This window comes from Xenorhabdus sp. PB30.3 (assembly GCF_963895965.1).
GTDB classification, from domain to species: Bacteria; Pseudomonadota; Gammaproteobacteria; order Enterobacterales; family Enterobacteriaceae; genus Xenorhabdus; species Xenorhabdus stockiae.
This window is the reverse complement of record NZ_CAWQMW010000024.1, coordinates 1-57,671: the sequence shown is the minus strand read 5'-3', so window position 1 is coordinate 57,671 and position 57,671 is coordinate 1. Positions and strand designations below refer to the sequence as shown.

General features: G+C 43.1%; 56 protein-coding genes and 1 riboswitch (1 of these 57 running past the window's edge). Of the genes, 29 read left to right on the top strand and 27 right to left on the bottom strand.

Annotated features, from left to right (window positions below; genetic code table 11):
• A protein-coding gene (modC, locus tag AACX38_RS02665; RefSeq protein WP_228863505.1) for a molybdenum ABC transporter ATP-binding protein ModC crosses the window boundary here: on the top strand, nt 1–522 show its final stretch. Its footprint begins 543 nt before the window's first position; only the last 522 of its 1,065 coding nucleotides appear in the window; its start codon lies off the left edge, out of view; its stop codon occupies nt 520–522.
• Nucleotides 523–583: 61 nt separating this feature from the next.
• Here modC and AACX38_RS02660 read toward each other — a convergent pair whose 3' ends face one another.
• Nucleotides 584–1,399 (bottom strand): pyridoxal phosphatase, encoded by an 816-nt coding sequence (locus AACX38_RS02660; protein ID WP_228863504.1) that lies wholly within the window; start codon nt 1,397–1,399, stop codon nt 584–586.
• Nucleotides 1,400–1,546: 147 nt separating this feature from the next.
• On the opposite strand from AACX38_RS02660, the gene pgl reads away from it, so the two are divergent.
• Complete coding sequence (pgl, locus tag AACX38_RS02655; protein ID WP_228863503.1) at nt 1,547–2,533, top strand: 6-phosphogluconolactonase; 987 nt, start codon at nt 1,547–1,549, stop codon at nt 2,531–2,533.
• A gap of 84 nt (nt 2,534–2,617) precedes the next feature.
• Here pgl and AACX38_RS02650 read toward each other — a convergent pair whose 3' ends face one another.
• Both AACX38_RS02650 and bioA read right to left on the bottom strand, forming a co-directional pair.
• On the bottom strand, nt 2,618–3,196 hold the full coding sequence (locus AACX38_RS02650; protein WP_228863502.1) for a hypothetical protein: 579 nt from the start codon (nt 3,194–3,196) through the stop codon (nt 2,618–2,620).
• Nucleotides 3,197–3,386: 190 nt separating this feature from the next.
• Nucleotides 3,387–4,667, bottom strand: coding sequence for an adenosylmethionine--8-amino-7-oxononanoate transaminase (gene bioA / locus AACX38_RS02645; RefSeq protein ID WP_228863501.1), 1,281 nt, complete (start codon nt 4,665–4,667; stop codon nt 3,387–3,389).
• Nucleotides 4,668–4,776: 109 nt separating this feature from the next.
• On the opposite strand from bioA, the gene bioB reads away from it, so the two are divergent.
• From bioB to uvrB, 5 genes are all read left to right on the top strand, one after another.
• Nucleotides 4,777–5,817, top strand: a complete 1,041-nt coding sequence (bioB, locus tag AACX38_RS02640; RefSeq protein ID WP_228863500.1) for a biotin synthase BioB — start codon at nt 4,777–4,779, stop codon at nt 5,815–5,817.
• Complete coding sequence (gene bioF / locus AACX38_RS02635) at nt 5,817–6,971, top strand: 8-amino-7-oxononanoate synthase (RefSeq protein WP_228863499.1); 1,155 nt, start codon at nt 5,817–5,819, stop codon at nt 6,969–6,971. The genes bioB and bioF overlap by 1 nt, the downstream gene beginning before the upstream one ends.
• Nucleotides 6,955–7,758 carry a malonyl-ACP O-methyltransferase BioC gene (gene bioC, locus AACX38_RS02630; protein ID WP_228863498.1) on the top strand — a complete coding sequence of 268 codons (804 nt, stop codon included), beginning with the start codon at nt 6,955–6,957 and terminating at the stop codon, nt 7,756–7,758. Before bioF ends, bioC begins: the two co-directional genes overlap by 17 nt.
• Nucleotides 7,748–8,434, top strand: coding sequence for a dethiobiotin synthase (gene bioD, locus AACX38_RS02625; protein ID WP_228863497.1), 687 nt, complete (start codon nt 7,748–7,750; stop codon nt 8,432–8,434). The genes bioC and bioD overlap by 11 nt, the downstream gene beginning before the upstream one ends.
• 692 nt (nt 8,435–9,126) lie before the next feature.
• The gene (gene uvrB / locus AACX38_RS02620; RefSeq protein ID WP_228863496.1) at nt 9,127–11,160 is read left to right on the top strand and encodes an excinuclease ABC subunit UvrB; all 2,034 of its coding nucleotides are present in this window, start codon (nt 9,127–9,129) and stop codon (nt 11,158–11,160) included.
• A gap of 199 nt (nt 11,161–11,359) precedes the next feature.
• Here uvrB and yvcK read toward each other — a convergent pair whose 3' ends face one another.
• Nucleotides 11,360–12,268: a uridine diphosphate-N-acetylglucosamine-binding protein YvcK gene (gene yvcK, locus AACX38_RS02615; RefSeq protein ID WP_099109137.1), complete on the bottom strand. Its 909-nt coding sequence runs from the start codon at nt 12,266–12,268 to the stop codon at nt 11,360–11,362.
• A gap of 281 nt (nt 12,269–12,549) precedes the next feature.
• Nucleotides 12,550–12,745, top strand: a riboswitch (molybdenum cofactor riboswitch).
• Here yvcK and moaA point away from each other — a divergent pair.
• The 9 genes from moaA to AACX38_RS02570 all read left to right on the top strand — a co-directional run bounded on the left by moaA (nt 12,732) and on the right by AACX38_RS02570 (nt 18,546).
• Nucleotides 12,732–13,724 carry a GTP 3',8-cyclase MoaA gene (gene moaA / locus AACX38_RS02610; protein ID WP_228863515.1) on the top strand — a complete coding sequence of 331 codons (993 nt, stop codon included), beginning with the start codon at nt 12,732–12,734 and terminating at the stop codon, nt 13,722–13,724. Its footprint overlaps the riboswitch before it by 14 nt.
• A 33-nt stretch (nt 13,725–13,757) precedes the next feature.
• The gene (gene moaC / locus AACX38_RS02605; RefSeq protein ID WP_099109139.1) at nt 13,758–14,237 is read left to right on the top strand and encodes a cyclic pyranopterin monophosphate synthase MoaC; all 480 of its coding nucleotides are present in this window, start codon (nt 13,758–13,760) and stop codon (nt 14,235–14,237) included.
• Nucleotides 14,234–14,479, top strand: a complete 246-nt coding sequence (gene moaD, locus AACX38_RS02600) for a molybdopterin synthase sulfur carrier subunit (protein WP_228863495.1) — start codon at nt 14,234–14,236, stop codon at nt 14,477–14,479. Before moaC ends, moaD begins: the two co-directional genes overlap by 4 nt.
• Nucleotides 14,480–14,481: 2 nt before the next feature.
• Nucleotides 14,482–14,940 carry a molybdopterin synthase catalytic subunit MoaE gene (gene moaE / locus AACX38_RS02595; RefSeq protein WP_099122514.1) on the top strand — a complete coding sequence of 153 codons (459 nt, stop codon included), beginning with the start codon at nt 14,482–14,484 and terminating at the stop codon, nt 14,938–14,940.
• 203 nt (nt 14,941–15,143) lie between these two features.
• Nucleotides 15,144–15,854 (top strand): Bax inhibitor-1/YccA family protein, encoded by a 711-nt coding sequence (locus tag AACX38_RS02590; protein WP_099109142.1) that lies wholly within the window; start codon nt 15,144–15,146, stop codon nt 15,852–15,854.
• Between the two features lie 92 nt (nt 15,855–15,946).
• A complete protein-coding gene (locus AACX38_RS02585) occupies nt 15,947–16,432 on the top strand; it encodes an NUDIX domain-containing protein (protein ID WP_228863494.1) in 486 nt (161 codons plus the stop codon).
• 74 nt (nt 16,433–16,506) lie between these two features.
• Nucleotides 16,507–17,289: an alpha/beta fold hydrolase gene (locus AACX38_RS02580; protein WP_228863493.1), complete on the top strand. Its 783-nt coding sequence runs from the start codon at nt 16,507–16,509 to the stop codon at nt 17,287–17,289.
• A gap of 66 nt (nt 17,290–17,355) precedes the next feature.
• A complete protein-coding gene (locus AACX38_RS02575; protein WP_228863492.1) occupies nt 17,356–17,757 on the top strand; it encodes a hypothetical protein in 402 nt (133 codons plus the stop codon).
• Nucleotides 17,758–17,865: 108 nt separating this feature from the next.
• On the top strand, nt 17,866–18,546 hold the full coding sequence (locus AACX38_RS02570; RefSeq protein WP_228863491.1) for a DJ-1/PfpI family protein: 681 nt from the start codon (nt 17,866–17,868) through the stop codon (nt 18,544–18,546).
• A 153-nt stretch (nt 18,547–18,699) separates the two neighbouring features.
• On the opposite strand, the gene AACX38_RS02565 is transcribed toward AACX38_RS02570, so the two are convergent.
• The 5 genes from AACX38_RS02565 to cecR are packed head-to-tail and all read right to left on the bottom strand — an operon-like array spanning nt 18,700 to nt 24,456.
• Nucleotides 18,700–19,806 carry an ABC transporter permease gene (locus tag AACX38_RS02565; RefSeq protein WP_228863490.1) on the bottom strand — a complete coding sequence of 369 codons (1,107 nt, stop codon included), beginning with the start codon at nt 19,804–19,806 and terminating at the stop codon, nt 18,700–18,702.
• 12 nt (nt 19,807–19,818) lie between these two features.
• On the bottom strand, nt 19,819–20,997 hold the full coding sequence (locus AACX38_RS02560) for an ABC transporter permease (protein WP_228863489.1): 1,179 nt from the start codon (nt 20,995–20,997) through the stop codon (nt 19,819–19,821).
• Complete coding sequence (locus AACX38_RS02555) at nt 20,994–22,730, bottom strand: ATP-binding cassette domain-containing protein (protein WP_228863488.1); 1,737 nt, start codon at nt 22,728–22,730, stop codon at nt 20,994–20,996. Before AACX38_RS02555 ends, AACX38_RS02560 begins: the two co-directional genes overlap by 4 nt.
• A gap of 9 nt (nt 22,731–22,739) precedes the next feature.
• Nucleotides 22,740–23,729 (bottom strand): secretion protein HlyD, encoded by a 990-nt coding sequence (gene hlyD / locus AACX38_RS02550; protein ID WP_228863487.1) that lies wholly within the window; start codon nt 23,727–23,729, stop codon nt 22,740–22,742.
• Nucleotides 23,730–23,778: 49 nt separating this feature from the next.
• Nucleotides 23,779–24,456 (bottom strand): transcriptional regulator CecR, encoded by a 678-nt coding sequence (gene cecR / locus AACX38_RS02545; RefSeq protein ID WP_228863486.1) that lies wholly within the window; start codon nt 24,454–24,456, stop codon nt 23,779–23,781.
• Nucleotides 24,457–24,727: 271 nt separating this feature from the next.
• On the opposite strand from cecR, the gene rhlE reads away from it, so the two are divergent.
• From rhlE to AACX38_RS02525, 4 genes are all read left to right on the top strand, one after another.
• Nucleotides 24,728–26,062, top strand: coding sequence for an ATP-dependent RNA helicase RhlE (gene rhlE / locus AACX38_RS02540; protein ID WP_228863485.1), 1,335 nt, complete (start codon nt 24,728–24,730; stop codon nt 26,060–26,062).
• A gap of 4 nt (nt 26,063–26,066) precedes the next feature.
• A complete protein-coding gene (dusC, locus tag AACX38_RS02535) occupies nt 26,067–27,038 on the top strand; it encodes a tRNA dihydrouridine(16) synthase DusC (protein ID WP_228863484.1) in 972 nt (323 codons plus the stop codon).
• Nucleotides 27,039–27,458: 420 nt separating this feature from the next.
• Entirely contained in the window at nt 27,459–28,733 is a 1,275-nt protein-coding gene (locus tag AACX38_RS02530; RefSeq protein WP_228863483.1) for a bifunctional O-acetylhomoserine aminocarboxypropyltransferase/cysteine synthase, read from the top strand.
• A 659-nt stretch (nt 28,734–29,392) separates the two neighbouring features.
• On the top strand, nt 29,393–29,641 hold the full coding sequence (locus AACX38_RS02525) for a GlsB/YeaQ/YmgE family stress response membrane protein (protein ID WP_099109153.1): 249 nt from the start codon (nt 29,393–29,395) through the stop codon (nt 29,639–29,641).
• A 136-nt stretch (nt 29,642–29,777) separates the two neighbouring features.
• Here the strand turns inward: AACX38_RS02525 and sseA are convergent, their stop codons facing one another.
• Both sseA and AACX38_RS02515 read right to left on the bottom strand, forming a co-directional pair.
• Nucleotides 29,778–30,620 (bottom strand): 3-mercaptopyruvate sulfurtransferase, encoded by an 843-nt coding sequence (gene sseA / locus AACX38_RS02520; protein ID WP_228863482.1) that lies wholly within the window; start codon nt 30,618–30,620, stop codon nt 29,778–29,780.
• 79 nt (nt 30,621–30,699) lie between these two features.
• Nucleotides 30,700–30,870 carry a hypothetical protein gene (locus AACX38_RS02515; RefSeq protein WP_228863481.1) on the bottom strand — a complete coding sequence of 57 codons (171 nt, stop codon included), beginning with the start codon at nt 30,868–30,870 and terminating at the stop codon, nt 30,700–30,702.
• Between the two features lie 264 nt (nt 30,871–31,134).
• Here AACX38_RS02515 and dinG point away from each other — a divergent pair, with 264 nt between their 5' ends.
• The gene (dinG, locus tag AACX38_RS02510; protein ID WP_228863514.1) at nt 31,135–33,267 is read left to right on the top strand and encodes an ATP-dependent DNA helicase DinG; all 2,133 of its coding nucleotides are present in this window, start codon (nt 31,135–31,137) and stop codon (nt 33,265–33,267) included.
• Between the two features lie 58 nt (nt 33,268–33,325).
• Here dinG and AACX38_RS02505 read toward each other — a convergent pair whose 3' ends face one another.
• From AACX38_RS02505 to rhtA, 3 genes are all read right to left on the bottom strand, one after another.
• Complete coding sequence (locus AACX38_RS02505) at nt 33,326–33,547, bottom strand: alkylphosphonate utilization protein (protein ID WP_045969765.1); 222 nt, start codon at nt 33,545–33,547, stop codon at nt 33,326–33,328.
• A gap of 300 nt (nt 33,548–33,847) precedes the next feature.
• Entirely contained in the window at nt 33,848–34,354 is a 507-nt protein-coding gene (gene dps / locus AACX38_RS02500) for a DNA starvation/stationary phase protection protein Dps (RefSeq protein ID WP_099121207.1), read from the bottom strand.
• Between the two features lie 197 nt (nt 34,355–34,551).
• Entirely contained in the window at nt 34,552–35,442 is an 891-nt protein-coding gene (gene rhtA, locus AACX38_RS02495) for a threonine/homoserine exporter RhtA (RefSeq protein ID WP_228863480.1), read from the bottom strand.
• A gap of 274 nt (nt 35,443–35,716) precedes the next feature.
• Between rhtA and AACX38_RS02490 the strand changes: the two genes are divergently transcribed.
• From AACX38_RS02490 to AACX38_RS02480, 3 genes are all read left to right on the top strand, one after another.
• Nucleotides 35,717–36,181, top strand: a complete 465-nt coding sequence (locus AACX38_RS02490) for a GNAT family N-acetyltransferase (RefSeq protein WP_228863479.1) — start codon at nt 35,717–35,719, stop codon at nt 36,179–36,181.
• A 14-nt stretch (nt 36,182–36,195) separates the two neighbouring features.
• Nucleotides 36,196–36,660 carry a GNAT family N-acetyltransferase gene (locus AACX38_RS02485; RefSeq protein WP_228863478.1) on the top strand — a complete coding sequence of 155 codons (465 nt, stop codon included), beginning with the start codon at nt 36,196–36,198 and terminating at the stop codon, nt 36,658–36,660.
• A 334-nt stretch (nt 36,661–36,994) separates the two neighbouring features.
• Entirely contained in the window at nt 36,995–38,212 is a 1,218-nt protein-coding gene (locus AACX38_RS02480; protein WP_228863477.1) for an MFS transporter, read from the top strand.
• A 64-nt stretch (nt 38,213–38,276) separates the two neighbouring features.
• Here the strand turns inward: AACX38_RS02480 and AACX38_RS02475 are convergent, their stop codons facing one another.
• Together AACX38_RS02475 and AACX38_RS02470 are read right to left on the bottom strand one after the other, a co-directional pair.
• Nucleotides 38,277–38,894: a short chain dehydrogenase gene (locus AACX38_RS02475; protein WP_228863476.1), complete on the bottom strand. Its 618-nt coding sequence runs from the start codon at nt 38,892–38,894 to the stop codon at nt 38,277–38,279.
• A 31-nt stretch (nt 38,895–38,925) separates the two neighbouring features.
• Nucleotides 38,926–39,069 (bottom strand): hypothetical protein, encoded by a 144-nt coding sequence (locus AACX38_RS02470; protein WP_228863475.1) that lies wholly within the window; start codon nt 39,067–39,069, stop codon nt 38,926–38,928.
• A 277-nt stretch (nt 39,070–39,346) separates the two neighbouring features.
• Between AACX38_RS02470 and AACX38_RS02465 the strand changes: the two genes are divergently transcribed.
• Nucleotides 39,347–40,942: an ABC-F family ATPase gene (locus AACX38_RS02465; protein WP_099121342.1), complete on the top strand. Its 1,596-nt coding sequence runs from the start codon at nt 39,347–39,349 to the stop codon at nt 40,940–40,942.
• 39 nt (nt 40,943–40,981) lie between these two features.
• Here the strand turns inward: AACX38_RS02465 and moeB are convergent, their stop codons facing one another.
• Both moeB and moeA read right to left on the bottom strand, forming a co-directional pair.
• Nucleotides 40,982–41,737, bottom strand: a complete 756-nt coding sequence (gene moeB, locus AACX38_RS02460; protein WP_228863474.1) for a molybdopterin-synthase adenylyltransferase MoeB — start codon at nt 41,735–41,737, stop codon at nt 40,982–40,984.
• An 11-nt stretch (nt 41,738–41,748) separates the two neighbouring features.
• Nucleotides 41,749–42,990, bottom strand: coding sequence for a molybdopterin molybdotransferase MoeA (gene moeA / locus AACX38_RS02455; RefSeq protein ID WP_228863473.1), 1,242 nt, complete (start codon nt 42,988–42,990; stop codon nt 41,749–41,751).
• A 213-nt stretch (nt 42,991–43,203) separates the two neighbouring features.
• On the opposite strand from moeA, the gene AACX38_RS02450 reads away from it, so the two are divergent.
• From AACX38_RS02450 to yeiB, 3 genes are all read left to right on the top strand, one after another.
• Nucleotides 43,204–44,382 carry a YbfB/YjiJ family MFS transporter gene (locus tag AACX38_RS02450; protein WP_228863472.1) on the top strand — a complete coding sequence of 393 codons (1,179 nt, stop codon included), beginning with the start codon at nt 43,204–43,206 and terminating at the stop codon, nt 44,380–44,382.
• Between the two features lie 207 nt (nt 44,383–44,589).
• The gene (gene folE, locus AACX38_RS02445; protein WP_099121214.1) at nt 44,590–45,258 is read left to right on the top strand and encodes a GTP cyclohydrolase I FolE; all 669 of its coding nucleotides are present in this window, start codon (nt 44,590–44,592) and stop codon (nt 45,256–45,258) included.
• Between the two features lie 15 nt (nt 45,259–45,273).
• On the top strand, nt 45,274–46,437 hold the full coding sequence (yeiB, locus tag AACX38_RS02440; protein WP_228863471.1) for a DUF418 domain-containing protein YeiB: 1,164 nt from the start codon (nt 45,274–45,276) through the stop codon (nt 46,435–46,437).
• 33 nt (nt 46,438–46,470) lie between these two features.
• Here yeiB and sanA read toward each other — a convergent pair whose 3' ends face one another.
• The 7 genes from sanA to AACX38_RS02405 all read right to left on the bottom strand — a co-directional run bounded on the left by sanA (nt 46,471) and on the right by AACX38_RS02405 (nt 55,166).
• Entirely contained in the window at nt 46,471–47,193 is a 723-nt protein-coding gene (sanA, locus tag AACX38_RS02435) for an outer membrane permeability protein SanA (RefSeq protein ID WP_099109164.1), read from the bottom strand.
• Between the two features lie 146 nt (nt 47,194–47,339).
• Nucleotides 47,340–49,037, bottom strand: coding sequence for an NAD-dependent malic enzyme (locus AACX38_RS02430; RefSeq protein WP_228863470.1), 1,698 nt, complete (start codon nt 49,035–49,037; stop codon nt 47,340–47,342).
• 248 nt (nt 49,038–49,285) lie between these two features.
• Nucleotides 49,286–50,170 (bottom strand): cytidine deaminase, encoded by an 885-nt coding sequence (gene cdd, locus AACX38_RS02425; RefSeq protein WP_228863469.1) that lies wholly within the window; start codon nt 50,168–50,170, stop codon nt 49,286–49,288.
• A gap of 160 nt (nt 50,171–50,330) precedes the next feature.
• Nucleotides 50,331–51,026, bottom strand: coding sequence for a CidB/LrgB family autolysis modulator (locus AACX38_RS02420; protein ID WP_228863468.1), 696 nt, complete (start codon nt 51,024–51,026; stop codon nt 50,331–50,333).
• Nucleotides 51,020–51,499, bottom strand: a complete 480-nt coding sequence (locus tag AACX38_RS02415) for a CidA/LrgA family protein (RefSeq protein WP_099121219.1) — start codon at nt 51,497–51,499, stop codon at nt 51,020–51,022. Before AACX38_RS02415 ends, AACX38_RS02420 begins: the two co-directional genes overlap by 7 nt.
• 139 nt (nt 51,500–51,638) lie before the next feature.
• Nucleotides 51,639–53,666 carry a methionine--tRNA ligase gene (gene metG, locus AACX38_RS02410; protein ID WP_228863467.1) on the bottom strand — a complete coding sequence of 676 codons (2,028 nt, stop codon included), beginning with the start codon at nt 53,664–53,666 and terminating at the stop codon, nt 51,639–51,641.
• A gap of 237 nt (nt 53,667–53,903) precedes the next feature.
• Nucleotides 53,904–55,166: an MFS transporter gene (locus tag AACX38_RS02405; RefSeq protein WP_228863466.1), complete on the bottom strand. Its 1,263-nt coding sequence runs from the start codon at nt 55,164–55,166 to the stop codon at nt 53,904–53,906.
• Between the two features lie 410 nt (nt 55,167–55,576).
• Here AACX38_RS02405 and apbC point away from each other — a divergent pair, with 410 nt between their 5' ends.
• The gene (apbC, locus tag AACX38_RS02400) at nt 55,577–56,689 is read left to right on the top strand and encodes an iron-sulfur cluster carrier protein ApbC (RefSeq protein WP_228863465.1); all 1,113 of its coding nucleotides are present in this window, start codon (nt 55,577–55,579) and stop codon (nt 56,687–56,689) included.
• Nucleotides 56,690–56,886: 197 nt separating this feature from the next.
• Here apbC and yiaA read toward each other — a convergent pair whose 3' ends face one another.
• Together yiaA and AACX38_RS02390 are read right to left on the bottom strand one after the other, a co-directional pair.
• Nucleotides 56,887–57,348 (bottom strand): inner membrane protein YiaA, encoded by a 462-nt coding sequence (gene yiaA / locus AACX38_RS02395; protein WP_228863464.1) that lies wholly within the window; start codon nt 57,346–57,348, stop codon nt 56,887–56,889.
• A 118-nt stretch (nt 57,349–57,466) separates the two neighbouring features.
• Nucleotides 57,467–57,671: transposase (locus tag AACX38_RS02390; RefSeq protein WP_304957138.1), on the bottom strand; the 205-nt coding region annotated here is incomplete at its 5' end.

Sequence of the window (57,671 nt, the reverse complement as noted above, 5' to 3'; positions counted from 1 at the left end):
ATCCTGTATGTCAGTCACAATTTGGATGAAATTATCCATCTGGCTGATAACGTAGTTGTTATGGATAAAGGAAAAATCAGGATGTCGGGCACATTGGAAGAAGTGTGGTCAAACAGCATCCTGCGACCGTGGCTGCAAAAGGATAACCTGAGCAGTATATTAACTGTAACAGTGATGGAGCATCATCAGCGTTACCATATGACAGCAGTGGCGGTGGCTGATAAAGCTCTCTGGTTACCGGAAATTAATGTCACAGAGGGAACTGATTTGCGTATCCGCATTGATGCTTCCGATGTTTCTTTAGTATTAGAGCCGCCAAAAGGCAGTAGTATTCGTAATACCTTACAGGTAAAAGTCATTGAATTTTTCGAGGATGCTGGTCAGGTTGATGTCAAACTTGCTCTGGGTGACCGTTATCTGTGGGCAAGGATTACTCCGTGGGCACGGGAAGCACTTAATCTGCGTGAAGGGCAATGGTTGTATGCGCAAATTAAAAGTATTGCGTTAAATCGGCACTTATAAACTGAATATAGTGGAATGGAAGGAGCACAGGTGACTTATGCTCCTTCCAGAGTGAAACAAATTACAGCACATATTTTCGGATAACTTCCGCAATACCGGGCTGAACATTATCTTTGGTAACAAGATCTGCCCGCGCTTTGACATCATCAACGGCATTTCCCATCGCAACTCCCAAACCTGCGGATTCCAGCATACTGATGTCATTAAAATTATCGCCAAAAGCAATAACATCTTTCATACTCATCCCTTGTGATTCAACCCATTGCTGTAAACGCAGCCCTTTACTATTGCCCTTTTTGGCGATATCGACCTGATCAAACCATGACCATTCACACTCCAGATCGACTTCTTCCCTGATCTGCTCACTGACCTCACGTAATTTCGCTAAATCGGGGGACGTAGTGGCAAGTTTCCAGATGAAATTGACATTATTCAGTGCTTCCTGAAAGTTGTTGATATGCAGGAGAGTAGGGCGCTGATGCTCAGGCAGAGAATCGGACCATGCAAGGGTTCGGGTAACGGTATGTGGAGACTCGTATAAAATAGCATCATCAACATACATCAGATGATCAATTTCAGTGCCCTGTAAATAAGAAAGTACTTGAGAGGCTTCCTGAATAGAGAGAGGATTAGCGGCCAGAACCTTTTTAGCCTGATAATCATATGAATAAGCCCCGTTACAGCAAATCGCCGGAGTGTCGAGCTTAAGCGCCTGATAGAACGGGTGGATGGCAACATGATGGCGGCCGGTGGCGATCAAAACCTTAATACCCGCTTGACGGGCTTCATTTAGAGCCGCGAGCGATTCTGGCAGAATATTTTTTTGTGGATCGAGCAGTGTTCCATCCAGATCCAGTGCGATAACGCGGTATGACATGAATTAGCCTCTAAACTGTTGATGATTTGAACAAATATTATATGTTAATGAAAAACAGTTAAACTGATAATTATAAGTTTAACAGACATATCTTTTCAGGAATCATTGCAGATCAATAAAATAGTGATGGAGCTTTAAGGAGAGAAAATGAAACAAGTAGTTTATACAGCGAGTCCGAATAGTCGTCAGATCCACGTCTGGTCCCTGAATATTGCCGGAGAACTTTCACTGCTCCAGACAGTCAGTGTACCGGGCGAAGTACAGCCAATGGTCATCCATCCTGATGGAAAGCATTTATATGTTGGGATACGCCCTCAGTTCAGCATCGTAACTTATAAAATTAGGGCTGACGGACGATTGGAGCAGCAATCTATTGCTCCGTTGCCGGGAAGTCCGACACATATCTCAACGGACAGAGCAGGGTGTTTTTTATTTTCTGCTTCCTATAGCTTCAATAACTTAAGTGTCCATCCTATTGATGAAAAGGGCATTGCTAAAGCGCCGATTCAAGTCGTAGAAGGACTGAAAGCGCCACATTCCGCCAATATTGATCGGGAAAACCGTCAGTTATTGGTTCCATGTCTGAAGGAAGATCACATCCGTATTTTTGATCTGAATGATCACGGATATCTGACAGAACGTCGTGCTGATGAAATGACGACAAAAGCCGGAGCTGGCCCACGCCATATGGCTTTCCATCCTGAAAAAGAGGCCATTTATTGCATCAATGAACTCGATTCAACCGTTGATGTACTACGTAAATGGGAAAAATACCGGATTGTGCAGTCAATTGATTCGTTACCTGCTGATTTCTCGGCTGTTCGATGGTCTGCGGATATTCACATCACACCTGATGGCCGCCATCTTTATACCAGTGAGCGCTCTGAGAGTGTTATCAGCCACTTTATCGTGTCAGAAGATGGTTATCATCTGACATTGGCAGGGCATTATCCAACAGAAACCCAGCCCCGTGGTTTTGCTATCGATCACAGTGGATGTTTCTTAATTGCCTCTGGGCAAAAATCAGATCATATTTCCGTATCCGGTATTGATAAATACACCGGAAAACTTACTCAATTGGCGCGTTATCCGGTTGGTAAAGGCCCAATGTGGGTAACGGTACTGGCACTATAAGTAAAAAGCCGCGCAGATTTTTAGCGCGGCAATTCATCATTTTTCTGTAATATACAAAAAATAAATTTGTATTTAAAAATTATTTTAGACGAAATTAAAAGTTCCAATCCCGGAGAAAACGATAGGGTATGTAACCAATATATTATGCTGATATACAGAAATTAAATCACCTAAATAAACATTTCCTTTAAATAAACGCAGGTGGATTTTTTGTGGGTAAATAAAAAGCTGAAAATTAAGTGGTGTGTTTATGATTGTATTGGTGTGATGAACTACTCCGCTAAGATAAAGATTGTTAAGATTTATTTGTGGCATGTTATAGCTGCCATAAATATATCCGTTGAAATTAGCATTTCTTCTTGTATGTGGATTGTTGCCAATTAAAACAGGATAAGATGATACCTGAATGAATGGATAGCTCCCAATTTGATGATAGGTGTTAATATTAAAATATCCGCTAACATACTCTGCCATCTTAATGACAGGAATAGGATAAATTGGTGGGTTTATTACAGGAATCCCCCCAAACAAATTAGCAAGCTCAGGCTTTTCTTTTGCTATAGCCTCATAATGTAATTGTTCTTGTTCATAAATATCCTGAGACTGTTTAAATATAGCTTCCATTTCTTCATTAGAAGGTACGGACAATTTTTCCTGATTCATAGTGTATTCCTCTCTGATTAAAGTAAATAAGACTGAGTGGAATATAACAAAAATATTTTATTTAGATGAGAAGGAATGCATTTAATTGATTGCCAATATTTATCAGGAATTGACTTTTACTAATAAATGGCTTGTTATTTTTTATAATAAATAAAAGTGGCAGCATTATTATTAGTGCTGCCGTTAATGATTAAATTACTGCATCAGCAATAGCATTTGTCAGTTTCAATAACTGCTCAGGCTGAATAATATAAGGCGGCATTAAATAAATTAAACGCCCGAATGGTCTGATCCAGACTCCCTGTTGGACAAAGTGGCGCTGTAATACGGCTACATCAACAGGTTGTTTCATTTCCACCACACCAATGGCACCCAATACCCGGACATCTTTAACTGAATTATATGATTTCAGAGGCAATAACTCTGCTTTTAAGCCGGATTCAATTGAGTGAATGCGTTGCTGCCACGGGCTTTCAGTGAGTAATTTCAGACTGGCTCCGGCAACGGCACAGGCCAGCGGATTCCCCATAAATGTCGGGCCATGCATAAAACAGCCTGCCTCACCCTGACTGATGGTTTCGGCAACATGGCGGGTCGTTAATGTTGCGGATAAAGTCATATAGCCGCCTGTCAGCGCCTTACCTAAGCACAAAATATCTGGCTCGATATTTGCGTGTTCACAGGCAAAGAGCTTGCCGGTTCGCCCGAAGCCGGTAGCGATTTCATCTGCGATCAGCAAAATTTGGTATTCATCACAAAGGTTGCGCACCTTGCGCAGGTATTCAGGGTGGTAGATCCGCATTCCACCGGCTCCCTGAACAATTGGCTCCAGAATAACGGCGGCGATTTCATCATGATGCTGTAACAGTAATTGCTGGAAAGAAGAGATATCTTCTGGTTGCCATTCGCCATCAAAGCGGGATTGTGGGGCATCAGCAAACAAATGATTGGGGAGATAGCCCTGATACAGACTGTGCATAGAGTTTTCGGGATCACAAACCGACATGGCGCCGAAAGTATCACCATGATAACCATGACGTAGCGTCAGGAATTTTTGTCGTCTTTTCTGCTGCTGTTGCCCTTTTGCCTGCCAGTATTGCAAAGCCATTTTCATGGCAACTTCCACGGCAACCGAGCCGGAATCGGCCAGAAAAACACATTCCAGCGATGCAGGCGTCATTGCTACCAGTTGTTTGCACAATTCTACTGCTGGTGGATGAGTAATGCCGCCAAACATCACATGCGACATCTTATCAATTTGCGATTTTGCGGCTTCATTCAGTACGGGATGATTGTAGCCGTGAATTGCCGCCCACCATGAGGACATACCGTCAATTAATTGACGCCCATCTGACAATACCAGTTCAACACCACTGGCAGAATCGACCGGATAAGTCGGTAGCGGGTTGCTCATGGATGTATATGGATGCCAGATGTGGCGCAGGTCAAATTCAATATCTGAAGGATTCATAATAAATTCGTTGTAAACCTTTTAGATCTAGTTTTGGTTGACATGATAACGGCGTTATTTAAACTGACAACTTTTATTTCATGTTTTATTTCATGCTGGAGAAGTTATTGTGAATGAGTGTCAGCAATGGACAATTAAGCAGGCTCAGTCCCTGTTTGATAAGCCTTTTTTTGAATTATTGTTTCAAGCACAACAGGTACATCGTGAACATTTTGATCCGCAGCAGGTACAGGTCAGTACACTTCTTTCAATAAAAACAGGAGCCTGCCCTGAAGACTGTAAATATTGTCCACAGAGCTCCCGTTACAAAACAGGTCTGGAAAAAGAACGCCTGATGGAAGTGGAGAAAGTTATCGAATCTGCCCGTAAAGCGAAAAATGCAGGTTCGACCCGTTTTTGCATGGGGGCTGCATGGAAAAACCCACACGAACGGGATATGCCTTATCTGGAAAAAATGGTTCAGGAAGTTAAGTCATTGGGCATGGAAACCTGCATGACACTGGGAATGCTGAATCCGTCTCAGGCACAGCGTCTGGCAGAAGCAGGTCTGGATTACTACAACCATAATCTGGATACCTCACCGGAATTTTACGGCAATATTATTACTACGCGCAGTTATGAGGACAGGCTGGATACACTGGAAAATGTCAGGGATGCAGGTATTAAAGTGTGCTCTGGCGGCATCGTAGGACTGGGTGAAGAAATTCGTGACCGTGCAGCTCTGTTAGTGCAACTGGCAAACCTGCCCAAACCACCGGAAAGCGTTCCCATTAACATGCTGGTGAAAGTGAAAGGAACACCGCTGGAAAATAATGAAGAAGTCGATCCATTTGATTTTATCCGCACTATCGCTGTAGCTCGTATTATGATGCCGAAATCTCATGTCCGTTTATCTGCGGGGCGTGAGCAGATGAATGAGCAGACACAGGCCATGTGTTTTATGGCAGGCGCTAACTCCATTTTTTATGGCTGCAAATTACTGACTACCCCGAACCCGGGCGAAGACAAAGACTTGCAACTGTTCCGTAGATTGGGCATTAACCCTCAGCAGACAAAAATAGCATTTGGTGACAAACAGCAGCAGCAACACCTGACGGAAGCCATCATTAATAATGCTGACAATGAACAATTCTATAATGCGGCAATATGATGAGCTGGTCAGATTCTCTTTCCCGGCGATTGGCCGAACGCCGGGGCACATCCTTATGGCGCCGCAGACAGGCTCATCAAAGCTCAAATGGACGACATCTCTACACCTCTGATGGGCAACAATACCTGAACTTTTCCAGTAATGATTATCTCGGATTGAGCCAGCATCCTGAGGTTATTGCTGCGTGGCAACAAGGCGCTGAGCAATACGGTGTTGGTAGTGGCGGCTCAGGGCATGTAACCGGATATACCTCGGCTCACCATGCGCTAGAACAACAACTGGCGGAGTGGCTTGGTTATTCCCGTGCCTTGCTGTTTATTTCTGGCTATTCGGCTAATCAGGGCGTGATAGCGGCTCTGATGGAAAAAGAGGATCGCATTATTGCTGATCGCCTGAACCACGCCTCCCTGATGGAAGCGGCTATGCATTCACCGGCTCAGTTTCGGCGTTTTTTGCACAATAACCCGATTTCTCTAAAACAGCATTTAGGCAAAGCATGTGCAGGTAAAACACTGGTGGTGACAGAAGGTGTTTTTAGCATGGACGGAGACAGCGCACCACTCAGTGAAATTACTCAGCTGGCACAATCTACAGGTAGCTGGCTGATGGTGGATGATGCCCACGGTATTGGTATTTATGGTGATGAGGGGAGAGGGAGCTGCTGGTTACAGAATGTTAAGCCGGAGATCTTAATCGTTACTTTTGGTAAGGCATTTGGTTTGAGCGGGGCTGCGGTACTGTGTGATGAACAGACCGCAGAATACTTTGTTCAATATTCCCGACACCTGATTTATAGCACTTCTATGCCACCGGCTCAGGCAGTTGCACTTTCCGAGGCCACGCGCCAGATTAGGGCAGGAGATGAATTGCGCCAGTGTCTGCAAAATAATATCCAGTATTTTCGTCGTGAAGCACAAAACTTATCTTTTTCTCTGACGGATTCTGAAACCGCTATTCAGCCTGTGATCATCGGTAATAATGAACGCTGCATTGCCTTATCCGAAACAATGAAACAACAAAACCTATGGGTAAAAGCCATTCTGCCTCCGACAGTTTCACCGGATAGTGCCCGCTTGCGTATTACGTTGACGGCGGATCACACCCAACAGGATATTGATGTATTACTGGAGGCTTTACGTGGATTTGACTGCTAGCTGTGTTGCTAAAAACAGTTTTATTAAAACCTGTGTTGATAAACAGGCAATTGCTGGCGCTTTTGGCAGAGCGGCTTCGCGCTATGATGCCACGGCGAAACTACAGCAACAAACAGGTGAATATCTGATGAAAATGGCACAGCCAGAAGATACCGGTAATTGGGTATTGGATGCTGGCTGTGGGACGGGTTTTTTCAGCGAACACTGGAAACAGAAGGGTAAACAGGTTATCGCACTGGACCTGTCTGCCGGTATGTTAAGTCATGCCAAAGGGTTGCAGGTTGCTGATTATTATCTGCAAGGTGATATTGAAAATCTGGGGCTGTCTGATAACAGTGTCGATGTCTGTTTCAGTAACTTAGCGGTGCAGTGGTGCAATGAACTGCCTCGGGTATTGCAGGAGTTCCATCGCGTAACCCGTCCCGGTGGGCTTATCTTATTTTCCACCTTAGCACAGGGATCGCTCTGGGAGCTGGAAGCAGCATGGAAACAAGTTGATGATTACCGACACATTAACCAGTTTCTGCCTTTACAGACTATTGCAGATGCATGTCAGCCGTACCGGAATCAAATCAGGTATCAGCAATATAATCAGCGTTATCCACAATTGTTGCCTTTATTAAATTCTCTAAAAGGAATTGGAGCCACACACCTTCATCATGGGCGTCAGCAAGGGCTGATGACAAGAAAACGTATGAATGCGCTCTCAGAAGCTTATCCCAAAAATAATGGGGATTACCCATTAAGCTATCAAATTGTTTTTGGAGTTATTTATTGTGACAAGTAAATACTTTCTTACCGGAACTGATACTGAAGTGGGTAAAACGGTTGTCAGTTGTGCTTTATTACAGGCGGCTAATGAAAAAGGTTACCAGACTGCGGGTTATAAACCAGTTGCATCAGGCTGTGAACTCACTTCTGAAGGTATACGTAACGGGGATGCTCTGGCATTATTGCATAACAGCTCAGTACCTCTCACCTATCAGGAGGTTAACCGGTTAGCGTTTATTGAACCTACATCTCCTCACATTGTCAGTGCTGAACTCAATCAGCCTATTGAGTTTTCTGTGATGTCACAAGGTCTGAGTGAATTATCGGCAAAAGCAAACTGGGTACTCATTGAAGGAGCCGGAGGCTGGTATACACCGCTATCTGAGAATAACACTTTTGCTGATTGGGTGATTGCGGAAAAGCTGCCCGTAATCTTAACAGTAGGCGTGAAATTAGGTTGTATTAACCATGCAGCGTTAACAGCAAAAGCAATTCAGGATTCCGGGCTGAAATTAGCAGGCTGGGTTGCGAATGAAATTGAGCCACCCGGCAGGCGTCAGGCTGAATATCTGGCGACATTGAAGAGAATGATGCCGGCTCAATTACTTGGTTTGATCCCCCATATGAGTGGGCTGGAAGTAGAACGCCATGACATAGGGAAATATATAAACATTGATTTATTGGTTAACTAATTGTTTAAACGATGTTGGTTAGAATCAAAATGGGGATTAGTCGGCCAGCTGAAATGTTAGTATAGAATCCACTCCATTTCGGCAATTTTTGTACTATTTTTGAACAAAAAATAACGTAAATTAACCCTAAAATAGCATGAAAACGCTCTGTTATTGAGAAAACCCATAATGGGGGATAACTCCGCAACTTCCCATCGTTAATAGGATTTGTTGAGTTATCCACTGTTCCTGTGGATAACCTTGTGTATTAGGTTTAGACAAGTGGTCTGACACAAGATAATACGCGGCTTTCGCAAGATTTGCTGTTATTCTCTCCTTTGATTTTTTTTCATTCAAAATTAACTGGTTATATAAAATCAATTCCTTTTACTATCTCTTTGCCATTCCCTGCTTTATCATTTCAATAACTAATACGAAAATAAAAAATACAAAAAGACTGTCTGGGGATAAAAATAGGCTCACATAATGTTAACTAAAGGTTAATATCACATAATGTTATATGTTGGTTCTGTTACTTTCTGTCAGGTGCGGCTTTTAAGTGGGACGGCAATATTATTTTGTTAGCCCACTTGAAGCTGTTTTTTTATCCAGTATTATAAGAGCGTTTTGGTTAGCGTATATATCTTGTGTATTTTCGGGTGATGGCTTGGAAATAAATAAGGATAGAGCTGTGCAATGTTATCGGGTGGAAGATGAGTAAAGAAACGAACAAAGTATTCAGGTTGCATTCTGATTTCGAACCTGGCGGTGATCAGCCAGAAGCCATCCGTAAACTACAGGATGGGCTTGAAGATGGTCTTGCCCATCAGACATTATTGGGAGTCACGGGTTCAGGTAAAACGTTTACGATTGCCAATGTCATCGCCAACATGAACCGGCCAACAATGGTTCTGGCTCCCAATAAAACACTGGCAGCTCAGCTCTATAGTGAAATGAAAGAGTTTTTTCCGGAAAACGCCGTAGAGTACTTCGTTTCTTATTATGATTATTATCAGCCTGAAGCCTATGTCCCCAGCTCTGATACTTTTATCGAAAAAGATGCCTCTGTAAACGAACACATTGAACAGATGCGACTATCTGCGACCAAAGCGCTGCTGGAGCGAAGAGATGTGGTTGTTGTAGCTTCTGTTTCCGCTATTTATGGGCTGGGTGACCCTGATAGCTACCTGAAAATGATGCTTCATCTGACAAATGGTATGTTGATCGATCAGCGCTCTATCCTGCGGCGTTTGGCTGAACTGCAATATACGCGTAATGATCAGGCATTCCAGCGGGGAACATTCCGTGTGCGTGGCGAAGTCATTGATATTTTTCCGGCCGAATCAGATGAACATGCGTTACGTGTTGAACTGTTTGACGATGAAGTTGAACGGCTTTCCCTGTTTGATCCACTGACGGGTCAGGTTGAGTATAACGTTCCCCGTTATACGGTTTATCCTAAAACGCACTATGTCACACCTCGTGAGCGTATCCTTCAGGCGATAGAAGAGATTAAAGTTGAATTAGCTGACAGGCGCAAAGTCCTTCTGGCTTCAGATAAGTTACTGGAGGAGCAGCGCATCACTCAGAGAACACAATTTGATCTCGAAATGATGAATGAACTGGGATATTGCTCCGGTATTGAAAACTATTCCCGTTATCTGTCTGGTCGAGCACCGGGTGAACCCCCTCCGACTTTATTTGACTATCTTCCTGCGGATGGCTTGCTGGTGGTGGATGAATCCCATGTCACCGTTCCACAGCTTGGCGCTATGTATCGGGGAGACCGTTCCCGCAAAGAGACGCTGGTGGAATACGGCTTCCGTCTGCCATCAGCACTGGATAACCGCCCGATGCGTTTTGAAGAGTTCGAGGCGCTGGCGCCACAAACCATCTATATATCAGCAACACCCGGTAATTATGAACTGGAAAAATCCGGTAATGAAGTGGTCGAACAGGTGGTACGCCCAACGGGTCTGATTGATCCTGAAGTTGAAGTCCGCCCGGTAGCAACTCAGGTGGATGATTTACTGTCTGAAATCCGTATCCGGGCGGCTAAAAATGAACGTGTACTAGTCACCACTCTGACTAAGCGTATGGCTGAGGATTTAACTGAATATCTGGAAGAACACGGAGAGCGGGTGCGCTACCTCCACTCTGATATTGATACCGTTGAGCGGGTTGAAATTATTCGTGATTTGCGTTTGGGTGAATTTGATGTACTGGTGGGGATCAATTTGTTGCGTGAAGGTCTCGATATGCCAGAAGTCTCTTTGGTAGCTATTTTGGATGCAGATAAAGAGGGCTTCCTGCGTTCAGAGCGCTCACTGATTCAGACGATTGGGCGTGCAGCGCGTAACTTGCATGGTAAAGCTATTTTGTATGGCGACAAAATTACCGCTTCTATGGAAAAAGCCATCAATGAAACAGAACGGCGCCGAGCGAAACAACAGGCATTTAACGAAGAAAACGGTATCGTACCAAAAGGGCTGAATAAAAAAGTTGGCGATATCCTACAACTTGGTCAGCCTAGTAATGGCAAAGGAAAAAACAGAACCAGAAATAGAAGCAAATCTGATTTGGGGGTTGATGATTTCCATAAATTATCTGCGAAGGAACTGGAAAACAAAATCCGTGAATTGGAAGAAAAAATGTATCAATATGCGCGGGATCTTGAATTTGAGCAGGCAGCTAACATGCGCGATCAGGTTCAGGCATTGAGAGCACAGTTTATCGCTAATTCCTGAGATTATTGCCAGCCGTTAATTAATGACTAATCAGAATGGATACACAATGGATTTCAAGATGCGTCGCGGCGGCAAGGGAGTTCATCCCCAGGAGCATAGATAACTATGTGACTGGGGTGAGTGAGTGAGGCCAACAAAAAGGCAACTTGAAAGATGAAGTGTAGAGAGTGAAACAAAACACTCTCCATCAACGGTATTATTAGCCCAGTTTTTGCAGCGTATCTTCTATGGCTTGCCGTAATAATTCACGATCATGGCGATAGGGAACATCCTGCGCCTCTAAGACCTGTTGTGTAACAATTCGGTCATCTAGTTGGCTAATATCAGTACGTGGGCCAACAATGATTGCGTTGATCATTTTGCGCCCGATTGTATTTTCTATCATCTCAAGTTTTTCTTTCAATGAAAGATCGGCCGCCGCATGGCTGAGTTCTTTCCCTAAATTACCGATATAAATCATATTGGCATTGCTGCGCCGCAGGGACTGGGTCAAATCTTCCAGTAACAATAATGGCATTAAGCTGGTAAAGAAACTGCCCGGGCCTATCAAGATCAAATCAGCCTGTTCAACCGCTTCCAGAGCTTCTTTGGTGGCGCTGACATGGGGATAAAGCATTAACTTTTTTGGAACACAATCCAGCTGGTCGATATTCACTTCTCCGTGCACTTCATAGCCCTGAGCATCCACTGCCATTAAATCGACGGCTTGTTCGGACATAGGGATCAAATGTGCATTTACTTTCAGCAAATTTCTGAGCAGATTAATTGCCTCAAGAGGGCGGACGCTTAAATGATCTAAAGCCTTCAACATTAAGTTGCCCAGATTATGTCCGGCTAATTCTCCACTACCCCCAAACCGGTATTCGAACATAGCTGAAGCAACAGTCGGCTCCGTGATCAGCTGGTTAAGGCAATTTCGGGTATCACCCCAGGCGATACCGCCTTCTGATCGCCTTATTCTCCCGGTTGAGCCGCCATTATCTGTTGTTGTGACAATACCAGTCAGGCGGGCACCAAGGGAGGAGAGAGATGACATAACGCGCCCAAGTCCGTGACCACCGCCAAGGGCAACCACACGATCCAAATCGGCTAATGTTCGGTTTCGCATAGGATTCCTGCTACTGAATTAAATGTGCTTGAGTAAATTTTATATAATCTACCATAAAGTATGATGCTTTTAGCAATCACCATGATTTTATGCGATTTTTATCAAATATTTCAGGATATAAACAGAATGAATAGGTGACAATAGGCTGATGTTGATGGTTTTTTGTAACTCTTTGTATAATAAAATATATATCGATATTATCGTTAGCTTTTTTCTAATTTAAGGGGTAGAATCCCACAGCAAGGTTTAGTCACGTATGTCATGATTCATATGATGATTAAATTTGAAATTAACCCCTAGCCTCTGCGTCTAAGTCTTTGTTGTATAAATTTTTTATTAATTGATTCTACCGTAAATTGTTCTATCAAATTAATACCACATCGATATGATGCTTTGGCCGTGGCTCCTGAGTCACCAGGGTGCAAGGCAGAAATGCTTGCATCCCCCATGATTGGAAGGTGTTATAGTGGAACAACTTATCGATACATTTTCCCGCAAGTTTTATTACTTGAGGTTATCTGTTACTGATGTATGCAACTTTCGTTGCACATACTGCCTGCCTAACGGCTACCAGCCTGGCAGCAATCAACTCAACAAATCATTTCTTACTTTGCCGGAGATCCACCGTGTTAGCCGCGCTTTTGCAGAATTAGGCACCGAAAAAATTCGTCTGACTGGTGGCGAGCCCACTATGCGCCGTGATTTTTGCGACATAATCGCAGCAGTGCATGAAAACCCGCAGATTAAAAAAATTGCGGTTACGACGAATGGTTACCGGATGGAGCGCGATGTGACCCGCTGGAAGGAAGCGGGGCTTACAGCGATTAATGTGAGTGTGGATAGTCTTGATCCTCGCCAGTTTCACGCTATTACCGGGCAGGATAAATTCTTTCAGATTATGCGTGGCATTGATGCAGCCTTTGAAACAGGTTTTAGCACAGTCAAAGTGAATGCGGTATTAATGAAAAATATCAATGATACCTGCCTGCCAGCGTTCCTTGACTGGATAAAACACCGTCCGATTCAATTGCGTTTTATTGAGCTGATGGAAACGGGAGAAGGGAGTGAACACTTCCGGCACCATCATCTTTCCGGTGATGTAATACGCAGCCGTTTACTCCAGCAGGGCTGGAAACTGCAACAACGTGGACGTAGTGACGGCCCGGCTCAGGTTTTCAGGCACGCGGATTATCAGGGCGAAATTGGCCTGATCATGCCGTATGAGAAGAATTTCTGCCAAAGCTGTAATCGCCTGCGTGTCTCTGCCATTGGTAATCTTCATTTATGCCTGTTTGGTGAGCAGGGAATTCCATTACGTGATTTGCTGTCTGATGACGGATCTCTTAACGATTTGAAATTACGCATACAGGGTGGGTTGAGGCATAAGCGTGAAACTCACTTTTTGCATCAGGGAGATAGTGGTATTACCCCTAATCTTTCTTTCATTGGTGGTTAATTTAACGGCTCAATTTATTTTTCAGGAGCGAGAATGTCCCAACTGACTCATATCAATACATCCGGCGAAGCCCATATGGTAGATATTTCTGCCAAAACAGAAACAGTACGCGAGGCCAGAGCTGAAGCCTTTGTCGAAATGCAGGCTGAAACACTGGCTATGATTGTTTCCGGTGATCATCATAAAGGGGATGTTTTTGCAACCGCGCGTATTGCCGGCATTCAGGCAGCAAAACGGACATGGGAATTAATTCCACTTTGTCACCCGCTGTTGCTTAGTAAAGTTGAAGTTCAATTAGAAGCACAAACAGAACACAGCCGGGTCAGAATTGAATCCTGCTGCCGCCTGACAGGGAAGACAGGGGTAGAAATGGAAGCGCTGACAGCGGCTTCCGTGGCAGCTTTGACCATTTATGATATGTGTAAAGCAGTACAAAAAGATATGGTTATCGGGCCGGTTCGTTTGCTGGAAAAAAGTGGTGGGAAATCGGGAAATTTTAAGGTGAAAAAATGATAAAAGTTCTGTTTTTCGCGCAGGTACGGGAATTGGTAGGTACAGATTCTCTTGAATTACCGAATGATTATCCGACGGTAGCGCACCTTCGCAGGTCGCTACTTGAAAAAGGTGAACGCTGGGAGCTGGCATTGGAGGATGGGAAATTGCTGGCAGCCGTGAACCAATCGTTTGTTCACGCCGAACACCCACTGAATGACGGTGATGAAGTGGCATTTTTCCCGCCGGTCACCGGAGGCTAACGATGGAAAAGACACGAATCAGTATCCAGAAAGCGGTGTTTAATGTCGGAGAGGAATACCAGTGGCTGGCACAATCTGATGAAGATGGTGCGATTGTGACTTTTACGGGGAAAGTTCGTAATCACAATTTGGGTGATAATGTTCAGGCACTGACTCTGGAACATTATCCGGGTATGACAGAAAACATGCTGCATAAAATTGTTGATGAAGCCCGCCAACGTTGGCCCTTACAACGGATCAACATTATTCATCGTATTGGGAAACTATATCCTGGGGATGAAATTGTATTTGTTGGCGTAACGGGGGCACATCGCAGTACAGCGTTTGCTGCTGCCGAATTTCTGATGGATTATTTAAAAACGCAGGCCCCTTTCTGGAAAAAAGAATCCCTTAACACTGGGGAACGCTGGGTAGAAGCAAGAAAAAGTGATAAGGAAGCGGCAGAACGCTGGTTTACGTAGTGAAATAAGATCATAAAAAACATATTGATGAAGCCTTTTGCGAGTTATCTCTAAAAGCGGGTAGATAAATCATATATCACTAAAATTGTGATTAATTGGCGGATGGTTTTGTTCATGTTCTATGCTAATGTATAGCATTTGAAACAGATTGTTTTTTGTTAAACAGTCTTAATCCTTCAACATTGTCATAAAAGGTACTCGTCATGGACCGATATCAACGTTCCAACGGTTCGATTGTCCAGCAAGCTGGCTCAGGTATACAAACTTATATGGCACAGGTCTATGGCTGGATGACCTGTGGTCTGTTGTTAACTGCATTTGTTGCATGGTATGTAGCAAATACACCAGAAATCTTATATGCCATCTTCAGTAACTCCATCGTTTTTTATGGTTTGATCATTGCACAACTAGCATTGGTGTTTGTGCTGTCTGGTTTGGTACATAAAATGAGTGGTGCGGTAGCTACCGGGCTATTTATGCTCTATTCCATGCTGACCGGGCTGACGATATCTAGCATTTTTGTCGTTTATACCAGCGGCTCCATTGCCAGCACCTTTGTCATCTCGGCGGCGATGTTTGGTGCGTTGAGCGTTTATGGCTACACCACCAAGCGTAGTCTGAGTGGTATGGGCAGCTTCCTGTTTATGGGGCTGATTGGTATCGTTCTGGCTTCTTTGGTCAATATCTGGCTGAAAAGCCCGGCTCTGATGTGGGCAATCACCTATATTGGTGTGCTGGTTTTTGCCGGCCTGACAGCCTACGACACTCAGAAACTGAAAGAAATGGGTGCTGAGCTGGATGTCAATGATAAAGAGAACATGCGCAGATACTCTATCACTGGCGCATTAACCCTGTATCTGGACTTCATTAACCTGTTCCTGATGCTGCTGCGCATTCTGGGTGACCGTCGCTAATTGCTGACAATTCCCTCGCTGTTCTGATATGTGAAAGGCTCTGTTTAGCAGGGCCTTTTTGCTAAAATTCCCTTTTTATCGGAGTATTATTTGTGCATCAAAGTAGTGCTGCCACTATTCGTATTTCAGCAAAAGCCATCATTATTCACAAAGAGCAGATCTTACTCGTCAGGTATAAATCAGATTCAGATGAATGGTATACCTTGCCCGGTGGAGGACAACTGTTTGGAGAAACACTGACTCAAACCTTAATTAGAGAGTGTCTTGAAGAGACTGCATATAAGATTGAACCATCACGGCTGGTATTTGTTAGAGAATATATAGGCAGTAATCATGAATTTGCTGAGTTTGATAAAGAAGTCCATCAAACTGAACTGATTTTTCTTGCCTCGCTTGCCGATAAAAACCCCGATATTCATAATCGAGATATCAAAGCGGATAAAGATCAAATAAGTGCTCAATGGATTAATTTAGAGGATGTAATAAACTTGCCTTTATTTCCTGCGCTCCTACGCTCTTTGATTGTAGAAAAGCGTTTTTCTGCTGACTTTCCTATCTATTTAGGGGATGTGAATTAGGAATGATGAAAAGCTCGGATAATAATTTGATTACAAAATAGTTAAGTTGCATTACGAATAATAAGGATAAAGAAATGGCAAAGTTCAATCATCAATCAGGCCAGACTGTAGCGATAGATGGTGCTGAAATTTATTATGAAACGATTGGTAACTCAAATAATTATCCGGTCGTTTTATTGCATGGTGGTATGTGTAATTTAACATCATTTAACCCATTAGCTGAATATTTGGATGATTATTATTTAGTGGCGATAGATTCCAGAGGCCATGGTAAATCAACACTCGGTGATGTGCCGCTTAGCTATGAAAGATTACAATCTGATGTTAAAGCAATAATTAGAGGATTAGATATTAAACATTGTGCCATTATTGGCCACAGTGATGGCGGTATTGTTGCACTGCGTTTAGCCGCAGAGCAATTTGCTCCTCTTGATAAAGTCGTTGTAATTGGTGCAAGTTGGATATTAAAGGACAAAGATCCTGTTAGAGAGGTTTATCAAGGTATCACTGCTGAATACTGGAAACAAAAATTTCATCATGATTATGTTTATTATCAACAAAATAACCCGGTTCCGAACTTTGACCACTTAATTAACACTATTAAAACCATGTGGTTAGATGATAGTTCAAGTAGCTACCCTGCTGAAACCATCCGTCATATTGAACAACCCGTGCTAGTTTGTCGTGGTGATAATGATTTTCTTGTATCTTTGTCTCACTCACGGGAAATCGTTGATAGGGTAAAGCAAAGTGCTCTGTTCAATGTTCCTTATACTTCACATGTGGTACACGAGGAACGGCCTGAATGGATTGCAAATACTATTTGTTATTTTCTTAATGAGATTAACTCGAATTAAAATATTTCGATAAAAGAGTAGTTTTTTCTCTGAATAAAAAAATTATATTGCCATCGGAGTTTTCTCATGGAAATTGAAATGTCGATTGGTGCACCTACGTTTGCCGCATTTGTTTACCTTACCCTTATTATGGGAGCTGTCTTTATCATTATAGCGGTGCTCAATGGTATTTTTCTTCTATTCAGAAAAAAATACAGGTTTTTGTGGCTCAATCTTATTGGCTCAGCTGTGGCTTCTTTTACCTGTTTTATCGGTACTACATGCTTTGTAATGATTTCTATGTTGTGGATTGATTGGTTTTTAGAGAAAAGTGAGATCCTTAGATTTGTTATTATGATGATGGATGAATATGTCATTATCACGTTCACACTTTGGCTTGTTATTCTTTGCTTTATTTGGATCTTCAGCATCTATCTTGTTAAAAAACATGTTTTATCGAAAATGAAACCGAGCAACAGTAATTATTAAACAGTCGCTTTTCGAATATGCTGGATTTTTCCTATGGCGTAAAATTGAGCCACATTGATATTTATGCCAAGACAATTTTGCATTAATCTTTTCAGAATGGAAAATAATATGAAAATTGCCTTTTTGCTGTATCCTGACGTGACTCTACTTGATTTTGCTGGTCCCGCCCAAATTCTAGCTCGTCTTAAAGGTGTTTCCTTGCACTTCGTTGCTAAAACAAAAGATCTTGTTACCACAGATGCAGGCTGTTCAGTATTGCCAACAGATTGCCTTAGCGATCTTCAATCTGCTGATATCTTATGTGTTCCTGGTGGTTTGAGCAGTATTGACGTAATGGAAGATGAGGAAATAATAAGCTGGGTTACTAAAATTGGCGTACAGTGCCAATGGGTCACAAGTGTTTGCTCTGGTTCTATGATTTTGGCTGCTGCCGGTCTAAAAGGATACCGTGCAACATCACATTGGGTATTGCGTGATGATCTAGCATTATTCGGGGCAATTCCAACCGAAGGACGCGTTGTTTTTGATCGTAATCGTGTAACAGGTGGTGGTGTTACTGCCGGTATTGATTTTGGCTTTGCACTTTCTGCTGCTATTCAGGGGGATGATCATGCCAAACTCATACAGCTCGAATATGAGTATGATCCTACTATACCTCTAAGTGGTGGGACCCCTGCAACTGCTGAGAAGCATATTCTGGCTCAGGCTAAAAGTGATTTTGAACATATGCTACCTAACCACCGTGAGCGAAGCATTAAAGTCGCTGAGCGCCTTTCACTTAAGCAATAGCCTAATTTCATAGCTCAAAAAGCCGTCTACCTTAATGGTCGATGGCTCAATGACAGAATTTTGCTTTCATTATCTGCACGACCACAACAAAAAACCAACAATAGTGTTCTATCTAGGTCACTTATTGAATCCCTAGGAGCATGGTCCAAAACATCACGCAATTTTGCTCCGGAATAACCGATAAGCAATTCCACTTGTCGTCACAATAATCACCAGTAAAGGCCATAGGCTGTGCCAGATCACCGAAAAATCAGCGCCTTTCAAATAAATCTGTTTAGTGATGTCAGTAAAGTGCCGGATTGGGTTTATCCATGTTATATCCTGTAACCAGATGGGCATGTTCTCAACGGGAGAGATATATCCAGAAAGAAGGATGGCAGGCATCATAAATACAAAAACGCCAATAAAAGCCTGTTGTTGTGTTGAACAAATAGCGGAAATGAGCAAGCCAAACCCGACCAGCGATAGCCCATAAATCAAGATGCAGCCGTAAAACAGCAGTAGTGAGCCTGAAAAAGGAATTTGGTAACACAATGTTCCAATCAGCAAAACGATACTTGCCTGCACGGTTGCTACCACTAACGCAGGAATAGCTTTACCAATGAAAATTTGCCATGTGGTCAGAGGGGAAACGAGCAATTGATCCAATGTTCCCTGTTCTCGCTCTCGGGCAACGGAAAGAGCAGTGACGATCAGAACGCCAATGGTTGTTATCATGGCAACCAGAGACGGAACCACAAACCATTTATAATCCAGATTGGCGTTATACCAGTTACGGATAATTAGTTCGCTGTTATTTAATCCCGGTGTATTGTCCTGTAACTCTTTCTGATAGTTCATCACAATCTGTTGAAGATAGTTGGCAGCAATTTGTGCGCTGTTTGAGTTACGTCCATCAAGCAGAACCTGAATGGAAGTAGGGGAATGGCTGGCAATATGAGCACTGAAATTTTGTGGAAAACGGACTAATAGCAAGGCATCACGGTTATCCAGTGTCGGTCGAATCTCCTGAGAGCTGTTCAGCATAATAAGATCAGGAAAGGCTTTAGATTTCGCCAGCCGTTGGGTCAGTTCGATGGATGCCTGTCCTTTATCTTCGTCATAAATTGCGATAGTGGCATTTTTAACTTCCAGAGTTGCAGCCCACGGAAACAGTATCATCTGAAAAATAACGGGCAAAATCAGAGTCGCCCGTGTCTGAGGATCTCGCAGGAGAGACTGTAATTCCTTCATGACGAGTGTATATAGGCGATGAAACATGTTCTTTCCTTTTTAATCCAGATGTCGGCGGGTTTTCCATGCAGTCAGGCCAATAAATACGATGGCACTGGCAATTAAAAACAGCAAATTTGTGATTAAAACGGTGCCGATATTACCTGCCAAAAACAGCGTTTGTAAGCTACTGACAAAATAACGGGCAGGAACAATATAAGTAGAAAGCTGAATCAGCCACGGCATACTATTTATTTCAAATACAAAGCCGGATAGCATAATGGCGGGTAAAAAAGCAGCATTAAGGGAAATCATTGCCGCGTTAAATTGGTTACGGGTCACTGTTGAGATTAATAACCCCATTCCTAAAGCAGTAGCGAGATACAAGTTGGAAACTAAAGCCAGTATCCAAAGCGAGCCATGATAAGGAATACCCATAATAAAGACGGCAAAAACCATGCAAAGTACCATGACGAAAGAGCCGAGAACCTGATAGGGCAATAATTTGGAAAGCAATAATTCGGTTCGGGTAACCTGAGTGGATAAAAGGGCTTCCATTGTACCCCGTTCCCATTCGCGAGCGACAACCAGAGAAGTCAGGATTGCGCCAACAACTGTTATGATAATTGAAATCGCACCGGGAATAAGAAAATGCTGGCTGATTGCAGCCGGATTAAACCAGTAGCGGATTTGTATATCAATGAGTGGGGTTGTTGAGGTTCCCTGATTTTGCCCTCGTTGCTGTAACCAGATTTGCCAAACCCCTTTAGCGTAACCCTGTACAAAATTGGCTGTATTAGGTTCACTGCCATCTGTGATCACCTGAATTGGAGCATGATCACCAACCCGGGCAAGCTGTGCATCAAAATTGACCGGGATAATAATAATGCCGCGAATTTCACCGGCCTGTATTTTATTGATCAAAAGCTGGCGGTTATTGCTGATCGTGGCATCAATATAAGGTGACCCGGTGAATGCATGAACCAGTTCCTGTGCATCTTTGCTTTGTTGTTCCATCAAGATACCAAGGCGAAGTTTACTGGAATCAAGATTAATCCCGTAACCGAAAATAAATAACAGCATAAGTGGAATCACGACAGCAATTAAGGTACTGCTGGGATCACGTATAATCTGCTTACTCTCTTTAATACAAAGTGCTTTTAGCCGCCGCCATGAAAAACTGACTGCTTTTTGAGTTTTGGGAGCTTGTTCAGCATGATTTGCTTCATTACGACTCATTGCGGCTCCTTATCGTAATTCACCACGAGGTCGATAAAAACATCTTCCATTGACGGGTTAGGGCGCTCTGTCGTTGATACCTGTCGCTTCAATTCGTCAGGTGTGCCTGCTGCAATTAATTTTCCGCGAAAAACCAAACCGATACGGTCACAATACTCTGCTTCATCCATGAAATGTGTCGTGACCATCACGGTAACACCTTTATCCACCATTCCATTGATGTGTAACCAGAATTCACGACGTGTCAGAGGATCAACACCTGATGTCGGTTCATCCAGAAACAGAATATCGGGTTCATGCATCAGAGCGCAGGCAAGGGCCAGCCGTTGTTTAAAACCGAGTGGCAGGCTGTCGGTCGTTTGCTGCAAAATAGGTTTCAGGCTAAAAGCACTGATCATTTCTGCCATTTTTTTCTTCTGATGGCGACCACTTAAACCATAAACGCCGGAAAAGAATTTCAGGTTTTGCTCTACAGTTAAATCACCATAGAGTGAAAACTTTTGTGCCATATAACCGAGGTGCTGGCGTGCCTGCCCTGAATCAGTCTTTAAATCCATATTCAATACCAGTGCATTGCCATATGTCGGAAGCATCAACCCACACATCATTTTGAATGTCGTCGATTTTCCGGCTCCATTGGGCCCCAGTAAGCCGAAAATTTCTCCACGTTTTACCTGAAAGTTCACATGATCTGTAGCAGTAAAGTCGCCGAATTTTTTTGTCAGATTACGGGCTTCTATTACGGTCTCTGTCGGATTTGGCGGGATCTGCGGCATGATTTCTGCCAGCTCTGAACGGCGGGAAGGGATGCCACCCAGTAAATCAATAAAGGCATCTTCAAAGCGTGGTTCCGCATCAAAGAGCTTGATATCAGGTAGACCTAGTTGCTGACATAGCTCAGCACTGTCAGCGCCGGCTCTTAAAATCAGACGAAGGTATCTGCCCTGAATTACGCCATCGGTGACTTGTGGCAACGTGAGTGCCTGTTGCAGAATTTTCCGGCGGGAGTCTGGTTTGATATCAAGCAGAAAAGAGCGTCCGGCAATACCCTGAGTTAGTTTTTGCGGCTGACCGCGATAAAGCAATTCACCCTGATTCAGCAATAAAACATCAGGGCAAAGTTCGGCTTCATCTAAATAAGAGGTGCTCCATAAAATCAGCATGCCATCAGAAGCAAGTTCATGCACCATTTGCCATAATTCCCGTCGGGCAATGGGATCTACACCCACACCGGGTTCATCAAGCAATAACACTTTAGGGCTGCCGACCAATGTACAGGCCAGACCTAGCTTCTGTTTCATCCCGCCGGAGAGCTTACCTGCCAGTCGGCCAGTAAAGCGGGTTAAATCAGTAAAAGTCAGTAGCTTCCGGAAAGTGGATTGTCTCTCTTCTCCAGTTACACTACGCAGGTCTGCATATAAATCGAGGTTTTCCTGTACGGTTAAGTCTTCATACAGGCCAAATTTTTGGGGCATATAGCCCAGTTTAGAACGAACTTCGACACTGTCTTTGATGGGATCAAGCCCCATGATTTCAATAGTGCCGTGATTTGGCTTCAGTAACCCGGCCAACATTCGTATCAGTGTGGTTTTTCCCGCTCCATCAGGGCCGACAAGCCCAGTAACAGATCCCCCGAACAGCTCAGCATTTAACTGCGATACCGCCGGAATTTCTAACCCCGGAAAAGTTTTCTCCACACCGTTCAGTTTTATTGTATAGGCTGAACTGGTCATATTGCTGCCTTACTTGTCTGAGTCAGTAAAACGCAACGTAACCGGCATTCCTTGCTTTAGTCCTTCATCCGGATCACTGACAATAACACGCAGGCGATAAACTAAATCTGTCCTCAAATCGGGAGTTTCAACATTTTTCGGGGTAAATTCTGCGGTCGGGGAAACAAAACCAATTTTGCCGTGGTAAGGCTGATTTTTTCGGCCATCGGTATAAATCAGAATATCTCGCCCTGCTGTTGCCTGACTGAGATTCGGTTCATCAATGTATGCTCTTATCCAGACAGGATTAGTCAGTGATAGCGTAAAGACCGTATTGCCTGCGGTCAGAATTGTACCCGGCTCAATGGCTCTGGTAAGGATAATACCGTCGGAAGGGGAAAGAAGATGGGTGTCCTGTAAATTGAGTTCAGCCTGAGTAACTGCTGCCTCAGCCTGAGCGAACTGGGCTTTGGCTGAAGCAATATCTTCTTTACGATTCCCCGCCTCAAACTGACGTAATTTATCTTTGGCTGCCTGATAAACGGCCAATGCCTGATGTTGCCCGGTTTTCGCATTTTCCAGATCGTTGGCTGAAATCATTTTGCGTTGCCATAATTCCTGTTGACGCTTCAGAAAGCTGTCAGCGAAACGGAACGCAGATTCTTTTTGGGCAACTTCAGCCCGCACCTGTGCAATTTCTTCTAAGCGATAACCTGCTTCTGCTTTTATAAGATTTGCCTTAGCGGCATCGCGGTTGGCTTTGGCCTGATCCAGGGCATTAATAAAGGGAGAATTATCGAGCTGGCCCAGAAGCTGGCCTGCGGTGATGGTATCTCCTTCATCCACTTGCAGGGTTTCCAGCTTGCCATTGACCCGGAACCCAAGGTTGACTGTTCTGATATCAACATTGCCATATAGGGTTAACTCTTTGTCATTTCGTTCCTGATAATAGTAAATACCAATGGCAGCAGTAATAATGATGATCGCTAATAGGACAAGAGCAAACTTTTTAGTGTTCATACTACTATCCCTTATACGTTATTAAATTTTCGAATCGTCCTGCGGGCGGTTATTTTTTCCTCAGTCCATTAAGTAATATATTAATATGCTGAGTTAATACCTGATTAATTAACTCATATTCCCGGGTACCAATATTATCCCAGCCGGTCTGACGTAAAAGGGCTTCCCGTGCCAGCCGGAAAGAGAGGATTTCCCCTAATAAGGCATGTGTGTGGATTTGGGTGGAAACGTGACTTTCATCAGCGCCGATATAATGGGCGATGAGTTTATTCAGGCGGGAATAAATCGGAGCAAGCCCCTGTTCATGAATAACGCTATAAGCTTCTGTAGGCGTCAATTGTTCATGCGACATAATGCGGCTGAGATTAAGGCTGCTTTTATCGAAAATGAGATGGTTATAGCTAATCAGCCCCTGATGAATAAATGCCAGTATCTGTTCTTGCGGATAAGGTTGAGGCGTTGTGATAAAAAATTGGTCAATAGACGCAATCAGCAGGGAAAATTCTGTTTTCATTCTGTCGGCAATATGTTGTGCGACAGCAAGGTATAGCCCTTCTTTAGAGCCAAAATAATAAGCAATGGCGGCGATATTTTGTTTTGCGTGTTGAGCAATATTACGGGTAGTTGCACCTTCCAGACCTGATTTACCAAAAATCTCTAGTGCAGATTCAAGAAGTTGTTGCTTAGCTTGTTCGCCTCGTGACGTCTGAGCCGTTTTCGCTGCCATGTTGGAAAATATCCTGTGATAAGAGCCATAAAAATGGTCATAAATATATCAATCGTATGATTAACTTTAAAACTAAAGCATCCTGATGTAAAGATGACATAAATTTACCTATGCTTCATGCTGTTTGAAAAAACATATCTGTTATAATGCCGCACCTATGGTGCATTGCAGTTTATGTAATTTCTAAGCGTTTTATCGCGTCTTTTCTCTTCCCATAAAACTGCCCCTGAATTGATATCAGGAATGGTGAAGTCTGGAGTATTTCTTATTTATGAATTTTGAGTCACTCGGCTTGAAGGCTGATATTTTGCGTGCCATTGAAGAACAAGGATACGCAGAGCCTACCCCTATTCAGCAACAGGCGATTCCTGTTGTGTTGTCCGGTAAAGATCTACTGGCGAGTGCCCAGACCGGAACGGGGAAAACGGCAGGTTTTACTTTGCCTATCTTACAGTTATTGAGTGAATCTCCCATTCAATCTAAAGGGCGTCGCCCAGTCAGGGCTTTGATCCTGACGCCAACCCGTGAACTGGCGGCACAAGTGGGGGAAAATGTCCGCAATTACAGCAAATATCTCCGGCTACGTTCCTTTGTGGTATTTGGAGGGGTAAGTATCAACCCGCAAATGATGAAATTGCGTGGTGGAGTCGATATTTTAGTCGCAACACCAGGGCGTTTGCTGGATCTGGAACACCAAAATGCCGTAGACCTATCCCACGTGGAAATGCTGATCCTGGATGAAGCGGATCGCATGTTGGATATGGGTTTTATTCATGACATTCGTCGGGTACTGAATAAACTGCCAGCCAAACGTCAGAATCTGCTGTTTTCAGCAACATTCTCGGATGAGATCAAAAATCTGGCTAACAAATTGCTGCGTGATCCGGTCAGTGTAGAAGTTGCCCGTCGTAATTCAGCTTCTGAGCAAATTGAGCAGGCTGTTCATTTTGTAGATAAGAAACGCAAAGGGGAATTGCTTTCTTATATGATTGGTAGCCAGAACTGGCAGCAGGTACTGGTATTTACCCGTACGAAACATGGCGCAAACCGTTTGGCAGAACAGCTCAATAAAGATGGTGTTACTGCGGCAGCGATTCATGGCAATAAGAGCCAAGGTGCCAGAACCCGTGCACTGGCTGATTTTAAAAGTGGTCAGATACGGGCATTAGTTGCAACGGATATTGCGGCCCGTGGGCTGGATATTGACCAGCTGCCTCATGTTGTTAACTATGAATTGCCGAATGTTGCAGAAGATTATGTGCATCGTATCGGTCGTACCGGTCGTGCCGAAGCAACAGGGCAGGCAGTATCTCTGGTATGTGTTGATGAACATAAATTATTGAAAGATATTGAGCGCTTGCTGAAGCGGGAAATTCCGCGTATCACCACTCCCGGCTATGAACCTGACCCTTCGATTAAAGCAGAGCCTATTCAGAATGGTCGTAACGGGCGCAGTAACCAGCCCCGAGCTCAGCGTACCGGTGATAAACAGGGCGCTAACCGGCAAAATCATGGTCATTCACGCAACAAGAATGTATGGCCAAAGAGTGCCTCATCACAGAAACCTCGCAATCGCAGACCAGCTAAAGCGGTAGCAGGAGAGTAATACAATGCGCGTTTTGCTGGCTCCGATGGAAGGAGTTCTGGATTCACTGGTCAGGGAATTGCTTAGTGAGGTCAATGATTACGATCTCTGTATTACGGAATTCCTGCGGATCGTGGATAGCTTATTGCCGGTAAGGTCTTTTTACCGTTTGTGTCCTGAGCTGCATCGCCAGAGCAGGACGCCATCGGGAACACCGGTCAGAATACAGCTTTTAGGGCAAGATCCGTCATGGCTGGCTGAAAATGCAGTCAGAGCGGTGGAATTGGGTTCGTGGGGAGTTGATTTAAATTGTGGCTGTCCTTCCAAAACCGTCAATGGTAATGGTGGCGGGGCTACATTACTGAAAGATCCAGAACTTATCTACCGTGGAGCCAAAGCCATGCGGCAAGCTGTACCGGCAGAATTACCGGTTACAGTCAAAGTACGTCTGGGATGGGATTCCGATGCCCGGCAGTTTGAAATTGCAGATGCTGTTCAGCAGGCAGGTGCAACTGAACTGGTAGTGCATGGACGTACTAAGGAAGATGGCTATAAAGCAGAACGCATAAACTGGCAGGCGATTGGCGAGATCCGCCGTCGCCTTGTCATACCGGTCATTGCAAATGGAGAAATATGGGACTGGCAAAGTGCACAGGAGTGTCTCAAAGTCACCGGATGTGATTCCGTGATGATTGGCCGTGGAGCGTTGCATGTGCCGAATTTAAGCCGGGTGATTAAATTTAATGAACCGAAAATGCCGTGGCATGGTGTGCTCCGGCTATTACAGAAATATACCCTGTTGGAAAAACAAGGGGATACCGGTTTATATCATGTTGCCCGCATTAAGCAATGGCTTGGTTATCTACGCAGAGAATACCGTGAAGCTGAGGAGTTATTTATGCAAGTCAGGGCATTAAAAACATCATCGGCTATAGCTGAAGTGATTTCTCGAGTTGTAGAGAATGATATGTATTTAATTGATAATGAAGCGGTTTAGTTAACGTATCTTCAGGTCTCTATAAGTTTCTATGATGATAATGATGTTATTTTTATCGTTATTGTTCTCTATTCTGAAAGATGCTATACACTTCGTTTTTCAGGTTGCGTCTTTGCTGGTTGCACTTATTCACCCCTGCCACCGATTTTATAGACATACGGTTATCTATGCTTTTGGGGATGAACACCCTTGCTGCCGCGATGTAGCCTGAAATACATTGTGTACACATATTGAGGATTTCATAAGCAAATTGTCTGAATTGACCACTTCAGTCAGTTAGATTGTCACAAATTTGATCATTTGTTCCGTGAGACACTTCTTCATGTTCTGCTGATGTTATTCATCATCGGATGCTGAAGCGGGCCTGAGAAATGTCCATTTCATTATGACCTTACTTGTAATTCAATGAAGGAAATGCCAATGAAATTAGAAACACTGTCCATTCATGCCGGTTACTCTCCTGATCCTACAACTAAAGCGGTTGCAGTCCCAATTTATCAAACAACGTCTTATGCCTTTGATGACTCACAGCATGGCGCTGATTTATTTGATTTAAAAGTTGAAGGCAACATCTATACCCGCATTATGAACCCGACTAATGATGTGCTGGAAAAACGTATTGCTGCTTTAGAAGGGGGAGTGGGTGCACTTGCTGTTGCTTCTGGCATGGCAGCAATCACCTATGCTATTCAGACAATTACTGGCCTGGGAGATAACATTGTTTCTGTAGCAAAATTGTATGGCGGAACTTATAACTTAATGACACATAATTTCCAAAATATTGGTATTGAAGTCCGTTTTATTGATCATGACGATCTTGCTGCTCTTGAATCGATGATTGATGAAAGAACCAAAGCTGTTTTTTGTGAAACGATCTGTAATCCAAGCGGGAATATTGTTGATATCCGTGCATTCGCTGATATTGCTCATCGGCACGGTATTCCACTTATTGTCGATAATACCGTTGCAACACCTTATTTGTGTCGTCCGTTTGAACATGGTGCCGATGTTATCGTACATTCCCTGACCAAGTATATTGGTGGTCATGGAAATTCCATGGGCGGAATGGTGATTGATTCAGGCAATTTCCCCTGGGCAGACCATAAGGATCGTTTTGCTGTTTTAAATACGCCAGATCCTTCCTATCATGGTATAAATTATCTCGAACATTTTGGTGTAGCAGCATTTATTGCCCGCTGTCGTGTTGGGCAGCTGCGTAGTACTGGTGCATCCCTTTCTCCTTTTAATGCATTTTTGATTTTACAGGGCCTTGAAACACTCGCTCTTCGTATGGAACGTCATACTGAAAATGCCTTGAAAGTTGCTCAGTATTTGGAACAACATCCTCTGGTATCCTGGGTTAAATACGCCGGACTACCGACACATCCTGAATATGATTTGGCTGTACGTTATATGGGAGGGAAACCTTCGGCTATTTTATCTTTCGGTATTGAGGGAGAGGAAAAAGCAGCGACACGTTTTATTGATGCTCTGCAACTGATTACACGTTTGGTTAATATTGGTGATGCTAAATCATTGGCTTGTCATCCTGCATCTACAACTCATCGTCAATTAAACGAAGAAGAGTTGATAAAAGCTGGCGCATCACGAGATCTGATCCGTTTGTCTATTGGCATTGAGCACAGTGATGACATTATTGCAGACCTTGCACAGGCATTGGATATGGCAAAATAATTGAAATATACCAACGAATTGCAAGTTATGTTGTAGTGGCAAAGGAATGACAAATTCATCAGGAACGAATTTGTCCAGCCAAAAGCTGGCCTCTGGTGAGAGGCAGGAGCCTCTCAGTAATCCTGCAAAATACAGACTATTCTATATTCATAACCACATACCGAGGGTGAGCGGCTATATTTACATTTACCTCCTCAGTGGCACACGCACATCTGCACTTCTTTTTTATCGGGTATATAGAATTCATATAATTATAACGTCCGGACTATTTTTCGTTTAATTCAATTTTTAAATATCTGAGGAAATGTTTAATTAATCAAAAACAACAATGATATTAAATTAATTAACGACATATTTTGATTTAACTGAACCCTATAATTCCTTATTATTATTCATAAACTGACAGCTTTCTACTATTTGCAATTTTTTTAGTTAGTGTCTTAAATTAGTGAATGTAGTTAAGACATTCTCAGTAAAATCTCATCAGGGCGTTAGCTCTTATTGATACCCAATATACCCAGAGTTTCGAGCTGCATCGCGGCGTCAGGGGCGTTTATTCCCGAGAGCATAGATAAGTATGCGGTCAGGGAGAATAAAGCCAGCCAAAAAGAGGTGGTTTGAGATAAGGTGGTATGTTTAATAAAATCAGGGGGTTGAACATGGGTATTCTGTCATGGATTATCTTCGGTTTAATTGCCGGGATCATAGCGAAGTGGATTATGCCGGGTGATAATAGCAGCGGTATCATTATGACGGTGATTTTAGGGATTATTGGTGCAGTTGTCGGGGGCTATATAAGTACATTTTTTGGCATGGGAAAAGTAGATGGATTTAATTTGGGAAGTTTTGCCATTGCTGTTATTGGTGCACTGGTTGTCCTGTTTATATATCACAAAGTCTCTAATTAATTTAATTGTACTTATTAATCTTAATAATAGATTTAAGATGAGTGATAGAAAAAGGGCATGATAATTTGATGCCCTTGTATCTTTTAAATTGTTTTTGCCACTGTGAAACAGCTCAACCACTTAAGTACATTATTATTTATTTTTCTAATGGGAGATTATCATCAGCTCCCCATTCAGCCCATGACCCATCGTATAATGCTGCTTTTTTATGGCCAATTATATCGAGCCCTAGCACTAAAACAGCCGCTGTCATTCCAGAGCCACAACTAGTGATAATGGGTTGCCCTAAATCGACACCTTGTTGTTTAAAGATAAGTTTAATTTCATCTGGCGATTTGTAATGTCCATTTTCGAGTAGCGCTGTCCACGGGACATTTTTTGAACCGGGAACATGGCCCATTCTTAAGCCCGGTCGTGGCTCAGGTGCTCTGGCCTGAAAACGCTCGACTGATCTGGCATCGACAACTTGTGTTTTTTCCTTCTCATTATGGAGAATATCAAGGAGCTGTTGCCGGGAAATGACCTGTTCGGGAGAAAAATGGATATTGAATACCTGCGCATGGTGGCTGACTTCTCCCGATTCAGTTGGGTAACCAGCCAGTTGCCAGCCTTGTAAACCACCTTCAAGAATACGGATGTTTTTTGCGCCAAAAGTTTTAAATGTCCACCATGCCCGTGGAGCAGAAAACATATTTCCCTGATCGTAAATGACGATCAGATTATTTTCACTGATTCCCATTTCGCTAACGGCTTTTTGGAAAGTTTCCGGAGCAGGGAGCATATGTGGCAATGGGCTCTGAAGGTCAGCTATTTTATCAAGATCAAAAAAGCCGGAGCCCGGTATATGTTTCTCCAGCCATTTCTGCTGATAATCAATGGATTCAGTTGGCATGGGAGCACTGGCATCAATAACAACAACATTCTCATCATTGAGATGTTCGCTTAGCCATTGTGGAGTAACAAAATATTGACTGTTCATAAGCTTCCCCGTCATTGGATATTCCGTGCGTTATACTACTAAATTGGGTACTGCAATAAATCTGAGGGTATATCGGCTATTACTGTTGCCCGGATTGTATGTTTTCCTGATGCACCGTTTCTTGCTGTGCTTGTTGTGTCTCTTCTGCTGAGGCGGTTGAACGGTTATACATGTTCATTCCTGCTAAAATAATGCCTCCGATAGAGCCGAGGGTGAATAGTACGATAATAACAAGCAGGATCTTTTTCATCTTTGTTCCCGATAAAATTTTTAGACATGTAGAAGGTTATACCCAATGGATTTCCAGTTGCATCGCCGCCAATAACAAAGAGACAACTTGAAAGACAACGGGTATAGAAGTATATCGGCTTCTACACTCCAGACAAGCAATAAGCGACTTTCTGGTTTTTTCTGTAAAAAAGCTGGAAAGCTGTTCCCAATAATCGTGATATCAGGCTGATCTGAGGGTAACTCTGTGGGAGAATGGGGTGATAATTCTCATGCAGCAAAACATATGGCACTTTCCAGTTCAATAAAAAATCAAATCAGTCAATGGTATAAGGCGTTATCCACCCACATTGACGGCTTCATTCCAAGGGCTCCCCAACGTCAGATGATTGCAGAAGTGGCGAAAACACTGGCAGATGATGAAGGGCGGCATCTGGTTATAGAAGCGCCTACCGGAGTGGGAAAAACATTATCCTACCTTATTCCTGGTATTGCAGTCAGTCGGGCTGAGCAGAAACCATTGGTAGTGAGTACTGCTAATGTGGCTTTACAGGATCAGATTTACAGTAAGGATCTACCGCTATTACGAAAAATCATCCCGGATTTGAAATTCACCGGGGCTTTTGGTCGTGCGCGTTATGTTTGCCCGCGTAATCTGGAAGCTATTTGCGCCGCAGAGGGAGAGCAAATAGATTTAATGCTGCTGGTGGAAGATCAGACTGCTGTTGCAAATAGTGAAGAACGAGAACTGTGTCGCAGGTTACGCAATGATTATTCTTCTTTTGGCTGGGATGGTTTGCGGGATCATCATCAGCTGGCATTGTCGGATTCGCTATGGTCAAAGGTCAGTACTGATAAGATGAACTGTCTGGCTCGTAACTGCCAGTTTTATCACCGTTGTCCATTCTTTCTGGCCCGAAGGGAGATTGAAGATGCTGATGTTGTCGTTGCTAATCATTCTTTGGTGATGGCGGCATTGGAAAGTGAATCTGTCCTGCCGGAAGCTAAAAATATGTTGCTGGTTCTGGATGAAGGTCACCATATCCCGGATGTTGCAAGGGATTCACTGGAGGTGGAAGGAGAGATTACGCTATTTCAGTTGAATGGGCAGCTGGATTCCTTTGTTCGTCATGTCGAGCAATATTTGCTTCAGTTCCGTCCGGCAAAACCACCTGCTTTGGCTGAGATAACCCGTTTACAGGCTCATTGTGAAAAAATCCGCGAGTGTTTCAGGGAGCTGGCTGATATCACACAGGCATTATTGCCGGAACGAGGGGATGCGGAAGAATATCTGTTTGAACTGGGAAAATTACCGGATAATTTGCTGCTGTGCTGTCAGACACTATTTAAACTGACAGATGGCCTACGTAGCTTATCTGAAGCGATTCTAAATGATCTTACCGATCAAACCGCGAAACAGGATATTGTCAGGTTGCATCGGGCTATCTTGCTGACTAGCAGAACACTGGGTTATTTCGAAAATATGGCAAAGCTGTGGCGTCTGGCTTCGCAGGAGGAATCCTCCCATGCTCCTATCTCAAAGTGGCTGACACGCCGTTATGAGAAAAATCAGTCACATCTTTACTTTCACTGCGCGGGTATTCGGGTCAGTGAACAATTAACTCAGTTATTGTGGCGAAACATTCCTCATATTGTCATAACATCCGCGACATTGCGCTCTCTTAACAGCTTTTCCCGTATTCAGGAGCTGACAGGATTGCATGAAAATTATGATGATCGCTTTGTTACTTTGACATCTCCTTTTGAACATGTTCGCCAAGGGCGTCTGATTATTCCGCGAATGACGCTGGAGCCTACAATCCATAATGAAATGCAACACCTTGAGGAAATGGCGCGTTATTTCCGTTCGCAAATACTGTTGGGTGCTCATCAGGGAATGTTAGTGCTGTTTAGCAGCCAACGTGCGATGGAGGGGTTTCTCCAATTTGTAAAAGATTTACGGCTGATGTTACTGGTGCAGGGGGATCAGCCACGATATCGGCTGGTGGAAACCCATTGCAAACGAATTGACGAAGGGCAGCCCAGTGTTCTGGTTGGGTTGCAGTCTTTTGCTGAAGGACTGGATTTGAAAGGTAATTACCTTTCACAGGTACACATCCATAAAATTGCTTTTCCGCCCGTCACAAACCCTGTCATTATCACTGAAAGTGAGTGGCTGAAATCCCTGAAACGCTATCCTTTTGAAGTGCAGAGTTTGCCGAGTGCTTCTTTCAGTCTTATTCAACAAGTGGGAAGACTCATACGCAGTCATGAGTGTCATGGTGCTGTGGTAATTTATGACAAAAGGCTGTTGACCAAGCGTTATGGATCCCGTTTGCTGGATGCATTGCCTGTTTTTCCGATTGAACAACCGGATATACCTTCGGAAGAAATATTACTGAAAATGAAAAAAGGATAAATAATATAAAAGTTAATATTATTTATCCTTAAGGCAAAGTTAGGCTGATAACTGTTATTTATCCGATTTTTTTCAGGAAACAGGTTTTCAGTACTAACCCTTTGATTTTATCAGCATTACATTCGATTTCGTCTTCACGGTGGGTAAGGCGAATATTTTTAATTAATGTGCCACGTTTCAGCGTCTTAGAGGTGCCTTTGACTTTCAGGTCTTTGATAACTTGTACTGAATCACCATCATTCAGCAGTGCACCGTTGGAATCTTTAACTTCGATATCCATTGTATATTGTCCTCATGTTTATTTTTAAAGCAGACGGGATTATAGAGAGAAAAATGAATTTTTTAAAGGTTAGTCTGATTTTATAGGTTATAACTTCTATTTTAGATGTTTTTTATAATAAAAAAGGCCGTAATAACGGCCTATACACTTTGTCTTTCAAATCACTTTGTCTTTCAAATTATTTCTTTGGTGGCTGCGCTCGTTCACCCCAGTTACATAGCTCTACGCTTCTGGGGATGAACTTCCTTGCGGCAGTGATGTATCATGAAATCCAGTGTGTATGATGATGGTGTTTTTGTCTTAGTGCTCAATATTGGCTTCAAGAAACCATAAAAATTTATCGAGATCACGGGAAGCAGCTGTGAACATATCTGCTGTATCTTCATCTTCCGCATCACCAATAGCCTGACGGATATCATTAGCAACAATAGCATAACGATCAGCCAGTGCTTTTAAGTGATCCTGTACATCGTGAATACCCGTCGGGTAACTTTCCAGCTGAGTTCCTTTGTGAACTTCCTGAAGTGTACCTAATGCTACTCCACCTAGCTGCACGACGCGCTCGGCAAAGGTATCGAGATGATCAACGAGCGCAGTACGGAAGTCATCCAGCATTTTATGGATGGCGATGAAGTTTCTGCCACGGATATTCCAGTGTGCCTGTTTAGTCATCAGAGACAGGTCAGTAAACTGGATGACCATATGATTTAGTGCATAAATTGAACTTTGTTTGACTCCCTCACTGATATTATTACGGGTATAAATCAGTTTGGAGGAACTTTTTCTGACAAATTTTGCAGTACTCATTTGTAATGCTCCCTTAATTTAAACTAATGACATGGGATACATTAAAAGTAGCTGAACATTGAGCAGACGTCATATCGTTTTATGCTATCGAATTGATAGCTAATAAAAACATCGGTAATTAATCTTGGTAATAGTAAAAACCGAAAGGTATCAGTACCTTTCGGTTTTTATAGGTGGTTTCCTATAATCTTCCGTTTTTATTCAACTTTTTCTAGTTTAGTTTTTTGTTTCATGGTTGTAGTAGAGCCAATTGAAGCACAAATGATGCACAGAAGAGCGAGCCATTGTGTCGTAGTTAAATGCTCATTCAGGAAAATGATACCGGATAAAGCCCCCAATGCTGGTTCAAGACTCATTAACGTACCGAATGTTTTAGCTGGCAAACGTGTAAGGGCGATCATTTCCAATGTATAGGGAAGTGCGGTCGATAAGATAGCGATGCCCAGAGCAATAGGCAGTAATGAGGCATCAAACAGAAGTGCCGGGCCGGTTTGGATTAATCCCACCGGAAAGAAAATAACAGCAGCAATTAATGAGCCGATAGAAACTGTAGCTGCACCATAACCTGCCCCAGCGCGTTGGCCAAAGATAATATAAAGTGCCCAGAAAACACCCGCTCCCAGTGCATATAAAATGCCGACAGGATCAAGAGTACTGACGTCATCACCGATAGGTAACAGAAAACCTAAACCGGCAATAACTAATACGATCCAAAGAAAATCCACGGGACGGCGTGAGGAAAACATAGCGACAGCCAGTGGGCCGGTAAATTCAAGTGCAACGGCAATACCAAGGGGAATTTTGGATAATGCCATGTAAAACAGATAATTCATTCCACCGAGTGAAATGCCGTAAGCAAGGAGAGGAGTGAGAGATGACCGTGTAAATTTCAGACGCCAGGGTTTAAAAATCAGAAATAAAATAAGGGTTCCCAGCGCAAGTCTCAGGGCAGTCACACCAGGTGCACCAATGACATGAAATACTGTTTTAGCTAATGATGCGCCAGCCTGAATTGATGTCATTGAAATTAATAACAAAAATATCGGAAGCAGAGAAAAAGATGCAGCCCGATGTTTAGAAAAGGACATTTACAGAAAACCTCAATTACAACATGTTATTTTAGAAGTGCCATCTTCGCAGTGAAATAGACAGAATACAACATGATTATGTCTTATGAGCGCTAGGCTGACGTATAAAAGAATAAGCATGAAGTATAGTTATTAGTTCCTCTTAATCCACATATTATGAAAGCGATATCCTTGTATAAAAGCAGGGCGGTAGAATTCGTTGATGGTTTTATCGGCTTTGATTATTATGCTATTCCTTAAATATAAATAGACCATGATTTTCAGGAGAAATGATATGTTAATAAGGGTAGCTTCTGGGCAGGATCTTGATGCTATTTTATTACTTTATACAACATTATTCAGAGAAATGGCTGAGTTACAGCCAGAAAGGCTGAAAAAGGTTGAACAGGACAGAGCATTTATTATTTCCACTCTTAGTGATGATAACTTTAATTTATTAGTAGCAGACGATAATAATGGAAATATAAAAGGTTTTTGCATCGCACAAAAAAAGCAGACACCACCATTTAATTGCCTTGTTCAAAGGAAATATGGTTATGTTATTGATTTATTTGTCAGCCCAGACGTGAGAAGTCAGGGTATTGGTCAGGAATTATTAGCAGAAATGAAAAAGTGGGCGAAGGAAAATAATTTTACTCATCTGGAGCTGACCGTTTTATCTGAAAATATTTCGGCCACAAAATTTTATGAAAGAGAAGGTTATAAAGAAGTTAATAAATTAATGGTTATTACATTGTGATTATGGAGTTAAATGTGAAGGTTACTTTAATAGATATAAATAAAAATAACTATCGAGAAGTGATGTCTCTCGAAGTTGAATCTGGACAGGAGCAGTTTGTTGCACCAAATTCAGAGTCAATTGTAGAATCAAAGTTTAATCAATATTGTAGACCAAGAGCAATTTGTTTTGGCGAAGAAATTGTCGGTTTTGCTATGTATGAACGTTGTGTTAATGAAGGAAAGCCAAATGAGTATAATCTTTATCGGATGATGATTGACAAATTTCATCAGAATAAAGGAATTGGCAGTCTTGCGATGAAATTATTACTGGATGAAATGAAGCAATATGCTGATTGCTACAAAATATCTGTCTGTTATGATGAAACAAGTCAACGTCATAGCCAGTTTTATCAGCGTTTTGGTTTTACCGAAGTAGGTTATTGTGACGAGTATGAGGAGATGCTGGCGGAAATTATTATAGAAAATAAAATTCGTTAACTGTGAGTTTCTCTTTAAAAATGAACAGAGAGTTATCGTATAGTGAACATTTGTAGTGGAAGTTATATGCTCTTCGTCTTTCAAGTTGCCTCTTTGTTGGCTGCGCTCACTCATCCCGGTCACATAGTTGTCTATGCTCCCGGGAATGAGTTCCCTTGCTGCCGTGATGCATCTTGAAATCCATTGAGTATAGATAAGTTAATTCTCTGGAAGCTTGCTAAATGAAGGTTTGTCTGCCAGAATTTAAAATGAATTATGCAGTAAGTTTATTTGGTATATCCTCAAACTTTTTAATTAAAAATATGATAAGCCTTCAAACTTCTGTGGTGAAATAATGAATATAGGGAAACACTTTAATAATAGCTTTATCTTCAAATTATTGCTCTTTATCATGATTGCGGGATTGGGGTTGAGAGTACCAATATCTTATATCCCTCCAATGTCTCAGGAAATTATTGACGATTTAAACATAAACTATTCTACCTTTGGTTTAATCACATCCCTGTCACCGCTGTGTTTTTTCTTTTTTTCTCCTTTAACACCTTATTTTGAAAGAAGAATAGGGTTGTATAAAACCTTATTAATGACATTTGTGGTTGCTATTGTTGCTTACATTCTAAGGTTAAATAGCTCTCTGATATTGCTGTTGGCTTCTACAGTTATGTTTGGGTTTGCTATTGCACTGGGAAATATTGCGTTACCTTCATTCTTTAAAAGTCTGGGTAGTAACAGGGTTGCTCTTCTGTCGTCATCCTATACGGCATCTTTGTATCTGGGGCCGGCAATGGCGACCGGTCTGACGTTACCGATTAAGCATATGCTGGGTTTTTCCTGGAATGAAATTTCCTGGATTTGGGTGCTCATTCCCATATTTTCAGTGCTCCTTATTCTGTTCTTTTCCGATAAAAAACAAAAAAATTCAGTTAGTAACCCAAATGCCCGTAATGATTATGATGATAAACCTGTGAAGGTGATTAATCCGTGGTCAAGCATTTCATGCTGGATGATGGCTGTCTATTTCTCTGTGTTATCGTTTAACTTTTATATTATTACTGCTTGGTTCCCCGAAATTATTAGTTCTTATGGAATGGGCCAGACTGAGGCTGCATCTTATGCTGCGCTATTCTCATTAGTAGCAATACCTTTTGCAACATTAACCGCCTTTTATATCTATAAAATAAAAAGACAAGAATTCATGTTTGTTATTAACCCTATTATTGGCATGCTGGGGATTATTTTATTTATTTATGGTCAAAAACATTTAATTCCTGTTGCTGTTATGATCATGGGGATTGGGGCAGGTATTTGTACCGGAGTTGCATTCTTGTTACCACTGCTGCGTTTTAATCATACTACTAATATTACGAAAGCAAACTCAATGATGCAATCAATCGGTTATTTAATTGCATTTTGTGGGCCACTTGTTTCTGGTTATATCCATGACTTTACTTCTTCCTGGACTCTTGTTCTGTGGTTGCTTTTCCTCGTTCTGGCAATTCAAGGGATTTTGGGAATAATAATCGGTAAAAATGAAAAACTTGATGCGGCTTAATGTTGAAAAGTGTTTAAAAACAAAATGTGATTAGCGATTTTTATAATCGCTAATCACCAGACATCTATATTTCAATTACCACACCTGTTTCTTTGCCATAAATACTGCGTATATAGCCTTTCGCTATTTGTTCACCTGTACAGGTCTCCTGTCCGGGGAAAAATTTGGCGTAACTGGTAAATGATTCATCCAATAATTTGGGGCTGACTACGTTAATTCGGGCATCAGTAATTTCCGTCGCTGCTGAGCGGACAAAAGCTTCAATAGCTCCATTGGTTACGGCAGTTTGAGAACCATTAGGTGACATTATTTTGCCGACAATACCCGATGTTAAAGTAATTGAACCACCGGGTTTAATGTATTTTAAGGCTTGAAGCGCAACATTGATCTGACCAAATGCTTTATTTTTGATGCTTTCTTCATAATCGCGCAGGTTTTCTGGCTTCGTCCAGTTGGTTTTACCAAATGCACATATAATAGCCTCAAACATTTTATTTTTAGATAAGAAATTATCTAATTGTTGATTGTCAAAAACATCAAGCGAATATTCAGGTGAGTTACGGCTGGCTTGAATCATCTCAAGCTCTGTAGGGTTATCAGCCAACAAAGGATGGTATTTTTTAATATTACTGATAATGTGTTTTCCTATATTTCCTGTTGCTCCTATCACTAATATTTTCATATTTATGACTCCGTAATTGAATGACAATATGCTAGATGGCAAAATCTTTTGCTAAGTCTGAATTTCGGCGCATGACAGCAATTAATTCTGAATTTTCCAGTTTATAAAAAGCGGGGCCACTTTTTACTTCTGTTACATTACCACAACCAATAATACCCCATCTGATTTTCTGCATTTTATTTTTCCGGTATATTTATCTATGAATCGCAAATATCCGCTCGATTTTATAATAGCCTTTTTGCTTATTCTATGTCTTTATGGACGATAATTTATATTGTTACATTAGGAAAATTTATTGCCTGATATCATATGCTGGATATAGAAATGCCCAGATTATGGATTTTGACGCGCGCTATGAAAGCATTCTGGCGATACTTTTTTCTTATTGTGGCATAATAGGCAACTATCGATTTTTCCAAATTCCCTTTTTATTCACTTTAAGAGCAAAAGTTGTGTTAAGTACAAACAACATCACTATGCAGTTTGGCAGTAAGCCTCTGTTTGAAAACATTTCTGTTAAATTCGGTAACGGCAACCGCTATGGCCTGATTGGTGCCAATGGTGCGGGTAAGTCAACCTTTATGAAAATTTTGGGGGGAGACTTAGCTCCGACCTCCGGTAATGTCAGCCTCGATCCGAATGAGCGTTTGGGTAAATTACGTCAGGATCAGTTTGCCTTTGAAGAATATACGGTACTGGATACAGTTATCATGGGCCACACAGAGTTGTGGGAAGTGAAGCAGGAACGTGACCGTATTTATGCCATGGCAGAAATGAGCGAAGAAGACGGCTATCGTGTTGCTGATTTGGAAGTTGCTTATGGTGAAATGGATGGCTACAGCGCAGAAGCCCGTGCCGGAGAATTATTACTTGGTGTGGGTATTCCGGTAGAGCAACACTATGGTTTGATGAGTTCAGTTGCTCCGGGCTGGAAACTGCGTGTCCTGCTTGCTCAGGCGCTGTTTTCTGATCCTGATGTTCTGCTGCTTGATGAGCCAACCAACAACCTGGATATTGATACTATCCGCTGGCTGGAGCAAGTGCTGAGTGAACGCAATAGCACCATGATCATTATTTCCCATGACCGCCATTTTCTGAACACCGTATGTACTCATATGGCTGATCTGGATTACGGTGAACTGCGCCAGTTCCCGGGTAATTATGATGAGTATATGGTGGCGGCAACTCAGGCACGTGAACGTCTGTTGGCAGATAATGCTAAGAAGAAAGCGCAGATTGTAGAATTGCAGTCGTTTGTCAGCCGCTTCAGCGCTAATGCGTCTAAATCCAAACAGGCAACTTCACGTGCCCGTCAGATTGACAAAATTCAGTTAGAAGAAGTGAAGGCTTCCAGCCGTCAGAACCCCTATATTCGTTTTGATCAAGAGAAAAAACTGTTCCGTAATGCACTGGAATTAGAAGGTCTGACGAAAGGTTATGACAATGGCCCGCTGTTTAAAAACCTGAACCTGCTGATGGAAGTTGGCGAAAAAATGGCGGTGATTGGTGAGAATGGTATCGGTAAAACGACACTACTGAAAACACTGATCGGTGAAACTGAACCAACCAGCGGTACTGTTAAATGGTCTGAAAACAGCACTATTGGCTATTATGCACAGGATCATGCCAGTGATTTTGATGGTGATCTGACTGTGTTTGAATGGATGAGCCAGTGGAGACGTGAAGGTGATGATGAACAGGCAGTGCGCAGTGTGCTGGGGCGTTTATTATTCAACCAAGATGATATCAGGAAGAAAGTCGGTGTCTTGTCCGGTGGTGAAAAAGGCCGGATGTTGTTTGGCAAGCTGATGATGCAAAAGCCAAATATTCTGGTTATGGATGAACCAACCAACCATTTGGATATGGAATCTATCGAATCACTGAACCTGTCACTGGAGCTTTATGAAGGTACGCTGATTTTTGTTTCACATGACCGTGCTTTTGTTAGTTCATTAGCCAGCCGTATTCTGGAAATAAAATCCGATACAGTTGTTGATTTTAAAGGTACATATGATGAGTACCTGAGAAGTCAGGGAATTGTGCAATAATCCTGCTTATCAGATGACCCCGTTTAACGGGGTCAATCCTTATTTACTGCCGCACACTTCACATTGCGTATCTTTAGGCAGTTTTATTTCACGAAACTGCATTGTCATTGCGTCGAACAGTAATATTTTACCTCTGATAACCTTTCCGTACTGAGTCAGCAGTTTAATTGTCTCCATAGCCTGTAACGAGCCGATTGTACCCACAAGTGGTGCCATGACACCCGCTTCAACACAGGTCAGGCTATTTTCACCGAATAACCGGCTCAGACAACGGTAACAGGGCTCTTCCTCATGATAGGTAAAGACTGACAGTTGTCCTTCCATTCGTATGGCAGCCCCGGAAACTAAGGCAGTTTTATGCTGGTAACACAGACGGTTAAGCTGTTCACGGATGGCGACATTATCGGTACAATCCAGCACAACATCATGCTGGATAATCAGTTCGCTTAGCGCTGGATCGTCTAATAATCCTTCAATGGGACGAACAGTAATATGCGGGTTTATCTCCAACAGCGTCAGTGCAGCCGAATGCACCTTCGCCATACCAATACGCTCATCACGATGCAGGATCTGGCGCTGTAAATTAGACAGGGAAACAGTATCAAAATCCAATAATGTGATTGTTCCCACCCCGGCTGCGGCCAGATATTGGGAAGCGGCACAGCCGAGACCCCCCAAGCCGACTATCAACACGTTGGATGATTTTAATTTTTCCTGACCGTCAAAATCGAAACCCCGCAGGACAATCTGCCGATTGTAACGAAGGGTTTCTTTATCTGTGAGTTCACTAGTCATTTCTTTAATCATTATTGATTTTTCAGCAGCTGGTTGAAAAATTCTATCTGTACTGTCTCCCCTGCTGTGACGGAGCCGCGCTCCCGTTCAAGTACAATAAAACAATTGCCAAGACTATATGAACTGAAAATATGGGAACCCTGATGACCGGTTGTTTTTACTTCTAATTCACCCTGTTCATTCAATACCGCGATCCCACGTTGGAAATCCAGCCTGCCGGGTGATTTTTTCAGCGGTGTAACCGCTTTGGCATTAAGCCGAATAGGAGGCTGCCATGAACTGAAGCCGGACAAGTGTGCAATCAGAGGCTGTACTAACTGATAGAAGGTCAGAACTGCGGATACCGGATTGCCCGGCAGTCCACAAAACCACGCTTTTTCCAGCTTACCGAAAGCAAAAGGTTTACCGGGTTTAATGGCTAATTTCCAGAAGCTAATCTGGCCCATCTCATCCAGAATCTGTTTAGTGTAATCGGCTTCACCAACGGAAACACCCCCACTGCTGATAACCAGATCAGCAAGGTCGTTAGCCTGAATAAAAGCGTGGCGCAGGGCATCAGGATCATCAGGAATAACACCGAGGTCGATAACTTCACAATCCAGTTTTTCCAACATCAGGCGAACAGCAAAACGGTTTGTGTCATAAATTTGCCCGGTTTGTAGTGGCTCACCAATGGCTTGTAGTTCATCGCCGGTAGAAAAAACAGCAACTTTTAATTTGCGGAACACTTCAACCTTTGCAATCCCCAGCGAGGCAAGCAGAGGCAGTTGTGCTGTAGATAATTTAATGCCTTGTGGCAGGACAGCTGTATTTTGGGCAATATCTTCGCCAATAGTGCGGATATTCTGCCCCTGACGAACAGGATGCGTAAATCGGATGCCTGTTTCCGTTGTTTCTGTGTGCTCTTGCATAACAACGGCATCGGTACCCGTGGGGATAGGGGCGCCAGTCATAATGCGAATGCAGGTACCTGCGGGCCATTCTCCCTGAAATGGAACACCAGCCAGCGCTTTCCCTGCCTGCGGTAAAGTCTGTGTTTCGTTCAAATCGGCAAGGCGAATGGCATAACCATCCATCGCTGAATTGTCAAAAGGGGGAACATTAATTGGGGAAATAATATCTGTGGCAGTAATGCGGCCTGCTGAGTGCATCAGGCTGATGGTTTCCGTTTCGGAGAGAGAAGAAGTCTGGGCCAGTAGTTTTTCTAACGCCTGTTCGAGTGAAATTAAGCCTGAGGTATGACAATGATCCATGAAAACTCCCAATGTGCGGCAAATAGCATGGTGGCATTATGGCAAAGATCCTTTTAATGGGAAATTGTTATACCGAATAGATTCCGGATTACTGCTTGAAGGATAAAAGAAAGCGGTACGGATTGACTAATAAAAGATGTATATCATATCCATGATTTGCTATAACTAAATTACGACAATTAAAACAAACGATTACATGAAAATTTAATCACTATGAGTAACCAAATTACAACATCTGATAATAGTAACTATCTGGCTATTCAAATTGCATTGAGCGGCTTTCTTGCTTTAGTTGTTGCGATGGGAATAGGGCGCTTTACTTTCACGCCACAAGTTCCACTGATGATTGCTGAATCACAATTCACGCTAACGGAAGCCGGGATTGTGGCTGCATTTAATTACCTTGGCTACTTTGCAGGTTCTTACGATGCGATGCGGGCGAAACGGTTTGTGGAATATCGTTTGTGGGCAGGCTTATGGGGTGCAGTCATTATTACACTGCTGTCATCCCTGCTTGACGGCCCGGTATTACACAGTATTGCCCGCTTTTTTATTGGCTGGGCGAGTGGCTGGACATTGGTATTGGTTGCTGCATGGTCAAACGATGAACTGGCAAAGCTGAATCGCCCGGGGTTAAGTGCCGCGGTTTTTGCCGGAACCGGGATTGGTATTCTGATTAGTGGAGTGCTGGCGGTAGGGATTCAATCGTGGGGCATGGATGCGGCTCAGGCATGGGTTATTTATGGCATTCTGGCATTATTGTGCAGTGTTTATGCCAGTCGCTATTTACCACGCCGGGGAGAATTGCATCGTCCGCAAACGGCAATGCAAAAACTTGCTTTAACGCCTGAAATTAAGCGGCTGGTATGGAGTTACACCCTTGCCGGATTCGGCTATATTCTACCCGCCACATTTCTTTCTCAAATGGCTTCAGAACGTTTTCCCGGTAGCTTGTTTGCTCAGTTTGTCTGGCCGATATTCGGAGGAGCATCAGTCATCGGTATTGCGATGGGAATTCTGTTGCGCCATGTCTCAACAGCTCATATTCGTCTGGCTATCACACTCTGGCTTCAGGCACTGGGTATATTGGTAGCAGAAATTGTACCCGGGATCAGTGGCCTTGTTATTGGCGCATTTCTGGTGGGAGGCGGTTTTATGTGTGTGGTGCAGCTGGCATTGCTGTATGGGCGTGAACTGGCTCCCAGCCATACTCATTATATGGCCGGGCTATTAACTACCGGTTATGCGCTGGGGCAATTGGTCGGGCCGATGCTATCAGCTATTTCGACATGGCTGACCGGTAAATTGGAACCGGCGCTCTATGTTGCATTTATTGGCTTGATTATTGCGGGATTGCTGGTATTTAATCGCAATAAAACCTCTCATGAATAATCCTGATTTGGCGCATTGGTGCTGTGCAGGTATATTGTGCGCCTGCCCTGATGGGATTCAGGATACAACCTGTAAGACTACGATTTGAATGTTGGCAGGTATAGCTATTCAATATTCAATGTTGATATAGTTGTTCGTGGTAACAATGTGAGCAAATGTCCCATCAATGGATATCATGTAATGGAAGTATTATCTTTGGAGAATTCGATGTCATCCTTAAGTATAGAAGCCGCGCTGGTGCATTCGGCACTGGTTGAGCGTGGTCTTGAAACCCCACTGCGTGAGCAGACTTTAGAGCCTGAAGTGCGAAAAGTCCGCATTGAGGAGCACATGACAGAAATTATGAAGCTGTTAAACCTCGATTTGAGTGATGACAGTTTGGCGGATACGCCGAGCCGTATTGCAAAAATGTATGTGGATGAAATATTTTCAGGTTTGGATTACAGAAATTTTCCGAAAATCACGCTGATAGAAAATAAAATGAAAGTCGATGAGATGGTGACAGTGCGGGATATCACACTGACCAGCACTTGCGAACACCATTTTGTGACTATCGATGGGAAAGCCACTGTAGCTTATATTCCTAAGGATAAAGTGATTGGGTTATCGAAAATTAACCGCATCGTCCAGTTTTTTGCGCAACGTCCACAGGTACAGGAACGACTGACACAGCAAATTTTGATTGCCCTTCAGGCTCTGCTTGGCACAAATAATGTTGCTGTTTCTATTGATGCTGTGCACTACTGTGTAAAAGCGCGTGGTATCCGTGATGCTACCAGTACCACAACGACCACATCTCTTGGCGGTTTGTTTAAGTCCAGTCAAAATACACGACAGGAATTTTTGCGTGCCGTGCGCCATTTGCACTTATCGTGATGAACCTGCATTACCATGACAAGTAGTAAATTAAATAGTGGAGCAGCGAGCCACAGGATTGCAGTGCTTGATAGCGTACGTGGTTTCGCTGTTCTGGGTATATTGTTACTGAATATCTCAGGCTTTGCGTTGCCTTATGCCGCTTATACTAATCTCTTTTATAAAGCCGATGTTCTGTTTTCTGATGTATTAACATGGTCTGTCCTGAACACATTTGCTCAGGGGAAATTTTTATTTATTTTAACGCTGTTATTTGGCGCATCACTTGAATTATTGAGGCAGCGGGATGGCTACTGGAATCGTTGCAGGTTAGTGATTCTGGCTGTTATTGGTTTATTGCACGGAATTTTGCTATGGGATGGCGATATCCTGTTGTCATATGGTCTGGTTGGCCTTCTGGTATTACATTGGATCAATAAGAGTCCCAATTTATTCAAACAGGGCATTGTCTTATATTTATTTGGACTGATGATGTTCTATCTATTGGGGCTATTCCCGGTAGAGGAAAACAGTACGTTCTGGCATCCGCTAGAGCAGGATATTTTGCATGAAAGCTACTGGAAAACCCATGGCGGGTTAGTGGCGATAGAACACCGTATCAATCAGATCAGCGGTGTAATGATAGTGACTATTGTGCAGTATAGCTGGCAGATAATTGGAACTATGCTTTGCGGCGCAATGCTATTACGTAATGGTTGGCTGAAGGGCATGTACAGCCTTCATCACTATCGTCGTGCCGCTTTGTGGCTGTTTGTCACTGGCTTGTTGATTCAGTCTCTCGCCCTGTCAGTATTGTATTTATATCCTTATAGTTACTTCACTGCCTGGACTGTCCGACAGACCATCACAGAATTAGCGACACCATTTATAGCATTATCGTATGTGGCGCTGATTTATGGGTTCTGGCCGGTTATATCCCGTTGTCGAGTAGTTTTCTGGCTACAGCAGGTTGGCAGAATGGCACTGAGCTGCTATTTAATGCAAACTTTAATCTGCACCACCCTTTTTTATCATTTGGGGCTGTTTAATAAATTTGCTCGCTGGGAATTGTTAATATTCGTCCCTTTTATTTGGGGATGTAATATCGGGTTTGCCTGCTGGTGGTTAAAACGTTATCAGCAAGGGCCTGTTGAAAAACTCTGGCGGGTACTGACCAGAAAACTGCAAGAAAGATTTTAAACGATTAAGAGCCTATCTTTTGAGAATAGGCTCTTATTTGCTGCGATTCCTCGTCTCCATTCCCTGTAACTCTTCTGGTGATACCGCAGGATAGCCTTCAATGCCTGTAGGGGCGATCTGCTGGCTGGGAATGGGGGTTAAAGGCCCCAGAAAACGGGGTTCACGTTTTAAGATATACAGGTCAGCCCAGGCACCAAGGCGGGCAAATACTTCACGAAAACGTATCGTCATCATATTCTTAGGGGAAGAGACAGCATAACATTGCGCTTCGATGCCCATGTGCATCGCAATAAAGAGAGCTCGTTCACAGTGGAAGCGCTGGGTAATAATGGTGAAGTCATTGGTATCAAATACCTTGCGAGTTCTGACAACCGAATCTAACGTCCGGAAGCCCGCAAAATCCATCACGATTTTAGAGGCTGGAATACCTGCTTTAATGAGATCTCTTCGCATCGTATTGGGTTCATTATAGCTGTGTTGGGCATTATCTCCGCTTAATAGCAGATATTTAACTTTTTCACTGTTATAGGCGTTAACAGCTCCCTGAATACGATAGAAATAATATTGGTTATATGCGCCGGCTTTATAATATTTGGATGTACCTAAAACCATGCCCACTTCTCGTTCCGGAAGTTGTCTGAGGTCATCAAAAATGTAGGGAGCCGTTTTCCAGCTGATCCAGCGATCAAGCATAATAGCTGATAGTATAAAAACAGCTATTATGAGGATTAGGCTGGTAATTAGATGCTTCCACATTATTTTTGCCTTTTATGTAACCATGAACAAGTCATTAAAGGCTACTTTACTTGGAATATTGAAGCAAGTGTTGGATTAACCACATTAATATAAATATGCTTTGTGGGATAAATGCCTGCCGAAAATACTGGCAGGCATTAAGATTATCAGAATGATGTGCGTTTATAGATGCGATATTCTGGTTTCCAGAAATTACGCTCAATCGCTTCTTCCAGAGCGTCTTCTGAAGTGACCGTTGCAACACCCTGAATCTGGGCTTTTTTCGCCACTTCTTTGGCTATTTTGCGGGAAACATCCTGAATGTCATCAATCAATGGCAGTAGCGGGCCAGAGCCGGTTTGCGCCAGAGGTGAGCAATCTGCCAATGAGCGGCTTGCAGCCATTAACATGTCATCTGTTACACGTTTGGCTCCTGAAGCAATAACACCTAACCCGATACCGGGGAAGATATAAGAGTTATTACACTGGGCAATCGGGAATTCCTGACCTTCATACTGTACTGGTGAGAACGGGCTGCCTGTTGCAACCAGCGCTTTACCTTCCGTCCAGTTAATAATGTCTTCCGGACGGGCTTCTACGCGGGATGTCGGGTTAGACAAAGGCATGACAATCGGGCGCTCACAGTGCTTATGCATTTCACGGATAATTTCTTCAGTGAACAGGCCTGACTGACCAGAAACACCAATCAGAACAGTAGGTTTTGCGTTACGGACAACATCCATTAATGACAGGCTGTCTTTGTCAACATCCCAGGAATCCAGAGCGCTGCTTTTCTGAACCAGTACGTTTTGGAAATCCAACAGATTCGGTTGTTTATCTGTGAGTAACCCGAAGCGGTCGACCATGAATACACGGGCACGAGCCTGTTCATCACTCAAACCTTCTGATTTCATCTGAGCAATGATCTGCTCTGCAATACCGCAACCAGCAGAACCCGCACCAAGGAAGGTGACTGTCTGGTCTTTCAGCTGACGGCCTGCTGCACGGCTGGCAGCAATCAGGCTGCCAAGAGCAACAGCAGCAGTACCCTGAATATCATCATTGAAGCAGCAAAGATCATTACGATAGCGGGTCAACAATGGCATGGCATTGTTCTGAGCAAAGTCTTCGAACTGCAACAGAACATTCGGCCAGCGGCGTTTTACTGCCTGAATGAATTCATCGACGAAATCATCATATTCTTTGCCGGTAATACGCGGATGGCGCCAGCCCATATAGAGCGGGTCGTTCAGGCGCTGTGGATTGTTTGTACCGACATCCAACACGACAGGCAGAGTATAAGCAGGACTGATCCCGCCACAGGAGGTATATAGCGATAATTTACCGATAGGGATACCCATTCCACCAATTCCCTGATCACCAAGCCCCAGAATACGCTCACCGTCGGTCACAACGATAACTTTAACATTCTGCTTGGTGGCATTTTGCAGCATGTCATCAATATAAGCCCGGTTCGGGTAAGAGATGAACAAACCACGGGCACGGCGGTAAATATCAGAAAAATGTTCGCACGCTTCACCGACGGTTGGTGTGTAAATGATAGGCATCATTTCGCTGAGATGTGCGTCAAGGAGCCGGTAGAAAAGAGTTTCGTTGGTATCCTGAATATTCCTCAAATAAATATGTTTATCCGCGTCATTTTTAAAATCGCGGTATTGGCGATAGGCGCGTTCTGCCTGCTCTTCGATTGTTTCAACTGCTTGGGGCAATAAGCCATGCAGATTGAAATTGCTGCGTTCTTCTTCCGTAAAGGCGCTGCCTTTGTTCAGCAGGGGAAACTCCAACAGGATGGGGCCAGCGTAGGGAATATAAAGAGGACGTTTACTTTCGTGTTCCAGTTCCATGATGCTTACTCTTTGGACTAATCAATAACAAAATCGGCTACATATACTTCGTCTTTCAAGTTGCCTCTTTGTTGGCTGTGACGCATCTTGAAATCCATTGTGTATAGATCCTAAGAAGATAAAAAAATAAGTACAGTAAATGTTACTTAAATATGTTTATCATGAGCAAAAATGAGAGATAACATACAGAATTGGCTAATTAAATGTTATTTAATTTCTCACTTTTGCCCAAAAACCTTGCAGGGTGGTCAGAATGTGTGGCGTTCCGTTTGTTTGCAGCCGAGCAAATTTAAAGTAGATTCGGTTGCTTTCCACTGGGACAGATGACCATTTTGCCCCTCAACAAGTATTGCCCGCTTGATCGAATGGCAATCACTTCCTGACATATTCATTAATATTAGCGCTGCCTGTAAAGGTGGCAAGCTTGGATTAAATGCCGCATTTTCTGCATAGCGACCAGTATAAACGCGATCTTGTTCATCTATCAGGGCAACACCGGAGTGGGACTGACTATAGGGTGCATGGCTCTGATTCGCCGCATTTAATGCAGCCAGAACGAATTCATCTTCAGTATCGAGCTGATAGCCGTGGTGAATGTTATCCAGCAAAAATTGAGTGACAGATAAGTCACGCGGGCCAAATGCTTCTGGCAGATAATCAGCCAGTGTCAGATGTGGGCGATCAGGTAAACAGATTTCCAGCTGTGTTCCGCTGTTTAATTCATTCATAAACTGTCGGCAGTGACCACAGGGAGAGTAATTAATGGTGATGGATACCAGTTTCTTCTCGCCACGTAACCAGGCATGAGTGATGGCTGATTGTTCGGCATGAACAGTTTGCTGTAATGCAACACCTGTAAATTCCATATTCGCGCCAAAATAGAGGTTGCCGCTCTCTCCCCGTGCGATAGCACCAACATGAAAGTTTGAGATAGGGGAAATGGCACAGGCCGCAGCGAGTGGTAGCAGGGCCAGTGCCAGTGCATGATCATCAAGGCCACAGGTCTGCTTAATTGACTCCACCTGCTCTGCTGTCAGCATAGCTGGAAAATCGTCATTACCAATATAGGGCAATAATGCCTTTTGTAATTCAGGCGTGATTTCTGACCAGATAGCATGAAAACGAGCTTGCATAAAATAATCTCCAAATTAATTAAAGGTTATTCTAGGATGAGTGCTCAGGTTTGTAATGTGATGAATGCCATATAATTCATGAAATTTCTGTAACAAAAATATTATTTTAGTAACTTATGTCAAATTTTTACTATCTGAACGAGTTTTCTGATGATTATTACTAGCTAAACAGGTGTAGTATCACAGGGAACAAAAACGGTGCCACCAGCGAAGTAATCACTCCGCAAGTCATCAGTGCCAGTGAACTATATGCCCCTTCCACATGATCTATTTCTGCACATCGTGCTGTCCCGACGGCATGAGAAGCTGTCCCCATTGCCAGACCTCTGGAGGCTTTAGTTTTAATCTTCAATACATTAAACAGATTGTGACCAAAAATGGCGCCCAGAATACCGACAGCAATTACACAGGCAGCACTGATTGCCGGGATACCACCAATGGAATCAGCCACAGCCATAGCGATAGGCGTTGTGACTGATTTCGGTAATATTGAAGCCGCGATCTCAGGTGTGGCTCCTGCCCATAAAGCGATAGCTGTGCCGGTTATCATTGCAGTAATACTGCCAATGAAACAGATGCTGATGAGAGATTTCCACTGAGCACGGATTTGGTGGAGTTGTTCGTATAGCGGAAAGGCCAGAGCAACAACGGCAGGTTGTAATAAATTATTCAATATTTCGCTACCGGCAAAATAGTGCTGATAAGGCGTGTGAGTTAGCAGCAGCAGAGGAATAATAACCGCCATAGATATCAATAATGGATTGAAAATAGGGAACTTGAGCCGAGCGGCTAATTTTTTGGCAACATAAAAAACAGACAGAGTTAATGGGAGTGACCACCAGATATGGCTTAGCATTTTTTGTTTCCTTCCTGTTGTGAAAGCTCTGTTTGTGATGGTTTATTTTGTAGAGGCTTTTCTTGTAATCGTTGATCTGCCTGACGGGTGCCAATAATAGTCCGTTCGCGATGGATATAGTGAGAACTGTAAGCGACGGTAATCATGACAATAACGGTACTGATAATGCAGGAAAGGGCAATTGGGATTATCTGTTGGCTGAGTTGTGGATAATACTGCATGACACCAACCCCGATAGGTAAAAAGAGCAGAGTCATATTTTTCATCAATAAATTACAACTCGGTTTTACCCAATGAGCGGGGATAATCTGGAGTGACAGTAAACAGAATAGAAGAAGTAAGCCAATAATGCTGCCGGGAAGAGAGAAGGGGAGGTGTGCTGAGGTGAAGTTTCCGACAATGAGGCATAAATAGATCAATGCAAATGCGCGCAAATATTGCCAGCCGATCAGCAACACGTTCAGGAAAGACATAACGTATAATTCCTCAGTATAAAGAGGGTTATCATACGACTAATATTGTAAATGTGCTACACGTCACATAAAAAATGCGGGCTTAAAAAACCCGCATTTTTACTTTTAGCATTAACTTTTCGCCAGATTATGCTGGTAATTATTTAACCTGCATACCCGGTTGGGCGCCGCTATCCGGGCTTAACAGGAAAATTTCTTTTCCGCCGGGACCTGCTGCCATCACCATACCTTCTGAAATACCAAAACGCATTTTACGCGGGGCAAGGTTAGCAACCATAACCGTCAGGCGGTTTTCCAGTGCTTTCGGATCTGGGTAAGCTGAGCGAATACCAGAGAAGACCTGACGTGTTTCACCGCCAAGGTCAAGAACTAATCTCAGCAGCTTATCTGAACCATCAACAAAATCAGCCTGTTTAATTAATGCGATACGCATATCAACTTTGGCGAAGTCATCAAATGTGATGGTATCCTGAATAGGATCATCAGCAAGAGGGCCTGTCACGGTTTTTTGTGGCTTAATGCTTTCTGTGGAATCTGCCACCATAGCTTCAACTTTAGCCATTTCGATACGGTTAAACAGTGCCTTAAATGGTGAAACATTATGATTCAGCAGTGGCTGCGAAATTCCATCCCAAGTCAGTTCAGTATTCAGGAATGCTTCTGCACGTTCAGTCAGACCCGGAAGAATTGGTTTCAGGTAAGTCATCAGGACGCGGAACAGGTTGATGCCCATTGAGCAGACAGCCTGAAGATCGGCATCGCGGCCTTCTTGTTTCGCGATAACCCACGGTGCCTGTTCATCAACATAACGGTTGGCGAGATCTGCCAGCGCCATGATTTCACGTATAGCCTTACCAAATTCGCGATTAGTGAAATCTTCTTCAATTCCCTGTGCTGCATCGACAAATTTTTGGTACAAAGCAGGATCAGCAAGTTTATCTGCCAGTTTGCCGCCAAAACGTTTATTGATGAAACCAGCGTTACGCGAAGCTAAGTTAACAACTTTGTTGACGATGTCACTGTTAACGCGCTGAACGAAATCTTCCAGATTCAGGTCGATATCATCGATACGGGAAGAGAGTTTTGCGGCGTAGTAATAACGCAGGCAATCTGCATCCAGATGTTTAAGATACGTTTCCGCCTTGATGAAAGTTCCGCGGGACTTGGACATCTTGGTGCCGTTGACAGTAATGTAACCGTGAACAAACACATTAGTTGGCTTACGGTAATTGCTGCCTTCCAGCATGGCTGGCCAGAACAGGCTATGGAAATAGACGATATCTTTACCGATAAAGTGGTACAGATCAGTTTTGGAATCTTTTTCCCAGAATTCGTCAAAATTCAGGTCGTCACGCTTGTCACACAGATTCTGGAATGAACCCATATAACCGATAGGCGCATCCAGCCAGACATAAAAATATTTACCCGGCTCATCAGGGATCTCAAAACCGAAATAAGGCGCATCACGGGTGATATCCCACTGTTGCAGACCAGATTCAAACCATTCCTGCATTTTGTTCGCTACCTGCTCTTGCAGGGTGCCGGAACGAGTCCACTGTTGCAGCATATCGCTGAATGCCGGCAGGTCGAAGAAGAAATGCTCAGTCTCACGCATTTCTGGTGTTGCACCGGATACCACTGAACGCGGGTTGATCAACTCTGTCGGTGCATAAGTCGTTCCGCACACTTCACAGTTATCGCCATATTGATCTTCCGACTTACATTTAGGACAGGTTCCTTTAACGAAACGGTCCGGCAGAAACATGCTTTTTTCCGGATCGAAAAGCTGAGCAATCGTCCGGTTTTTGATGTAACCGTTTTGCTTTAGTTTCAGATAAATATTGGATGCAAGAGCTCTGTTTTCTTCGCTGTGCGTAGAGTGATAGTTATCATAACTAATCGCAAAACCAGCAAAATCCTGTTGATGCTCCAGATTCACTTTGTCGATCATTTCTTCTGGCGTGATCCCGGCCTGCTGAGCTTTCAGCATGATTGGTGTACCGTGGGCATCGTCAGCACAGACAAAGTGAACCTCTTTGCCGCGCATTCGATGATAACGAACCCAAATATCAGCCTGAATGTGTTCTAAAATGTGACCGAGATGAATTGGACCGTTAGCATAGGGTAACGCACAGGTCACCAATAATTTTTTCGCGACTTGAGACATAGTTAGGATCTGACTTCCATAAGTTAAAAAGGGTTTTTGATGTTACCTGATAAGGAGCATTGCCGCTAGGGGAGGTTGGCATTTCGGGAAGGATTTTAAGCAGCATGATGTCCGGTATCGCTGTCTTTGCCAAAAAACGATTATACCGAGTCATCATGCCAGTATGTATATTGTTAGGGTTCATGCGAAATAAGTTATCTGTATCAAGACAGTATCCTGAACTCATTTATTCTGAAGTTATATGCTGACTGATTTAAATGTGCCGCGCTGAATGACACTGAGTAACCATCTTAGAAACCCCGGGATCTGTAGCAGGATCATAAATCCGAATGCTACCTGATATGCGATCTGAGGATAATGCCCGGCTGCATCTATAGGCCAAAAACCGATGATCACACCGAATATAGTTTGTATGAGAAAAGTGCCAAATAGAATCAGCAGATTAAGGCAGGTAGAAGCACGTCCGGTCATCGCTGGCGATACACTTTGTGCCACGATAGAGTATTCCAGACCAGCAATGGCGCTTATCAAAGTAAATCCGACAGAGAGTAGCGGTAGTAACGGGAGGATGTTTAAAGCACATAAAACTTGTACCACCAGAAACAAAAAAATGCCTATTCCGCCAACTTCCATGGGTTTAATATTGAACTTACCGGCCCATTCAGTGACAGTGCCTACAAAAAGTGAGCCGATAACCCCTGCTCCCATTCCTATAAACAGATAGACCGAAGTGAGTTTATTGCTGTAATGCCCTACATCCTGTAACCATTTTCCCATCCACAATCCTTGTAGCCCGAAAGCAACTGTATGAGGAAGTAATAACAAACTGATGACTTTGCGAAAGGAGTGATCTTTGTAAACTTCAATTAGTGAGGTAATCCGTGGCCACTTCACCATTTTATGTTCAATTGGGTCTTTGGGAACCCATATTGCGGTAACTACCATAACAATCAGAGTTACACCAGCCAGAGCAAAGAATAGCGTTCGCCAGGAAATAAAACCGACCAGCCAGGCAACCGGCAATGTCGATAGCATGGCACCTAATCCCCCAACGGCCAGTAAGTACCCATAAATGGAGGGGAGTTTATTGTCAGGAACCCAAAAGGAAAGTACTTTGACCGAACCCATAAAGCAGGCTGCTAATCCCAGTCCAATCAGGATCCTGGCTAGTAATAATGTAGTGAAGTCCTGCCCAATACCAAATAGTAACGCTCCCACCACGGCAATACCTAAAAGAAACAGTTGCACTCGTTTTGGTCCATAGCGATCAAGGGCAAGTCCAACAGGAAGTTGAGCTAAGGAAAATGAAAGAAAGTAAGCACTTGATAAGATCCCGAGTTGTCCTGCGGACAATGACATTGCTGAAATCAAAAATGGCGTTAAGACAGCATTTATATTTCGGAACAGGAATGATGTACCGTGCCCGAATGCAAAAGGCAAGAACACATGAGTCATTACTTTAGACGAGTTTATTTGTTGAGCCGATGATATTTCAGCCATGATAATACCTTAATTTTAAGCAATATTATTCGGAATGCATTGAGTATGTTTTGTCTCCACCTTTTCGTTTCTCATCGTGCTTTGGGTTAAACTTACAGCCAGAGCTAAGGATGTAACGTGTTTACTGTTATCACAGGTAGTTTGTGTGCTTGGCTCTCCGCTTAAGAGTGCCAATATCAACAAATGCAAGAAACGCCTGACTTCTTCGCAGGGATAGGGCGAAAGAGACTCGGGTGATTATTAAGTCGAACTCTTCAATGAAATAACAATGATGAACATAAAACGTTAACAGACTTCGGCACAATGCGAGAACTTCATCACTTTTGTTTGTGTCCTTATCGCAAGCTGTTTGCTTCTGTTATGATGGCCAGACAGTTTGAGGTTGAAAAAGAAAATGAAAAGGAGCCGGGATGAACTCACAATCCCCCGAGCAGACCAATCCTGACCTGCTGAAAGAAAGCGTTGCGAAAATACTGGCAGCATTTAAGCATCCTACGTTAGAACAAGATTTAATGACTCTGAAAGCACTGCATCATTGCACTGTGCTTGATGGAGTACTGCATATTGAACTCATGATGCCGTTTGTATGGAAACGGGCTTTTGGAGCACTGAAAGAAGAAACCACTCAACCTTTATTAGATGCGACTGGCGCAACAGGCGTCGAATGGCGGCTTTCTCATGATATCTGTACATTACGTCGTGCCAATAACCTGCCGGGAATTAATGGAGTCCGTAATATTCTGGCGGTCAGTTCAGGAAAAGGTGGTGTGGGAAAATCCAGCACTGCGGTGAATCTGGCACTGGCTTTGGCGCAGGAAGGGGCAAAAGTAGGTATTTTGGATGCAGATATTTACGGCCCATCGGTTCCCAGTATGCTTGGAACAGCCAAAGAACGTCCTACTTCACCCGATGGCCAGCATATGGCTCCCATTATGGTGCATGGTATGGCGACAAACTCTATTGGTTACCTTGTCACCGATGATAACGCGATGGTCTGGCGTGGCCCGATGGCAAGTAAGGCGCTTATGCAGATGTTACAGGATACTCTGTGGCCGGATCTGGACTATCTGGTTATTGATATGCCACCGGGAACGGGTGATATTCAGTTAACGCTATCGCAGAATATTCCGGTGACTGGCGCTTTAGTGGTTACTACTCCACAGGATATTGCCCTGATTGATGCCATGAAAGGTATTGTGATGTTCCAGAAAGTCAGTGTGCCGGTATTGGGTATTATTGAAAATATGAGCACACATATCTGTAATAACTGTGGGCATCATGAAGCGATTTTTGGCACGGGTGGCGCTGAAAAACTGGCGGAAAAATATGAGTGCCAGTTATTAGGTAAAATCCCGCTGCATATTTCACTGCGTGAAGACCTTGATCGCGGAGAGCCTACGGTTATCAGCCAGCCTGATAGCCAGTTTGCTGATATTTACCGGGAAATTGCTGCTAATATCGCCGCTCAAATGTACTGGCAGGGAGAAAAAATCCCGACGGAAATTTCTTTCCGGGCAGTTTGATGTCAGTCGTTGGATGAAATTCATCCCCAGAAGCATAGATAACCGTATGTTTATAAAAACGGTGACTGGGGTGAGCGGACGAAGCCAACAAAGAAGCAACCTGAAAGACGAAGTGTATAGACAGACTTTTGCAAGGGAGTCTGTCTCAACTCCCTTATTTTCAGTAAACTGAGTACAGCTGAATACTGGCCTTTTCCTCAGTTATCTTCACTGATTGATTTAGCATTAAATTCTTTTTTCACTGGTGATTTAGTCAGCTCCATATCCCTGATATTTTTTTGTACAGCAATGGAGCCGAATAAACACAGGAAAAAAGCAATCCCATAGAACCCTTTTTCACTTGGCAGTAAGTCAGCATTAAACAAACCAATAGCGATTAATGCTATAGAGGAAAGAAAAGCGATGATACAAGCAATATAATATGCTTGTGTTGTTGGTATATTATCAGTTTTATCTCTGACTGTTTTTTGTATTGAAATTGAAGAAAATAATCCTAAAATGAGTATTGCAAAATAATACCCTTTTTCATTTAACTGCATACCTGAACGCCAAAGCCCTGAGAGATAAACAACTATCCCACCAATAACAGCAATCCAAGAAATTAAGTTAAAGGCATTAAATTCTGTAAATTTATTATCTAACGAAGCGCTATCCTTCACAAAAATAATCTCCATAAATTAAAGTTAAACTATCCTATACCAAAGTGATTAAACTTAGGAACTACTTAATGAGATTTTTGTTTATTATGAAAAAGTGTAATGTTAACCCCAATTCCGCTTAAGATATTGCTGAAATATCTTCTTCTGAGTAGAAAATTTTCAGTGATGGCTTTTTCTCTTTAAGGCAGTAAGCAATCAATCCCGTTAAAATCGTTAACAAAAAACCGGTTATACTTCGGTGACGAGAATGTTCTAATTGAGAGCCATTTTTTAATTGTCCATTAATCGTTTCAATGATAAAACGCTTTTTAAGCATAACCTTA

Excerpts from the sequence above, each read along its gene's own strand:
- AACX38_RS02530 (WP_228863483.1), top strand. The coding sequence starts at position 27,459 with ATGAAATTAGAAACACTGTCCATTCATGCCGGTTACTCTCCTGATCCT.
- AACX38_RS02560 (WP_228863489.1), bottom strand. The coding sequence starts at position 20,997 with ATGAGTCGTAATGAAGCAAATCATGCTGAACAAGCTCCCAAAACTCAA.
- uvrB (WP_228863496.1), top strand. The coding sequence starts at position 9,127 with ATGAGTAAAGAAACGAACAAAGTATTCAGGTTGCATTCTGATTTCGAA.
- AACX38_RS02505 (WP_045969765.1), bottom strand. The coding sequence starts at position 33,547 with ATGGATATCGAAGTTAAAGATTCCAACGGTGCACTGCTGAATGATGGT.
- AACX38_RS02660 (WP_228863504.1), bottom strand. The coding sequence starts at position 1,399 with ATGTCATACCGCGTTATCGCACTGGATCTGGATGGAACACTGCTCGAT.
- AACX38_RS02580 (WP_228863493.1), top strand. The coding sequence starts at position 16,507 with ATGGCAAAGTTCAATCATCAATCAGGCCAGACTGTAGCGATAGATGGT.
- yeiB (WP_228863471.1), top strand. The coding sequence starts at position 45,274 with ATGACAAGTAGTAAATTAAATAGTGGAGCAGCGAGCCACAGGATTGCA.
- AACX38_RS02475 (WP_228863476.1), bottom strand. The coding sequence starts at position 38,894 with ATGAAAATATTAGTGATAGGAGCAACAGGAAATATAGGAAAACACATT.
- AACX38_RS02650 (WP_228863502.1), bottom strand. The coding sequence starts at position 3,196 with ATGAATCAGGAAAAATTGTCCGTACCTTCTAATGAAGAAATGGAAGCT.
- AACX38_RS02555 (WP_228863488.1), bottom strand. The coding sequence starts at position 22,730 with ATGACCAGTTCAGCCTATACAATAAAACTGAACGGTGTGGAGAAAACT.
- AACX38_RS02430 (WP_228863470.1), bottom strand. The coding sequence starts at position 49,037 with ATGGAACTGGAACACGAAAGTAAACGTCCTCTTTATATTCCCTACGCT.
- moaE (WP_099122514.1), top strand. The coding sequence starts at position 14,482 with ATGGAAAAGACACGAATCAGTATCCAGAAAGCGGTGTTTAATGTCGGA.
- sseA (WP_228863482.1), bottom strand. The coding sequence starts at position 30,620 with ATGAACAGTCAATATTTTGTTACTCCACAATGGCTAAGCGAACATCTC.
- AACX38_RS02570 (WP_228863491.1), top strand. The coding sequence starts at position 17,866 with ATGAAAATTGCCTTTTTGCTGTATCCTGACGTGACTCTACTTGATTTT.
- hlyD (WP_228863487.1), bottom strand. The coding sequence starts at position 23,729 with ATGAACACTAAAAAGTTTGCTCTTGTCCTATTAGCGATCATCATTATT.
- rhtA (WP_228863480.1), bottom strand. The coding sequence starts at position 35,442 with ATGTCCTTTTCTAAACATCGGGCTGCATCTTTTTCTCTGCTTCCGATA.
- moaD (WP_228863495.1), top strand. The coding sequence starts at position 14,234 with ATGATAAAAGTTCTGTTTTTCGCGCAGGTACGGGAATTGGTAGGTACA.
- cecR (WP_228863486.1), bottom strand. The coding sequence starts at position 24,456 with ATGGCAGCGAAAACGGCTCAGACGTCACGAGGCGAACAAGCTAAGCAA.
- dusC (WP_228863484.1), top strand. The coding sequence starts at position 26,067 with ATGCGCGTTTTGCTGGCTCCGATGGAAGGAGTTCTGGATTCACTGGTC.
- AACX38_RS02480 (WP_228863477.1), top strand. The coding sequence starts at position 36,995 with ATGAATATAGGGAAACACTTTAATAATAGCTTTATCTTCAAATTATTG.
- rhlE (WP_228863485.1), top strand. The coding sequence starts at position 24,728 with ATGAATTTTGAGTCACTCGGCTTGAAGGCTGATATTTTGCGTGCCATT.
- AACX38_RS02575 (WP_228863492.1), top strand. The coding sequence starts at position 17,356 with ATGGAAATTGAAATGTCGATTGGTGCACCTACGTTTGCCGCATTTGTT.
- AACX38_RS02565 (WP_228863490.1), bottom strand. The coding sequence starts at position 19,806 with ATGTTTCATCGCCTATATACACTCGTCATGAAGGAATTACAGTCTCTC.
- moeB (WP_228863474.1), bottom strand. The coding sequence starts at position 41,737 with ATGACTAGTGAACTCACAGATAAAGAAACCCTTCGTTACAATCGGCAG.
- dps (WP_099121207.1), bottom strand. The coding sequence starts at position 34,354 with ATGAGTACTGCAAAATTTGTCAGAAAAAGTTCCTCCAAACTGATTTAT.
- moaC (WP_099109139.1), top strand. The coding sequence starts at position 13,758 with ATGTCCCAACTGACTCATATCAATACATCCGGCGAAGCCCATATGGTA.
- AACX38_RS02490 (WP_228863479.1), top strand. The coding sequence starts at position 35,717 with ATGTTAATAAGGGTAGCTTCTGGGCAGGATCTTGATGCTATTTTATTA.
- AACX38_RS02420 (WP_228863468.1), bottom strand. The coding sequence starts at position 51,026 with ATGCTAAGCCATATCTGGTGGTCACTCCCATTAACTCTGTCTGTTTTT.
- pgl (WP_228863503.1), top strand. The coding sequence starts at position 1,547 with ATGAAACAAGTAGTTTATACAGCGAGTCCGAATAGTCGTCAGATCCAC.
- AACX38_RS02405 (WP_228863466.1), bottom strand. The coding sequence starts at position 55,166 with ATGGCTGAAATATCATCGGCTCAACAAATAAACTCGTCTAAAGTAATG.
- apbC (WP_228863465.1), top strand. The coding sequence starts at position 55,577 with ATGAACTCACAATCCCCCGAGCAGACCAATCCTGACCTGCTGAAAGAA.
- metG (WP_228863467.1), bottom strand. The coding sequence starts at position 53,666 with ATGTCTCAAGTCGCGAAAAAATTATTGGTGACCTGTGCGTTACCCTAT.
- yvcK (WP_099109137.1), bottom strand. The coding sequence starts at position 12,268 with ATGCGAAACCGAACATTAGCCGATTTGGATCGTGTGGTTGCCCTTGGC.
- AACX38_RS02415 (WP_099121219.1), bottom strand. The coding sequence starts at position 51,499 with ATGTCTTTCCTGAACGTGTTGCTGATCGGCTGGCAATATTTGCGCGCA.
- folE (WP_099121214.1), top strand. The coding sequence starts at position 44,590 with ATGTCATCCTTAAGTATAGAAGCCGCGCTGGTGCATTCGGCACTGGTT.
- cdd (WP_228863469.1), bottom strand. The coding sequence starts at position 50,170 with ATGCAAGCTCGTTTTCATGCTATCTGGTCAGAAATCACGCCTGAATTA.
- sanA (WP_099109164.1), bottom strand. The coding sequence starts at position 47,193 with ATGTGGAAGCATCTAATTACCAGCCTAATCCTCATAATAGCTGTTTTT.
- AACX38_RS02515 (WP_228863481.1), bottom strand. The coding sequence starts at position 30,870 with ATGAAAAAGATCCTGCTTGTTATTATCGTACTATTCACCCTCGGCTCT.
- moeA (WP_228863473.1), bottom strand. The coding sequence starts at position 42,990 with ATGGATCATTGTCATACCTCAGGCTTAATTTCACTCGAACAGGCGTTA.
- dinG (WP_228863514.1), top strand. The coding sequence starts at position 31,135 with ATGGCACTTTCCAGTTCAATAAAAAATCAAATCAGTCAATGGTATAAG.
- AACX38_RS02470 (WP_228863475.1), bottom strand. The coding sequence starts at position 39,069 with ATGCAGAAAATCAGATGGGGTATTATTGGTTGTGGTAATGTAACAGAA.
- bioF (WP_228863499.1), top strand. The coding sequence starts at position 5,817 with ATGAGCTGGTCAGATTCTCTTTCCCGGCGATTGGCCGAACGCCGGGGC.
- AACX38_RS02525 (WP_099109153.1), top strand. The coding sequence starts at position 29,393 with ATGGGTATTCTGTCATGGATTATCTTCGGTTTAATTGCCGGGATCATA.
- AACX38_RS02590 (WP_099109142.1), top strand. The coding sequence starts at position 15,144 with ATGGACCGATATCAACGTTCCAACGGTTCGATTGTCCAGCAAGCTGGC.
- bioA (WP_228863501.1), bottom strand. The coding sequence starts at position 4,667 with ATGAATCCTTCAGATATTGAATTTGACCTGCGCCACATCTGGCATCCA.
- AACX38_RS02450 (WP_228863472.1), top strand. The coding sequence starts at position 43,204 with ATGAGTAACCAAATTACAACATCTGATAATAGTAACTATCTGGCTATT.